The 57,671-nt window shown below is 44.8% G+C and carries 56 protein-coding genes, 1 tRNA gene and 1 other annotated feature (1 of these 58 only partly in view); of the genes, 20 read left to right on the forward strand and 37 right to left on the reverse strand.

Going from position 1 to position 57,671, the window contains the following annotated elements:
• Positions 1-237: the 3' portion of a pyruvate formate-lyase-activating protein gene (gene pflA / locus KNP94_RS10520; RefSeq protein ID WP_214766652.1), read on the forward strand. It extends 483 nt beyond the left edge of the window; 237 of the gene's 720 nt are visible here — the last part of the coding sequence; its start codon lies beyond the left edge, outside the window; the stop codon is at positions 235-237.
• Positions 238-509: 272 nt separating this feature from the next.
• Entirely contained in the window at positions 510-2,186 is a 1,677-nt protein-coding gene (abc-f, locus tag KNP94_RS10525) for a ribosomal protection-like ABC-F family protein (protein ID WP_215115628.1), read from the forward strand.
• 172 nt (positions 2,187-2,358) lie between these two features.
• On the opposite strand, the gene rsgA is transcribed toward abc-f, so the two are convergent.
• Complete coding sequence (rsgA, locus tag KNP94_RS10530) at positions 2,359-3,408, reverse strand: ribosome small subunit-dependent GTPase A (RefSeq protein WP_088836392.1); 1,050 nt, start codon at positions 3,406-3,408, stop codon at positions 2,359-2,361.
• A 270-nt stretch (positions 3,409-3,678) separates the two neighbouring features.
• Here rsgA and KNP94_RS10535 point away from each other — a divergent pair, with 270 nt between their 5' ends.
• The 5 genes from KNP94_RS10535 to KNP94_RS10555 are packed head-to-tail and all read left to right on the forward strand — an operon-like array spanning position 3,679 to position 7,129.
• The gene (locus KNP94_RS10535; protein WP_029332726.1) at positions 3,679-4,059 is read left to right on the forward strand and encodes a lmo0954 family membrane protein; all 381 of its coding nucleotides are present in this window, start codon (positions 3,679-3,681) and stop codon (positions 4,057-4,059) included.
• Between the two features lie 30 nt (positions 4,060-4,089).
• Positions 4,090-4,704: a hypothetical protein gene (locus KNP94_RS10540; protein WP_088836391.1), complete on the forward strand. Its 615-nt coding sequence runs from the start codon at positions 4,090-4,092 to the stop codon at positions 4,702-4,704.
• Positions 4,705-4,761: 57 nt separating this feature from the next.
• The gene (gene liaF / locus KNP94_RS10545) at positions 4,762-5,481 is read left to right on the forward strand and encodes a cell wall-active antibiotics response protein LiaF (RefSeq protein ID WP_029332724.1); all 720 of its coding nucleotides are present in this window, start codon (positions 4,762-4,764) and stop codon (positions 5,479-5,481) included.
• On the forward strand, positions 5,478-6,503 hold the full coding sequence (locus KNP94_RS10550) for a sensor histidine kinase (protein ID WP_034801180.1): 1,026 nt from the start codon (positions 5,478-5,480) through the stop codon (positions 6,501-6,503). The genes liaF and KNP94_RS10550 overlap by 4 nt, the downstream gene beginning before the upstream one ends.
• Positions 6,500-7,129 (forward strand): response regulator, encoded by a 630-nt coding sequence (locus KNP94_RS10555; protein ID WP_029332722.1) that lies wholly within the window; start codon positions 6,500-6,502, stop codon positions 7,127-7,129. The genes KNP94_RS10550 and KNP94_RS10555 overlap by 4 nt, the downstream gene beginning before the upstream one ends.
• Before the next feature lie 498 nt (positions 7,130-7,627).
• On the opposite strand, the gene KNP94_RS10560 is transcribed toward KNP94_RS10555, so the two are convergent.
• The 8 genes from KNP94_RS10560 to KNP94_RS10595 all read right to left on the reverse strand — a co-directional run bounded on the left by KNP94_RS10560 (position 7,628) and on the right by KNP94_RS10595 (position 16,356).
• Positions 7,628-9,319, reverse strand: coding sequence for a b(o/a)3-type cytochrome-c oxidase subunit 1 (locus KNP94_RS10560; RefSeq protein ID WP_088836390.1), 1,692 nt, complete (start codon positions 9,317-9,319; stop codon positions 7,628-7,630).
• Positions 9,320-9,790, reverse strand: coding sequence for a cytochrome c oxidase subunit II (locus KNP94_RS10565; protein ID WP_088836389.1), 471 nt, complete (start codon positions 9,788-9,790; stop codon positions 9,320-9,322).
• Between the two features lie 12 nt (positions 9,791-9,802).
• Positions 9,803-9,916: a cytochrome C oxidase subunit II gene (locus tag KNP94_RS10570; RefSeq protein WP_152638917.1), complete on the reverse strand. Its 114-nt coding sequence runs from the start codon at positions 9,914-9,916 to the stop codon at positions 9,803-9,805.
• Between the two features lie 791 nt (positions 9,917-10,707).
• Positions 10,708-11,415, reverse strand: a complete 708-nt coding sequence (locus KNP94_RS10575; protein ID WP_214766658.1) for a Crp/Fnr family transcriptional regulator — start codon at positions 11,413-11,415, stop codon at positions 10,708-10,710.
• 169 nt (positions 11,416-11,584) lie between these two features.
• Positions 11,585-12,967 (reverse strand): aldehyde dehydrogenase, encoded by a 1,383-nt coding sequence (locus tag KNP94_RS10580; protein WP_214766660.1) that lies wholly within the window; start codon positions 12,965-12,967, stop codon positions 11,585-11,587.
• A gap of 191 nt (positions 12,968-13,158) precedes the next feature.
• Complete coding sequence (deoD, locus tag KNP94_RS10585; protein WP_029332717.1) at positions 13,159-13,866, reverse strand: purine-nucleoside phosphorylase; 708 nt, start codon at positions 13,864-13,866, stop codon at positions 13,159-13,161.
• A 28-nt stretch (positions 13,867-13,894) separates the two neighbouring features.
• Complete coding sequence (locus KNP94_RS10590) at positions 13,895-14,599, reverse strand: response regulator transcription factor (protein ID WP_088836386.1); 705 nt, start codon at positions 14,597-14,599, stop codon at positions 13,895-13,897.
• The gene (locus KNP94_RS10595) at positions 14,599-16,356 is read right to left on the reverse strand and encodes a sensor histidine kinase (protein ID WP_214766662.1); all 1,758 of its coding nucleotides are present in this window, start codon (positions 16,354-16,356) and stop codon (positions 14,599-14,601) included. Before KNP94_RS10595 ends, KNP94_RS10590 begins: the two co-directional genes overlap by 1 nt.
• 208 nt (positions 16,357-16,564) lie before the next feature.
• Here KNP94_RS10595 and KNP94_RS10600 point away from each other — a divergent pair, with 208 nt between their 5' ends.
• Positions 16,565-17,854: an NCS2 family permease gene (locus KNP94_RS10600; RefSeq protein ID WP_214805447.1), complete on the forward strand. Its 1,290-nt coding sequence runs from the start codon at positions 16,565-16,567 to the stop codon at positions 17,852-17,854.
• 107 nt (positions 17,855-17,961) lie between these two features.
• On the opposite strand, the gene KNP94_RS10605 is transcribed toward KNP94_RS10600, so the two are convergent.
• A complete protein-coding gene (locus KNP94_RS10605) occupies positions 17,962-19,245 on the reverse strand; it encodes an ABC transporter substrate-binding protein (protein ID WP_088836383.1) in 1,284 nt (427 codons plus the stop codon).
• A gap of 189 nt (positions 19,246-19,434) precedes the next feature.
• Between KNP94_RS10605 and KNP94_RS10610 the strand changes: the two genes are divergently transcribed.
• Positions 19,435-20,898, forward strand: coding sequence for a potassium/proton antiporter (locus tag KNP94_RS10610; RefSeq protein WP_088836382.1), 1,464 nt, complete (start codon positions 19,435-19,437; stop codon positions 20,896-20,898).
• Positions 20,899-20,916: 18 nt separating this feature from the next.
• Here the strand turns inward: KNP94_RS10610 and KNP94_RS10615 are convergent, their stop codons facing one another.
• From KNP94_RS10615 to KNP94_RS10635, 5 genes are all read right to left on the reverse strand, one after another.
• Positions 20,917-21,516 carry a DedA family protein gene (locus tag KNP94_RS10615; protein ID WP_214766664.1) on the reverse strand — a complete coding sequence of 200 codons (600 nt, stop codon included), beginning with the start codon at positions 21,514-21,516 and terminating at the stop codon, positions 20,917-20,919.
• A gap of 19 nt (positions 21,517-21,535) precedes the next feature.
• Entirely contained in the window at positions 21,536-21,754 is a 219-nt protein-coding gene (locus KNP94_RS10620) for a hypothetical protein (RefSeq protein WP_214766666.1), read from the reverse strand.
• Between the two features lie 157 nt (positions 21,755-21,911).
• Positions 21,912-22,886 (reverse strand): aspartate--ammonia ligase, encoded by a 975-nt coding sequence (gene asnA, locus KNP94_RS10625; protein WP_214766668.1) that lies wholly within the window; start codon positions 22,884-22,886, stop codon positions 21,912-21,914.
• A 66-nt stretch (positions 22,887-22,952) separates the two neighbouring features.
• Positions 22,953-23,210 (reverse strand) — a binding site (T-box leader).
• Positions 23,211-23,353: 143 nt separating this feature from the next.
• Positions 23,354-24,241: a carbohydrate ABC transporter permease gene (locus KNP94_RS10630; protein ID WP_214766670.1), complete on the reverse strand. Its 888-nt coding sequence runs from the start codon at positions 24,239-24,241 to the stop codon at positions 23,354-23,356.
• Positions 24,238-25,128 (reverse strand): carbohydrate ABC transporter permease, encoded by an 891-nt coding sequence (locus KNP94_RS10635; RefSeq protein WP_088836377.1) that lies wholly within the window; start codon positions 25,126-25,128, stop codon positions 24,238-24,240. Before KNP94_RS10635 ends, KNP94_RS10630 begins: the two co-directional genes overlap by 4 nt.
• Positions 25,129-25,295: 167 nt before the next feature.
• Between KNP94_RS10635 and KNP94_RS10640 the strand changes: the two genes are divergently transcribed.
• A complete protein-coding gene (locus tag KNP94_RS10640) occupies positions 25,296-26,975 on the forward strand; it encodes a formate--tetrahydrofolate ligase (protein ID WP_214770034.1) in 1,680 nt (559 codons plus the stop codon).
• A gap of 10 nt (positions 26,976-26,985) precedes the next feature.
• The gene (locus KNP94_RS10645) at positions 26,986-27,954 is read left to right on the forward strand and encodes an alpha/beta fold hydrolase (RefSeq protein WP_088836375.1); all 969 of its coding nucleotides are present in this window, start codon (positions 26,986-26,988) and stop codon (positions 27,952-27,954) included.
• Positions 27,955-28,260: 306 nt separating this feature from the next.
• On the opposite strand, the gene KNP94_RS10650 is transcribed toward KNP94_RS10645, so the two are convergent.
• Positions 28,261-28,680 carry a hypothetical protein gene (locus KNP94_RS10650; protein WP_088836374.1) on the reverse strand — a complete coding sequence of 140 codons (420 nt, stop codon included), beginning with the start codon at positions 28,678-28,680 and terminating at the stop codon, positions 28,261-28,263.
• The gene (locus tag KNP94_RS10655; protein WP_235195200.1) at positions 28,677-29,222 is read right to left on the reverse strand and encodes an imm11 family protein; all 546 of its coding nucleotides are present in this window, start codon (positions 29,220-29,222) and stop codon (positions 28,677-28,679) included. Before KNP94_RS10655 ends, KNP94_RS10650 begins: the two co-directional genes overlap by 4 nt.
• A 172-nt stretch (positions 29,223-29,394) precedes the next feature.
• On the opposite strand from KNP94_RS10655, the gene KNP94_RS10660 reads away from it, so the two are divergent.
• Both KNP94_RS10660 and KNP94_RS10665 read left to right on the forward strand, forming a co-directional pair.
• Positions 29,395-29,468: transfer RNA gene (locus KNP94_RS10660), tRNA-Gly, on the forward strand.
• A 142-nt stretch (positions 29,469-29,610) separates the two neighbouring features.
• A complete protein-coding gene (locus tag KNP94_RS10665; RefSeq protein ID WP_214770037.1) occupies positions 29,611-30,420 on the forward strand; it encodes an MBL fold metallo-hydrolase in 810 nt (269 codons plus the stop codon).
• 333 nt (positions 30,421-30,753) lie between these two features.
• Here KNP94_RS10665 and argF read toward each other — a convergent pair whose 3' ends face one another.
• The 7 genes from argF to argC are packed head-to-tail and all read right to left on the reverse strand — an operon-like array spanning position 30,754 to position 39,900.
• Complete coding sequence (gene argF / locus KNP94_RS10670; protein WP_214805443.1) at positions 30,754-31,686, reverse strand: ornithine carbamoyltransferase; 933 nt, start codon at positions 31,684-31,686, stop codon at positions 30,754-30,756.
• Positions 31,683-34,718 (reverse strand): carbamoyl-phosphate synthase (glutamine-hydrolyzing) large subunit, encoded by a 3,036-nt coding sequence (carB, locus tag KNP94_RS10675; RefSeq protein WP_215115629.1) that lies wholly within the window; start codon positions 34,716-34,718, stop codon positions 31,683-31,685. The genes argF and carB overlap by 4 nt, the downstream gene beginning before the upstream one ends.
• A complete protein-coding gene (locus KNP94_RS10680) occupies positions 34,708-35,760 on the reverse strand; it encodes a carbamoyl phosphate synthase small subunit (protein ID WP_214770044.1) in 1,053 nt (350 codons plus the stop codon). The genes carB and KNP94_RS10680 overlap by 11 nt, the downstream gene beginning before the upstream one ends.
• Positions 35,757-36,902 carry an acetylornithine transaminase gene (locus KNP94_RS10685; protein ID WP_214805439.1) on the reverse strand — a complete coding sequence of 382 codons (1,146 nt, stop codon included), beginning with the start codon at positions 36,900-36,902 and terminating at the stop codon, positions 35,757-35,759. The genes KNP94_RS10680 and KNP94_RS10685 overlap by 4 nt, the downstream gene beginning before the upstream one ends.
• Positions 36,868-37,641 (reverse strand): acetylglutamate kinase, encoded by a 774-nt coding sequence (gene argB, locus KNP94_RS10690; RefSeq protein WP_214805437.1) that lies wholly within the window; start codon positions 37,639-37,641, stop codon positions 36,868-36,870. Before argB ends, KNP94_RS10685 begins: the two co-directional genes overlap by 35 nt.
• On the reverse strand, positions 37,638-38,855 hold the full coding sequence (gene argJ / locus KNP94_RS10695) for a bifunctional glutamate N-acetyltransferase/amino-acid acetyltransferase ArgJ (protein WP_215115630.1): 1,218 nt from the start codon (positions 38,853-38,855) through the stop codon (positions 37,638-37,640). The genes argB and argJ overlap by 4 nt, the downstream gene beginning before the upstream one ends.
• A gap of 13 nt (positions 38,856-38,868) precedes the next feature.
• Entirely contained in the window at positions 38,869-39,900 is a 1,032-nt protein-coding gene (argC, locus tag KNP94_RS10700; protein ID WP_088836367.1) for an N-acetyl-gamma-glutamyl-phosphate reductase, read from the reverse strand.
• Positions 39,901-40,772: 872 nt separating this feature from the next.
• Between argC and nhaC the strand changes: the two genes are divergently transcribed.
• Together nhaC and KNP94_RS10710 are read left to right on the forward strand one after the other, a co-directional pair.
• Positions 40,773-42,146 (forward strand): Na+/H+ antiporter NhaC, encoded by a 1,374-nt coding sequence (gene nhaC, locus KNP94_RS10705; protein ID WP_215115631.1) that lies wholly within the window; start codon positions 40,773-40,775, stop codon positions 42,144-42,146.
• 242 nt (positions 42,147-42,388) lie between these two features.
• A complete protein-coding gene (locus tag KNP94_RS10710) occupies positions 42,389-42,598 on the forward strand; it encodes a DUF3006 domain-containing protein (protein WP_029332693.1) in 210 nt (69 codons plus the stop codon).
• 92 nt (positions 42,599-42,690) lie between these two features.
• Here KNP94_RS10710 and KNP94_RS10715 read toward each other — a convergent pair whose 3' ends face one another.
• The 5 genes from KNP94_RS10715 to nfsA all read right to left on the reverse strand — a co-directional run bounded on the left by KNP94_RS10715 (position 42,691) and on the right by nfsA (position 46,866).
• Positions 42,691-43,146, reverse strand: coding sequence for a hypothetical protein (locus KNP94_RS10715; protein ID WP_088836365.1), 456 nt, complete (start codon positions 43,144-43,146; stop codon positions 42,691-42,693).
• 4 nt (positions 43,147-43,150) lie between these two features.
• The gene (locus KNP94_RS10720; protein ID WP_088836364.1) at positions 43,151-43,696 is read right to left on the reverse strand and encodes a TlpA family protein disulfide reductase; all 546 of its coding nucleotides are present in this window, start codon (positions 43,694-43,696) and stop codon (positions 43,151-43,153) included.
• A gap of 123 nt (positions 43,697-43,819) precedes the next feature.
• Positions 43,820-44,530 carry an NAD(P)H-binding protein gene (locus tag KNP94_RS10725; RefSeq protein WP_029332690.1) on the reverse strand — a complete coding sequence of 237 codons (711 nt, stop codon included), beginning with the start codon at positions 44,528-44,530 and terminating at the stop codon, positions 43,820-43,822.
• 338 nt (positions 44,531-44,868) lie between these two features.
• Complete coding sequence (locus KNP94_RS10730) at positions 44,869-46,104, reverse strand: LCP family protein (RefSeq protein ID WP_214766688.1); 1,236 nt, start codon at positions 46,102-46,104, stop codon at positions 44,869-44,871.
• A gap of 15 nt (positions 46,105-46,119) precedes the next feature.
• Entirely contained in the window at positions 46,120-46,866 is a 747-nt protein-coding gene (nfsA, locus tag KNP94_RS10735; protein WP_214805431.1) for an oxygen-insensitive NADPH nitroreductase, read from the reverse strand.
• 140 nt (positions 46,867-47,006) lie between these two features.
• On the opposite strand from nfsA, the gene KNP94_RS10740 reads away from it, so the two are divergent.
• Positions 47,007-47,918, forward strand: coding sequence for a hypothetical protein (locus KNP94_RS10740; protein ID WP_214805429.1), 912 nt, complete (start codon positions 47,007-47,009; stop codon positions 47,916-47,918).
• A 40-nt stretch (positions 47,919-47,958) separates the two neighbouring features.
• Here the strand turns inward: KNP94_RS10740 and KNP94_RS10745 are convergent, their stop codons facing one another.
• Positions 47,959-48,222 (reverse strand): hypothetical protein, encoded by a 264-nt coding sequence (locus KNP94_RS10745; protein ID WP_029332686.1) that lies wholly within the window; start codon positions 48,220-48,222, stop codon positions 47,959-47,961.
• A 127-nt stretch (positions 48,223-48,349) separates the two neighbouring features.
• On the opposite strand from KNP94_RS10745, the gene KNP94_RS10750 reads away from it, so the two are divergent.
• On the forward strand, positions 48,350-49,198 hold the full coding sequence (locus KNP94_RS10750; RefSeq protein WP_088836361.1) for a GNAT family N-acetyltransferase: 849 nt from the start codon (positions 48,350-48,352) through the stop codon (positions 49,196-49,198).
• Here the strand turns inward: KNP94_RS10750 and KNP94_RS10755 are convergent.
• From KNP94_RS10755 to KNP94_RS10770, 4 genes are all read right to left on the reverse strand, one after another.
• Complete coding sequence (locus KNP94_RS10755; RefSeq protein ID WP_251132630.1) at positions 49,156-50,106, reverse strand: hypothetical protein; 951 nt, start codon at positions 50,104-50,106, stop codon at positions 49,156-49,158. The two genes, KNP94_RS10750 and KNP94_RS10755, sit on opposite strands and share 43 nt — an antisense overlap.
• A gap of 114 nt (positions 50,107-50,220) precedes the next feature.
• Entirely contained in the window at positions 50,221-50,580 is a 360-nt protein-coding gene (locus tag KNP94_RS10760; protein WP_088836360.1) for a hypothetical protein, read from the reverse strand.
• A 175-nt stretch (positions 50,581-50,755) separates the two neighbouring features.
• Complete coding sequence (locus tag KNP94_RS10765) at positions 50,756-51,208, reverse strand: GNAT family N-acetyltransferase (RefSeq protein WP_088836359.1); 453 nt, start codon at positions 51,206-51,208, stop codon at positions 50,756-50,758.
• Positions 51,209-51,233: 25 nt separating this feature from the next.
• Positions 51,234-51,749 carry a GNAT family N-acetyltransferase gene (locus KNP94_RS10770; RefSeq protein ID WP_214766692.1) on the reverse strand — a complete coding sequence of 172 codons (516 nt, stop codon included), beginning with the start codon at positions 51,747-51,749 and terminating at the stop codon, positions 51,234-51,236.
• Positions 51,750-52,048: 299 nt separating this feature from the next.
• Between KNP94_RS10770 and murB the strand changes: the two genes are divergently transcribed.
• On the forward strand, positions 52,049-52,960 hold the full coding sequence (murB, locus tag KNP94_RS10775) for a UDP-N-acetylmuramate dehydrogenase (RefSeq protein WP_088836357.1): 912 nt from the start codon (positions 52,049-52,051) through the stop codon (positions 52,958-52,960).
• Positions 52,961-53,044: 84 nt separating this feature from the next.
• Here murB and KNP94_RS10780 read toward each other — a convergent pair whose 3' ends face one another.
• Entirely contained in the window at positions 53,045-54,268 is a 1,224-nt protein-coding gene (locus KNP94_RS10780; protein ID WP_214766694.1) for an aminopeptidase, read from the reverse strand.
• Positions 54,269-54,366: 98 nt separating this feature from the next.
• On the opposite strand from KNP94_RS10780, the gene KNP94_RS10785 reads away from it, so the two are divergent.
• Positions 54,367-54,786 (forward strand): DUF1232 domain-containing protein, encoded by a 420-nt coding sequence (locus KNP94_RS10785; RefSeq protein WP_029332678.1) that lies wholly within the window; start codon positions 54,367-54,369, stop codon positions 54,784-54,786.
• 49 nt (positions 54,787-54,835) lie between these two features.
• Here the strand turns inward: KNP94_RS10785 and KNP94_RS10790 are convergent, their stop codons facing one another.
• Complete coding sequence (locus tag KNP94_RS10790) at positions 54,836-55,672, reverse strand: formate/nitrite transporter family protein (protein ID WP_088836355.1); 837 nt, start codon at positions 55,670-55,672, stop codon at positions 54,836-54,838.
• 189 nt (positions 55,673-55,861) lie between these two features.
• Positions 55,862-56,473, reverse strand: coding sequence for a hypothetical protein (locus KNP94_RS10795; RefSeq protein WP_157898461.1), 612 nt, complete (start codon positions 56,471-56,473; stop codon positions 55,862-55,864).
• Positions 56,474-56,605: 132 nt separating this feature from the next.
• On the opposite strand from KNP94_RS10795, the gene KNP94_RS10800 reads away from it, so the two are divergent.
• Positions 56,606-57,475, forward strand: coding sequence for a YitT family protein (locus KNP94_RS10800; protein ID WP_088836353.1), 870 nt, complete (start codon positions 56,606-56,608; stop codon positions 57,473-57,475).
• Positions 57,476-57,671: the final 196 nt, after the last annotated feature.

Here is a 57,671-nt window from a genome sequence, read left to right on the forward strand (position 1 = left end):
TGGATTCGCCATGTCCTTGTCCCCGGCGTGACGATGACGGAAACGTTTTTACGGCAAACAGGTGAATTCATTCGAACACTCGGAAATGTCGAACGGGTTGAAGTCCTCCCCTATCACCAATTAGGTGTCTATAAATGGGAGGCACTCGGGCTCGAATATGCGCTAAAAGATGTCTTACCGCCTACCGCGGAGGAAACGTTTGCCGCGCAAGATTTACTCAACTCGTACTTGTCATGATTGATGTGACTTGATAGACTGAACACATAGTCTATGAAACGGAGGTACAATACCGAAATGAAGCAATCACTCGCTAACGTCTAATGATGAATGAACTCATCACTTTCGCAATCGCTTGCGGATGACTGACGCTACGAGTCTGCTCAATTTCGGTATTTCCCTATTTCAGGTGGATACCTTCTTTGAATTGCACTCCCGCACACCATCCGTACGCTCAGGATGGTGTGTTTTCATTTCATCTCAACCGAAATGAAACAAAGGGAGCTGAGCTTATGCCAACTGAAGTATTATCCATCCATGATTTACAAATCGATTTTGCCGGGCAGTGTCTTTTCCACGATGTCACGTTCTCCATCCGCGACGGCGAACACGTCGCCTTGGTCGGACCGAACGGCGTTGGAAAAACGACGCTCTTGCGCGCCATCCTAAAAGAAATCATCCCGACGACCGGGACAATCCATCGCACGTATGACCGGATCGGGCTCTTAGCCCAACAAATCGAACCCTCGACAAGTGTAGCAATTCAAATCGTCGAACAGGCGGATGTAACCCGTTACGACTTACGTGAACGTGCCTTAACCACTGAAGCCGTGGCCGACTACCAGGCTGCCGTTGACGCAGATGCCTTCACGCTCGAAGCCGATGCGAGGCGTGTCCTGAAAGAAGTTCAACTCGAGCAATCTCTTTGGTTTCAGCCTTTGAACACACTGAGCGGCGGCGAACAGACCCGGATTCAACTTGCATGTCTACTGTTGAAGAAACCGGACTTCATCCTGCTTGATGAACCGACCAACCATTTAGATGAAGACACACTCGAGTGGCTCGTCGCGTGGACGCGTCAAACGAAGACGACGATGCTCTATGTTTCACATGAGCGTGCCTTTATCGATGCGACGGCTGACGCCGTCATTGAATTGACTGAAGCAGGAGCGGCACGTTACGAAGGAAACTATGAGATTTACCGTACGTTAAAGGAACAAGAACGGACTGCACAGTGGCATCAATATGAGAAGCAAGAACGAACACGAAAAGAACTCACCCGGATGATTGGTCAATATCAAAATTGGCATCAAAAAGCGACGGCTAGTGCAAGTGAACGAGATCCGTACGCGAAAAAAAAGGCTGCAAAACATGCGACAAAAGTCAAAGCAAAAGAAAACCAGCTCGAACGCCTACTGGAACACCGGGTCAAAAAACCGGAAACGCCGTCCCACGTCCATGTCAGATTCGAAGCAGAACATTTTTTAGCGAAACGTCTCGTTTCAGTCGATGCTCTCTCATTCGACTATCCGCATCGCCGGCTCTTTCAGGATGTGTCGTTCTCCATCCAGCGTGGCGATCGAATCGCGTTGATTGGTCGAAACGGTTCTGGGAAAACGACGTTATTACGTCTTTTACTTGGAGAATTGGTGCCATCTGCCGGTATCATCAAACGGCACCCGACTTTAAAAGTCGGTTACTTTTCTCAAGTTCTATCCACTTTACCGAATACCGGCACACTACTTGATGCCTTGCTTGAGACGAGCGAGATTTCGGAAACAGATGCCCGGACACTACTCGCGTGCTTTTTATTTCGGCGGGAGACCGTCTATAAACCAATCGCTGAAGCGAGTATGGGCGAGAAATGCCGGATTGCCTTTTTACGCCTCTATTTTTCCGGCGCGCATTTACTCATCCTCGACGAACCGACGAATTACCTTGATCTTGCGACACGGGAACAAATCGAAGCGGCACTCGAAGTTTTTCCCGGTGAGTTGCTGTTTGTTTCCCATGACCGTTATTTTACCGATCGTTTATCAAACCGAACGATTTCCTTGACCGGTGACTTCACAGTCCATCCTGTCGGAACAAAGGCTTTACGGGAACAACGTGCTTCTGATTCGGATGGAATCCGGGCTGACTTACGGCGTTTGAATGAACTGACCGGTGAAATCGACTTTGATGTGTAATTGACGGAAGTCACATCACGAACTGATTTTTAGCACGATGATAAAAGCATGCTAACTTAAAAAGAAATACGGTACTTTTCCATGCGCCTCCCACATGCGTATCTAATTACCGCGAACGAAAAAAACGCTGATGATTCCCTGTAAAGAAGGGGAACATCGGCGTTTCGTTTACTTATCTTTTTTGATACTTTAATTTTGTATGTGCCTGCGCGTTTTTCTGAATCTTCTTCCACTTTTCTTTTTCGGCAGCTTGTAGCGCTACACTTTGCTTCCGTTCAGCATAGGCAATTTCCCGTTGCAGCTTCAGATAACTTTCCCAGCGTTCGTGCGGAAGACTTCCATCTTCCAATGCTTGGCGGACTCGACACCCGGGTTCATTGCCATGTTGGCAATCCCGGAAACGACAGTTTTCAGCGAGCGACTCAACATCAGAAAAAGTCGAAGTCAGACCGTCACTTCCGTCCCATAGTCCCAGTTCACGCATACCCGGTGTGTCGACGAGCAACAGACCGTTCGCTAATCGTTTGAGTTCACGGTGCGTCGTCGTATGCCGTCCGCGTTGATCGTCTTCTCGCACGCCACCTGTTTCCATCAACTGTTCCTCTGCTAACGCATTAACGAGTGTCGATTTCCCGACACCGGATGAACCGACGAGGACAATCGTCTCACGTGGTTCGAGAACATCTCGAAGACTTTCCAACCCGTCACCGGTCAACGAATCAATCGCAACATAAGGTGTCCCGAAGGCAATTCCTTCAATCTCAGCCAACTCGGACTCGACGGATTCCATCAGACTTCGTTTCGTCAAAACAATGATCGGCTTGACGCCAGCTTCCCAGGCGACCGTTAAATAACGTTCAAGCCGCCGGACATTAAAATCGTGACCGAATGCCATGACGAGCAAAGCTACGTCAACATTCGCACAAATGATTTGTTCTTCGACTTCCGTACCCGCTGCTTTTCTTGAGAATTGTGAGGTCCGCGGAAGAACTTGCTCAATCCGTCCTAATCCCGCTTCTCGCTCTGTCTGGATGATCCAATCCCCTACTGCGGGAAGATCTGCTTTCGTCAATGCCTCAAAGCGCATCTTTCCAGATAATTCACTAAGCGTCTCGCCAGCAGCCGTCATGACACGATACTGTTTTTGAAAGACTGCAGTGATCCGTCCTAAATTTTCATGTTCTCCTGCCTCATGTGCAGGTGGTTTACCCCATTCGTTCAAATGGTTTCCTCCTCTAATTTAAGGGAGGGAAACCCCTCCCTGTTCTCCAGTACGTGTTTGATTTACGTTGATTTGCACATTCATAAACCTCACTCCTCTCCAGTAACTTCCTTTGTATTTTATCATATGTAGCCACTTCAAAAACCGTTGGGCGATAAAGTCAGACCTTACTACTCCGCCTCAAGGCCGAGACGAATACGGTCCGAGGGGCGTCGTCGTTTTTTTCACCATCCCTTATCATAAAGGTATCAAGTAAAAGGAGGCTTCATCATGAAGCAATCAAAAGGCAAACAGGCTTTGATGATACTTGCTGGTATCGCTCTTCTCGCAGTCGTCATCGGGACACTCCCACATATGATTGGACTCGGGCTCGGTGGACTGCTTGCATTTTACGCCATCAGTAAGTTTATCCGTTCAACAAAAGTCATCGCAAAAATCGGTTTTGGTTTACTCGCAGCAGTCGGAATCGGCTTAGCCCTTTCAAACATTTGGGCGGTATTCGGTATCGCGGCAGCACTTGCCCTCTACATCGGTTACATGCGGATGAAGATGGAACGTGTGAACCCAAACGATTTATTTTCTCGCCGTCGTCGGTCAAACGCGTCTCATTTTGAGGCAGATTGGAAAGACCTCGATCAAAAACGCTTTTAATCGCTACTTATACTCAAGGAGGAATTCACAATGAAGAACGTATTCGACCAACTCAATGATTTTGCTAACCAAATGATGACGGAAGTCAAAAAGGCAGCCGAGCAAGGTGAAGTCCCGGCTAAAAAATTAGTCCGTCATATCCGGATTACCGAATCTGATTTAAAAGAAATCGACCGGCTACTCGAACGTCAACGGTCACTCCTAAGCGAACTCACACAAAAACAAGATGAAGCAAAAGAACTAGCTGATAAGCGGTTTGCCCAAGTCGAAATTGCTAAACAAGCTGAAGAGCAGGAACTTGCAGAACGCGCCGCTATCGAATCCAAACATTACGGTGAACAGTTCCGTTTCTTCGAAGAGTTGATTGTTGAAACGAAACGGGAATTGACGCAACTTGAACGGGAAGCACTCGAGTTGAAACTTAAACTCGAAGACTTGCAAAATAAACGCTATGAGTGGATGATGCGGGAAAACGTTTCTAATTTAAAATCAAAGATGAACCAGGTGCTAGAACGCGAACCAAATGCTACTATTAAACAAGAAGAACATCCGTTTACGGCAGCAGAACCGGATGTCGCAGAACAAACACCAGAAGACGACATCGATTCACGTATTGCGGAACTCGAACGTCGCTTCCAAAAATAAGTATTTTGACGAAGGAGGCCCTTGCCTCCCTTTGTCATGTCAGGGAGGAGATTGATCGTGCGACGATTAAGTACAAAACAATTAGTCGGCTACGTGTCGATCCTATTCGCGCTCGGATTATTTTATGATTTGATGACTGGAGCCGGAAACGTCTTATTTGGAATCTTATTCCCGTTCTTGTTGTATTATGTCGGGATTCATTTTCGGCGTCGCGGTCATGAAAAACTGGCCATCCTGTTTTATATCGTCGGTACGATTATCTTAGCTGGAGTCGTCTTGAGCTCGGCAGCTGTCGGATTCGTCATCGCCGGAATTTTGCTATATCTCGGAATTATCCTTGTCACCCGACACTCCGTCCGCGAATTTTTCTTTTCGAAGATTTCACCACGTCTTTATGAAGAAGAAGGCATTACGATCCAACCTGCTTACTCGTTTTCGACGCAGTCTGAAACACCTTACGTGTTAAAAGACTTGAGTGAACAGTTCATCGTCAAAGATTTAGAAATCGATTTAACGCATGCCTATGTCCCAGAAGGTGAAACACTCATCGTCATCAGTGGTGTCGTCGGAGATGTGCGTATTTTATTACCTTCAGGATATGACTATACGCTTGATACGTCGATTGGTTTTGGAAGCGTCAAAACAGATGTCCGCCGGATCCCGACATTTTTTAACCGTCGCATTCAGTTCCGGGCACCACAATATGAAGAAGCGACTCGAAAAGTCCGCATTCACGTCATGCTTGGCATCGGTAACGTGGAGGTGACCTCGATATGAAACGTGATCACTTCCCGCTCGGTGTCATCGCGCTCCAAGTATTGACCGGATTTCTGACAGCCGTCGTGACGACTGGTTTGTTTTTAAGTACACGCCAAGTCGATTGGCATGTACTTTTCGTCCGTCAACAAGATTTACCTGTCTTATTGCTTGTCGTCGGATTATCCCTGTTACTTCCGCTCGCAATCGGCAGCATCCACTACTTCTTTTTACGTCGTGACTTCAAACGTGTCACAACTGCCATCATCGAACTCGAGCAAGGAAAAGAAGTCACGATTGTCAACGGACCTTACTTCCACACACTGACCCGCCTCTCACGAATTGGGAAACGAATCGATGAACAGGTCGAGACGGTTCAAAAAATCAGTACACGTCCGCAACACGTCGAACAAGTTCGTGTCCAAGCCATCACGGAAGAACGGAAACGGCTCGCACGTGATCTCCATGACTCCGTCTCCCAACAACTTTATGCCATTTCGATGATGACGACGGCTGCCAAACAAACGATTTTGACGCAACCGGAAACGGCAGCGAAACAAATTGACTTAGTCGAGACGATGGCACAGACGGCGCAATCAGAAATGCGTTCTTTATTGCTCCAACTACGTCCCGTTGAACTCGAAGGGATGACGTTGCAACAAGGACTAACCCAACTGCTCGAAGAACTATCACGAAAACAATCGACGCAATTGAGCTGGAAACTCGAACCGATTGAATTACCGCGTCCGATTGAAAATGAATTATTCCGCATCGTTCAAGAAGGCTTAACGAATGCTTTACGCCACGCGAAAGCATCGCACATGAATATCGAATTGCGTCAATTCAATGAGACGATCATCTTGAGTATGAATGACGACGGTGTCGGCTTTATCGTCGACGAGAAAAAACTCGCCTCGTACGGGATCAACTCGATGCGCGAACGTACGGCTGAAATCGGTGGGACGATTCGCCTCGTCAGTGTGCCCGGTCAAGGAACGCAGATTGAAGTCAAACTTAGAAAAGAACGGATGGTGCAAGTATGATACGCGTATTATTAGTCGATGACCATGAAATGGTTCGCGCTGGAGTCTCTGCCTTTTTATCGACCCAACCTGATATTGAAGTGGTCGCAGAAGCTGCTGACGGACAAATCGGAGCGAAACTTGCTCTTGAACATCGCCCTGATGTGATTTTGATGGACTTAGTCATGGAGCCGGTCGATGGTGTCGAAGGAACACGTCTGATTCGCGCCGAGTGGCCGGAAGCTAAAATTTTAGTCGTCACAAGTTTCTTAGATGATGAGAAAGTTTATCCCGTCATTGAAGCCGGTGCGATGAGTTACGTCCTAAAAACGGCAAGCGCGTTTGATATTGCGGAAGCAATTCGCAAGACAGCGAGCGGACAATCTGTCATGGCAGCTCAAGTGACAGGTAAGATGATGGAACGCCTGCGCAAACCTGCTAGTCAACTCCACGACGATTTAACGGAGCGTGAACAAGAAGTCTTACAGTTGATGGCGCGCGGTATGGCCAATCAAGAGATTGCAGACGAACTGTTCATCTCCCTAAAAACAGTCAAAACGCATGTTTCCAACATTTTATCAAAGCTCGATGTCGTCGATCGGACGCAAGCCGTCGTCTATGCCTTTAAGCACCACATCGTGAAGTAATCTTTTACTTAGTTTTTGCACTCGTCTACGCATCCATTCATTAAAAAAAGGGTCAGCTTATCAAAGCTGGCCCTTCAGACTGTAAACAACGTGCGATTGGGAGATTAAGCGTCGTGTTTCGTTGCTTTCCTCGGGCGAGGCGCAAGCCGTTGCTCCTTGGATCCTAGCGGACAACGAGCAGGGTCTTGCCTGCCTCTGAAAGTGCGTTAAAAACGCACTTTTTCCCGCAGGAGTCAATGAAAAGTGACGCTTTTCAAGTAATACCGTGAAGGAAATCCAGGCGTGGAGACGGTTTAGAGCGCGATCCGTCTCAAATCGCTTTTAAAGCGAAAAGCAATCGGTCGCGACCCTGCAGCTTTGCTGTAGCGGCGTGACCGGTTGCCGCTTTGAAGACGAGGCGAGACAGGAAAGCACGAACGGATTGCTTCTCAATATAGCATTTTCACCCTTCAGCGTGTATAAAAAGTGCTAGTAAGCTATCAGCACTTTTCGATAGGGCTACCAGAGTTTCCAACCTGGAGCTCCAGGAGGCGCATTATCAATCATGTGCCAAATCGGTACTGTGTAAGCAAACGCAATCAAAGCAAACGTCACGAAAATCCAAAGTTTCCAGTTCTCAAAGAAGAGTGGTGTCTTCATCGCTGCTTCCTCTGTTTCCGCGACAGGAAATTCAGTACTTCCTTTCGGTGTCCGGAAGGCCAGTTGGAACATCGCAAACAAGAATAAGAGGATTGAAATAAAGAGGATCGTACCACCGATTGCCATCGCAACGTGATAGGGAATCCAATCTGCGACGAGCGAATCTTTGAAATATGCCGCAGGACCCGTCCGTCTCGGATTGCCAAGCAAGCCTGAAATATGCATCGCAGTCGACATAAAGAGCATACCAATCGTCCACGTCGCCGTCTGGATGAGACCAATTGTATTAATCCGTTTTGTTAAGGTCCGTCCTCGTAATAATGGAACAAGCCAATAGGCCGTTCCAAAGAACGTCAACGCGACTGCAGCCCCGACTGTGATATGGAAGTGACCTGTCACCCATAAAGTGTTATGCACGACGATATTCAATTGGTGAGAAGCATTGACGACACCACCGGCTCCAGCCGGGATGAAGAACAACATGCCGACGAACGGTGCAAGAAAGCGGACATCCCGGTACGGCATTTTCTTGATCCACCCAAATAGTCCGGTCGCACCTTGACGACGACCTGCTAGTTCAAATGTCGCAAACATCGAGAATGCTGTCATCAATGAAGGAATGATGACAAGGAACGTCAAGACGACTTGGATGTACTTCCAAAATGCTGAAATACCGGGTTCGAGCAACTGATGGTGAAAACCAACAGGGAACGAGAACAATAAGAACAGTAAAAATGACATTCGTGCTAAAGCATCTGAAAAAATCTTACCCCCAACAATCTTTGGAATGACCGTGTACCATACGATATAGGCTGGCAATAACCAAAAATAGACGAGCGGATGACCAAAATACCAAAATAATGTCCGGGATAATTCGATCCCGACCTTATCCGTCCAACCGAGTGATAACGGCAAGAGTTGAAAGAGAATCGTCGCTGCGACACCTAGCGTGGCGATGACCCACAACAAAGCCGTCATAATGCTCATATAGGCTTGAAGTGGTGGATGGACATCCTTATGTTCTCGTTTGTAATCCGCGTACATCCGGAACATTGCGGCAGAAGAAACCCATGTTCCAACAACGAAAATCACGAGTCCGATATAAAAAACAGGGTGTGCCTTCAGCGGCGCATAAAATGTGTAGAGAACGGATGCTTCACCTGCTAACACCATCCATGTGACAAGGAGGACACCGACAATCATCAACCAGAATCCAACCCAGCCCAAGCGTCTCGGAAACTCTTCAAAACGCCCGAACGACTGTCCTAAAAATGAAAATAAAAGTCCAAATATGAATAATGTCGTAAAGACAATCGCAAGCATTAGTCCGTGAGCCGTCAGCAATTCATAATAACCGACTCCAGCAATTTCTGGAATGACTCCAGTACGGACGAGTGTCTGTAGTAGACCACATAGTCCACCGATCAGTAACGCCACAAGTGAAAAACTGACGTAGGCAAATCCGAGTTTTGCTTCTTTTAATCCAATCTCTCCTGCGGGGATTCCCCGCTCCATCTCAAACTCCATTAATTTTTTCGAAATCGCATTCATTTATTCCACCACCTTAATCTTAGTCGACATCATGTGATGCGCCGATCCACAATATTCATTACAGACAATTAAATATTCACCAGCTTCTTTAAATGTGTACTCGATTGAATTGATATGTCCGGGAACGACCATCATATTGACGTTCGTCTTGACGATTTCAAATCCATGGACGACATCTTTCGACGTCACCAGAAAATCGACGGTCGCGCCTTTTTTGATAATCATGTCTTGCGGTGTGAACTGGAAAGCTTGTGAGACCATGACGGCCTCATATTTATTGTCGTCAATTTTTTTTAGACCCGGTTTATCAAATGGCTTCGTCTGATCGACTTGCGTCGGGTCAATCAATGTTGCATCCGACGGTGGTTGATTATCAGAAGCGAATGCTGATACGCCAATGATGATTAAAAAGACTGCCAACATGATACAACCGAATACTAACCATATTTTTTCTAAACGATGAATATGCACCCTGATTCCCCCTTATCTTGAAGTGAATAATAAAAAGATTGATCCCCACATTCCGATGATGACTCCGGCAACGATAAATACAGCGATAAACGTTCCCTTCAGTTCTGTATCTGATTTCTGACGCATGATCAGTAGCTCCCTTCCGTCGTTGAATCGGTGACTTAACCTACCTTTATTTTAGAAAAAGACACCCTTCGTAATATGTGATAAACGTCACACCAATTGTGACGATTTCGCGCTTTTCTTTTATAAAACACACATAAAGTTCACAACTTGTTACGTACTGAACATATTACGTACTGAACATATTTTGAACCGTTACTGTTTGTGCGACACAAAAAAGGACCGCATTCAAAAAGAATGTGATCCTACAGCGTGTAGACAAACTATTATGAAGAGTGAACATACTATAACGAGAGGCAATCCGTTCGCGCGTCCCTGTCTCGTCTCGTCTTCAAAGCGGCAACCTTCCGCGCCGCTACAGCCAAGCTGCAGGGTCGCAACCGATTGCTTTTCGCGGTTCTAAGCGATTCGAGACGGATTGCGTGCTAAACCGTCTGCATGCCAGGCTTTCCGTCACGGTATTTCTATAAAAAGCGTCACATTTCGTTGACTCCTACGGGAAAAATTTCGTTTTCAACGCACGTTCAGAGGCATGCAAGACCCTGCTCGTTGTCCGATAGAACCAAGGAGCAACGGCTTGCGCCTCGCCCGAGGAAAGAAACGAAAAAAGACGCTTGATCTCCCGATAGCACGTTGTCTACAGCCTGAAGGACCACATTCAAAAAGAATGTGATCCTAGACTGCTGATAAGTTCTTCTGAAGTTTAACGCGTTGCGGTTCCATCAAAAGGATGTTGGAGCAATTTTTAAGTCAGCTCCAGCGTATGGCTCCGTAAGCTAACGCTCAAGTTAAGTTTAAATCCGGCAGACACCGACAGGACACCCTTCACAGTGGCAAAGATCGCGTAAATAGTTGGCATCATGAACGATGATTTTAGTCGTCGTCATCGAAATGACATTGTCTTTTTTCCACTGAGAAAACATCCGGTTGACCGTTTCACGTGGTGCCCCGATCAACTGACCGAGTTCAGTATCCGACGGTCGCTTTGAAATCACGTAATCGTCATCGACTTTTTTTCCGTCCATTGCGATTAGTCGTAAGAGTGTCGAAGCGAGTGCCCCTTGTTTCCCGAACAATAAGAGGTCACGTAACTTCGTTTCCGTTTGTTTTCGCATCAAGGCTTGCCAGCGCATGATATCTAATGCGAATGTTCCATCTTTTTTCATCAAATCTTCGAGTGTCGATTTCGAGATGAAGCCAATGACACTGTCCTCCATCGTTTCGACACTATAGGAGCTTGGAAATGCTTCTCCGACATCGAATTCACCAAATAAGTCACCTTTGAAATATAAGAACATCATTAGCGGGCTACCTTTTTTCGTGAGCTTTGATAGTTTTACACCACCTTGTTTCACATAAAAAAGTTTATCGTTCATTTCCCCTTCCCAACAGACGATTGAGTCTTTTTTAAAAGATACCTCAGTCATGAACTCTTCAAGTAATTCACGTGTCTCACTCGACAACACGAACGTATTGGCTTCTGTCGTCCCACAAGTAAGCATCTCGCATTCTCCTTTCCGTAGCTTCTGCCTTCAGTATAGAACATCACAAGGGAAAATAGCGTTTTTTCAAAAGATTGTCAAACTTTGTTCACTATTTCACAAATTAAATAAACAAAAAAAAGCCAAGGTAGACCGATTGGATCTACTCTTGGCTCCGTTTAAGTCCCATTTATAATAAATAACGCATCCATTTTGAATCGGTATTCGAGCGCATGTAGCGGAACGGCAAATCGAACTTCGTCGTATTGTTGACGACTCCTTTACGGTGGCTGAACGTCTCAAAGCTGAATTTCCCATGATAGCCACCGATACCACTTCCGCCGACCCCGCCAAATGGCAAGTTATGTTGCGCAACATGCATCAACGTATCATTGATGCATCCACCACCAAATGACACACGATCGAGTACACGATGCTGAACAGCTTTACTTTCTGTGAAGAGATAGAGCGCCAACGGCTTATCACGGTCATTGATGAAACGGATGACCTCTTCCACTTCACGATAAGAATAGACTGGAAGAATCGGTCCAAAGATTTCTTCTTGCATCAACGGACTTTCTGGATCAACGTCCGTCATGACGGTTGGTGCCATCTTTCTCGTCGCTGCATCGACTTGACCACCAAATAAAATTTCACCTTGGGGCAAGTAGCCACTCAATCGATCCAAATGACTGTCTGAAACAATCTTGACGTAAGAATTCACACCAACACCATTACCATACTGGGCAAAAGCTTCCTTTTCAATCAAGCGTAAAAATTCCTCGCGGACGTCTTCATGGACAAAAACATAGTCAGGGGCGATACACGTCTGTCCTGCGTTTAACCATTTGCCCCAAGCAATTCGTTTTGCAGCAAGCTTTAAGTTCGCATCACGGTGAACGATCGTCGGAGACTTCCCGCCGAGTTCAAGCGTGACAGGTGTCAAATATTTCGCCGCTGCTTGATGGACGATTTTTCCGACACGCGTCGACCCCGTAAAGAAGATGTAATCAAACTTCTCTTCAAGAACAGCTGAACTGACGTCCGCATCCCCCTCGATGACAAGTCCAAATCGTTCGTGAAATGCCGTTTCAAAGACTTCACGGAGAACACGCGAGACGTTTGGTGTTAGTTCTGATGGTTTCAAGACAACCGTATTTCCGGCAGCGATCGCCCCGATGATTGGTGCAACAGCGAGCTGGAAAGGATAGTTCCACGGCGCGATGACGAGCACGTTTCCGTATGGTTCATAATGGATGTCACTTTTTGACCCGATATGTAACAACGGTGTCCCGACTCGTTTCGGTTTAGCAAGTCGGCGAAGTTTCTTCTCCATCCGTGCGAGTTCGCCGTAGACGAATCCGATTTCCGTCGTAAACGCATCTTGACGTCCTTTATTCAAGTCCGTTTTTAATGCCTCATAAATTGCTTCTTCATGCGTTTCAATCGCTTGCTTTAAAAACGTCAACATACTTAGACGAAACGCAACACTTCGCGTCGCGCCTGTCTTAAAGAAATTACGTTGCGTTTGAACAAGATTCGAAATTGTTGATTCAGTCATCGTCGATTCCATCTCGTGTTCCTCCTCATGGTCTAGGCTTTCTTTTCCTCATTCTATCATAGCGAATGAGCAATGATTCAATCGTATGCTCCCTCTTCTTTGTGATTAGACAAAAAAGCAGGACTCGAAACGCGAGTCCTGCTGTGTTCGTTTCATGAAGACAGTGATTTTACCATCCGCATCGTCTTATTTCATCTGATTGATTACAGCTGAATCGCTGTTTCAAGTGCCACTTTCATCATATCATTGAACGTCGTTTGGCGTTCTTCAGACGTTGTTTCTTCTCCCGTTAGGAGGTGATCTGAAATCGTCAAAATCGTCAAGGCATTGACTTTATGTTTTGCAGCGAGTGTGTAGAGACCTGCTGCTTCCATCTCGATTGCGAGGCAACCGAAGTCCGCCCATTTTTTGAAGTGGTGGAAATCATCTTGATAAAATTGATCCGTCGTGAAGACTTGACCGACTTTTGCGTCGATTCCGTGTTCTTGTGCCATTGTGTACGCTTTATGCAATAACTCGAATGAAGCTGTCGGCGCATAATCCAATCCATTGAAACGGACACGATTTTGAGCCATGTCGTGTGAAGCACTCATCGCGATGACGACGTCACGTACTTTTACATCCGGTGTAATCCCGCCCGCTGTACCGACACGGATCAAGTTTTTTGCACCATACGATTGAACGAGTTCATTTGCATAAATTGACATCGACGGAACACCCATACCTGTTCCTTGAACGGATACTTTTTTCCCTTTGTATGTTCCTGTGAAGCCATACATCCCACGCACTTCATTATAAAGAACAACGTCCTCTAAAAATGTTTCGGCGATGTACTTCGCGCGAAGAGGATCTCCCGGAAGTAAAACTGTTTCTGCGATTTGACCTTCTGCTGCATTAATGTGTACGCTCATGTACGTTTCCTCCTTGACGTTCGTTTAATTAAATAGATAACAACTCTCTAAACTCATTCGGTGTCATGCCGAATTGCTTCTTAAATACTTTTCGAAAATATTTATCATCCTGATACCCGACTTCAACGGCAATCTCATATATACGGGCGTTCGTCTCTCCCAGCAATTCCTTTGCCCGATTTAGACGAATCGTTTGGATATAATCCGATAAGTTAACCAAAAAACGCTGTTTAAAGCGCCTTGATATATATTCTCGGCTTAAGTAGAAGCGCTCACTCATGAGCTGGAGCGTTAACTCTTCCGCATAATGTGTCTCGATATACTTCGCAATTTGATCAATCGCCTCTCCCTGCTCTTGAACTGGGCAAATCAGCTCCATCGCTCGGGAAAGCGCATCATTTAAAACATCTGGATCGATCGGTTTCAATAAGTAATCAAACGATTGATGTAAGATCGCACGACGCATATACGTATAATCATCATAACCTGTCAACACGATCGTGACGACCTTTGGATGATGATTTTTTGTCCATTCTAATAAACTTAATCCGTCTACTCCCGGCATTTCAACATCGGTCAGCATCAATCCGACTTTTTCTTCATTTAAGATTTTTTTCGCAGCTGCTCCATCCTCCGCTTCAAAAATATGCGATACTTTCCAGTCACCCCATTCACCAAGTAACTTTACAGCGTCACGAACATGTTGTTCATCATCAACGATTAGTACATTCATTACAATTCCTCCTGTTCGATTGGAATTCGGATAGTGATTCTGAATCCACCTTCTATTGGAGATTGGAGCGTCATGTTTGTGCGTTCACCGTAAAAAATTTGAAGACGTTCGTATATATTGTGTAAGCCGATGCCAGATGTTTGCCGGTCTTCAGGAGCGCGATGTGCCCGCATTTTTTGGTTAATCATCTCAAGATCTGCCTCAGACATGATCGGTCCGCTGTTTTCGACGCTAATGATCAGTTGGTCCCCATCGGTTCTAATTTTGTACGCCAAGTAATTTTCTAACGCATCACTTTGCTGATTAAAGGCATGTTTAAAGTAATTCTCAGCGAACGGTTGCAAAATCATTTTTGGTACTTCAATCGGGTTCATGTGCCACGGGACATCGACGATATAACGAAATTTTTCTGGGAAACGCTGTTGTTGTAAGCGCATATACCCTTGAAGATGGTCGACTTCTTGCTTTAATGTGACAATCGTCTGTTCGTTGTTCATCGAATAACGCATCATTTGTGAAAGACCGGTTATCGAACGGTAGGCGACTTTCCGGTCCCCTTGCAACGTCGTTGTTCCGATTGATTGTAGCGCATTAAATAAGAAGTGTGGATTGAGCTGTGATTGCAACGCACGTAGCTCGTTCGTCCGATTTTCAAGTGCTAACCGGTATTCTCGTTTAATCAAACGATCCATCCGGTGCACCATTCGTTGAAACTGGCGATTCAATAAACCGATTTCATCATTTGTCGTCGCGACAAAACGTGTGGAGAGGTCCCCTTGCTCGACCCGCCAGACATTTGCCGTCAATTGTTTGATCGGTTTTGTAATTTCGAGTGCGACGAGACTTGCCGCCATAATCATTAATAGAAGTGACACTAAACCAATCACCAATAAAATGATTGCCGTTTCATTTGCTCCCTTGATGACAGAAGCATAAGGAATTTTCTTGATCAGTGTAATCGGCACGCCTTGCTTTTCGGTCTTCACATACACGATGAACGAGCTACCGACGTGCATGCTCCCACTTTTTCCAGTCATTTTTTCAGTCGTCACCGGTAATGTCGTTCCTGTCTTCGCGATTAAGTGATTCCCACTCATTAACCATAATGATTCGTCCGGTGAATTTTCAAACAGCTGTAGTTGTTGTTCAAATACTCGAACTGGAATGTCTACTGACAAAAAGCCGATGGGTTCACTCGTTTCGACGCGATCAATCCGGTAACGAAAACTGACGACTTCTTTTTCATCAAGAATCATCGTCCGAGAATTATATGCTGTAATCACATGTTCCGGGTCTATCAACCAACCATTTTCTTGTTGCATCAATCGAAAATAATCAGTCTCTTGTAACCAATCAAATTTGCCACGACCGGAAGTCTTCATATTATAGACAGAGTATTCCGAGTACCCTTTTAAAATCACAAAATGAATTTGTTCAACATCCTGTCTTGATAAAAAGAGACCGAGTAAGGAACGAGCGACGACACTATCTGACTCACCAAGCTCAGCATCGGCACCAGCATTCATAATATTCATCAATGAACGATTAGCGTAGAGACTTGTTGATAACCGTTTCACGTCTTCCATATAATGACTGATTTGACTATTTCCGCGTTGGAGAGCGCTTAAACTCGAACGCTCGGCTTCTGCAATGTTTTGCTGACGTACATATATATAAGAAGCAGTTGTAGCAAGTGTTGTCGGAACCAAGATAGCGAGGGCTACAAGTAATATAAGACGCGTCCGGATGCTCTTCATTTTGCCACCTTCCACCCTTTTTCTTCTAATAAATAGTATAGCACAACTGTATCCGCTTACATCCACTTCCTTTTAGCGCTTACGATGGTTTATAGATCAAGTTATCCATAATATACTTAAAAAATAATCCTTGATTCCGAATGAATAATCATATAGTATCGTTAATGTTCGTTTTTTAATTAAACTCATCGAAGGTGGTTCTCTATTTATGTTTAAGCTTTCTGCCCATAATACGACCGTGAAACGTGAAATACAAGCCGGGTTCATTACGTTCATCACGATGGCCTATATTTTAGTTGTCAACCCAACGATTTTAGCTGATGCGGGCATTCCGCAAGCACAAGCATTTTCTGCGACCATTATCGCTACACTCGTCGGAACGCTTTTAATGGGGTTATATGCGAATCTCCCCATCGCCGTTGCACCGGGCATGGGACTGAATGCGTACTTCACGTATACTCTCGTCATCGGTGAAAAAATTCCTTATCAAACAGCACTCTCTGTCGTCTTTGTATCCGGAATCATTTTTCTATTGCTCTCGTTGTCTCCAATCCGGACGAAACTGATTGAAATCATTCCACTGACACTCAAGTTAGCGATCACTGGTGGAATTGGACTTTTCATCGCTTCACTTGGACTGAAGATGTCAGGTATTCTTGTTGCAGATGAAGCGACTTTGATTACGATTGGCTCACTGTCTTCACCAGAAGCTATTATTACACTCATTGGTTTGATGACTGCTGCCATCTTAACTGTCAAACGTGTTCCAGGTGGATTACTGTACGCGATGATTCTTGCGGGTGCGCTCGCTTTCATCACGGGAGAACTCAAATTTTCAAATACACTCACGGCTTGGCCAACATTACCGGAAGGCTTGTTAGTCACAAACCCTTTCACAGCGATTCAAGATGTCTTTCAATACGGACTCTTTAGTGGTGTCCTTTCGTTCGTCCTCGTAACGATGTTTGATACGACAGGTACGATGGTCGCAGTCGGTGAACAGGCCGGACTGATTGAGAAGGACGGTTCACTTAAAAATAGTGATCGTGCTTTATTATCTGATTCAATGGCGATGGTCGTCGGTTCGATCTTTGGTACAAGTCCTACGACTGCTTATGTTGAGTCTGCTTCTGGTGTTGCTGCCGGAGGACGTACTGGTTTAACGTCGGTCACAGTCGGTCTGCTCTTTGCGCTCGCAGCGATTTTCGGACCAGTCGTCCAAGCGATTTCAGGTGTTCCTTCGATTACGGCACCCGCTTTAATCCTTGTCGGTGCATTGATGCTTCAAAACATCAAGCAAATTGCGTGGGAAGATTTCAGTGAGGCCTTCACTGCTTTTCTAATCATCATCATCATGCCGCTTTCAGGAAGCATCGCGACCGGAATTGCCTTCGGATTCATCGTCTATCCGATCATGAAAGCCGTACAAAAGCAACGGGTCCATGCCTTAATCTATCTATTTGCCATCCTGTTCTTTATCCAGTTATTTTTCTTATAAGATGTAAAAAACTCCTCTTCCCTATCATCGATTCGATAGGAAAGAGGAGTTTTTCATGTCAATCCCCACCATGTAAACCACTGGTCTGAGATCGCTGTAGTTACTGCTTATTTTTTCATTTTCATCCATGTCTTTGTGAAGTCCTGTAACATCTCTTCTGACGTTTTTTGTTTACCGATATAGGCTTGCATGATTGCTCCGTATTCATTTACAGCACCATCCGGATATTTGAACCAGTTCCATGAGATCGTTTTGCCCTCTTTCGAGTAAGCTTGAATATCTTCTGCAAGCGGTCCTAAGTCCGTCGCTTCGATGGATTTAAAGGCCGGAATGAACTTAAATTTATTGACCATATAGTCTTTTCCTGTATCCGATGTCGCCATCCACTCGAGGAACTTCTTACCTTCTTCTTTATTCTTCGAGTTTTTATTGACGACCCAGTTATTCGGGACACCAACCGGAAGACGGTCCATTTTTTCTTTATCATCATTGATCGGCATCGGGATGAAGCCCATTTCGATGTCCGGGTTCACATCCGTGATCAACTGTTGCGCCCAGTTCCCTTGCTGAATCATCGCTGTTTTTCCTTCAGCAAACTGTGTGACTTGTGTATTATAGTCTGTCGTCAACGGATTTTTATTCCCATATTCAATCGTTAAGTCAAAGAGATCAATAAATTCTTTAAACTGTTTGTTGTCCTCGAATTTCCCTTTTCCTGCGTTTAAATCTGCAATAAACTGGTCGGGATCATCTTGTTGCGCCATCGGAATATTCAAGAGGTGATTTCCGAGTACCCACCACTCGCCATATCCGATTGAGAACGGTGTCACACCATCTGCTTTAAGTTTTTTAGAAGCATCCGTCAGTTCCGTTAATGTTTTTGGTAAGTCTGTGATGCCAGCTTTTTTAAAGATTTCTTTATTATAAATAAAACCATAGCCTTCTAAGTTCATCGGCATACCATATAGTTTTCCATCAATCGTCATCGGTTCTTTTGAAAGATCAGTTAAGTCACTGACCCACTCCTCGTCTGATAAATCTTCAAGTTTATCTTGCCACGTTTTTGCTTCAGCAAAACCACCATTATTGAAGACATCCGGTTCATTTCCTGACGCGAACTGTGACTTCAAGGCTGCACCATAATCCGATCCACCACCGACTGTTTGAACGACGACCTTCGTTCCTGTTTCCTTTTCGTACTCTTTCGCCATTTGTTCCATGTCTTTCGCAATCTCCGCTTTAAACTGGAATACATTAAGCGTCTTTCCATCTTTGGAAGAATCACTGTCCTTAGAATCGTCGCTATTTAGCGTCCCACCACCACATGCTGCTAATGCGACGACCATTGCCGTAGTGACGACTGGTACTGTTGCCCATTTACGTTTACGCATTCGGATACCTCCCTGATTTCGAGTTGATAATCGTGCTACGCTTTTACAATAAATGAAAACGCTACCAAATAAGATAGATAATTTTGTCGGGTGTGGTGGAAAATATTGAACAGTCGTTATCCGACCGAAAAACTCGGGATTAGTGTATAATGAAGTTAGAATTAAATTTTAACAAAGGAGTTTGATGCAATGTCCTTACCTTCGATTATTTTACTGATTGGTTCTTTGTTGTTCATCGCTGTCTGGACAACAAAATTATCTAGCCGCTTTAACATACCTGCTTTACTTATTTTCATTTCTTTAGGAATGATTGCTGGTAGTGATGTCACGGGCTTCATTCGTTTTGACGATGCAGAGTTGGCACAGTTGTTCGGTACGATTGCCTTAATCGTCATCTTGTTTGAAGGTGGTCTTCAAACGGTCTGGAAAGATGTCAAAAAAGAGCTCGCCCCATCTTTGTCCCTCGCGACGTTCGGTGTGTTCATCGCAACGACTGTCGTTGCCGTTGCTTCCCACTATATTCTTGGCTTTAACTGGCCCAATTCCTTTTTACTCGGAGCCATCGTCGGGTCGACAGACGCGGCTGCTATCTTTTCTGTGCTGAGTGGTCAATCCGTCCGGCGTAAAGTGGGTTCAACCCTCGAAGTCGAATCAGGGACAAATGACCCAATGGCTGTATTTTTGACGGTTCTCTTTCTTGAGTTTGTCACCAATCCGCAAGATGCCTCTCTTTTAAACGGCTTGTTTTCACTCACTTGGGAGATGGTTATCGGATTGTTACTTGGACTCGCGATTGGTTGGGTCGCTTCTGCTGTGATCAACCGAATCGATTTAAGTTCTTCTAGTTTTTATCCGATTCTCTTGATGTCATTTGGTTTCCTCTCATTCGGTATTGCTTCTGCTTTCTCAGCAAGCGGATTCTTAGCTGTCTATGTCACAGCCATTTACATCAGCAACCATGAACTTGTCTATCGGCAGACACTCGTCCGTTTCACGATGAGCATGGCCCATCTCGCTCAAATCGGAATGTTCATCGTACTTGGTCTACTCGTCTTCCCGAAACAGCTGCTTGATCCTCAAGTCATTCTTTCGTCTATCGCGCTAGCTTTGATTTTGATTTTCATCGCTCGTCCACTTTCTGTTTGGTTAAGCTTACTGCCGTTTAAATACAGTTGGCGTGAGAAGATTTTTATCTCGTTTGCAGGTCTTAAGGGTGCTGTTCCAATCATTCTCGCTACTTATCCACTTGTTGCAGGAATTGATAATGCCTCGATGATTTTCAATATCGTCTTCTTCACAGTGCTACTTTCGACATTGATTCAAGGGAGTTTGTTAAGTTTATTAGCTGACCGCTTACACTTAAACGAAACGGGCTCATCAACAATTCAAACCGTCATCGAATTTATGTCGATTGGAAAACCAAACGCTGAAATCATTGAATTAACGATTCCACGTCACCATCCGTTCATCGGAAAAATGATTTCAGATATTCAACTCCCTCAAGAATTTTTGATCACGGCAATCATCCGTGACGACCAAATCATTACGCCGCGTGGTGATACTGTATTCGAAGGAAATGATCAACTGTTGTTGTTGACACCGAAACACCGGATTAAAACGTTAAAACGCTTCCTGTTCCCTAAAACGTCATAACAAAAAGGAGAATCGTGTTTACGATTCTCCTTTTTTCGATTTCCGACGATAAATAATGTAACCGACGATTCCGATGATGATAATCCCGAGAATCCACCACAGTTCTTTTTCAAGTGCTTTTAACATCGACTCTGCACGTGCTACCCCAAATTTTTCTCCTAGCCAAATATAGAAGAACGAGACCGGAAATAATCCGACACTCGAAGCAAGGATATAACGCTTGAAGGAAAGATTAAATAGTCCACAGGGAATCGAGACAACCGACCGAACGACAGGAAAGAAACGACCAAATAGTGCTGACCACGTTCCGTATTTCGAAACAATTCGTTCCCCTTGATCGATTTCCCGTTCTTTAATCAATAACCATTTCCCGTAACGGACGAGTAATGGTCGTCCAGCATAACGACCTAAAAAATAAAATAATGTCGCTCCCATCAGGCTACCAAAGAAGCCGATTAAGACAGCCGTCGTCCAGCCGAGTGTTCCGTTTGAGACATACAGACCCAGTAAGGGTAACCCGACTTCTGCCGGAATTAATTCAGTACCTAATCCAAGAATCATAATCCCTAAAAAAAGCCAGAGATTTGACTCTCCAGCTGCAAATAACCACTCTAACACGCTTGACCCCTCCTCTTTTTTAACCTCGCGGACGGAGGAGATAATAGATGATGACGACAAGTGTCGTCCATACACCAGTGAAAATACCAATCACACCTACAATAAAGAAACCTAGTGCTACCATTGAGCCTGTTTCTTTATAATCACGCCACATCGTTCGAAGTCCTTTAATGTTAAACCAAAGAAATAGAACAAATAATAACGCAAATACCAGTCCTGTAATGAGTAATGCAGACATGTCTTCACCTCTTTCTTATTTATTCTTATGCCCATTATACGTCAATTCAACACGTTTTCCCTCCGTCTAAGGTCTTATGAACTTACTCATACTAAAAAAGAGACCCCACGTTTGTGAGATCTCATTTTCATTTCTTCTATATAATATAGTCACTCGCTTACAGGAGGTGCACACCTTGCTCGCGGTACGAACGACGCGTTTCCTCTGACCAGACGGATGCTTGGACTTCCCCGATGTGACGTTTCTTCAATAGGAACATCGCCATTCGTGATTGCCCGATCCCTCCTCCCATCGTCAACGGGAGTGTCTCTGAAAGAACACCTTGATGGAAAGGAAACTCTAATTTTTCGTGTTCTCCTGTCGTCTTGATTTGAGACAAGAGTGCCGCCCGATCGACGCGAATTCCCATCGATGATAACTCAAAAGCACCAATTTCCGGGTGATGAACTAAAATATCACCGTTTAGTGACCAGTCGTCGTAATCAGCTGCTCGGCCATCATGTTTTTCTCCAGAAGCTAAAGCTCCGCCGATTTGCATAAGGAAGACCGCACCGTACTCTTTTGTAATTGCCGTTTCCCGCTCTTTTGATGATAGGCTCGGATACGAATCTTCGAGCTCTTGTGTCGTCATGAAATGAATCGTCTTCGGTAACGTCGCTTCAATCCCGAACTGCTCTTGAACTTCTAATTCAACTTGGCGAATTGTTTCATAGATGGATAAGACCGTTGTCTTTAATGAATCGATTGTCCGAGCTTCTTTTGAGATGATCCGTTCCCAGTCCCATTGATCAACATGAATCGAATGTGTCGCGTCGAGTACTTCATCCCGACGGATCGCATGCATCAATGTATATAGCCCTTCGCCTTCTGCAAACCCATATGTGTGCAACGCTTGGCGTTTCCACTTCGCGAGTGACTGAACGATTTCAAGTTCTACTTGATGATCGATTGCATCAAAGCGAATGACACGCTCCGTTCCGTTTAAGTGATCGTTGACACCTAGTGTGCTTTCTACGAATAAAGGTGCTTCTACACGTGTCAATCCGAGTGTTTTAGAGAACTGGTCCTCAAAGCGTTTTTTTACGAGTGTGATGGCTTCCTGTGTCTGTTTCATCGATACGAGTGTTGTCATGGTTTTCTTCCTCCTCAATTGTGTTTTGAAAAAGAAGCCATAAAAAAGAGCCCTTCTCTCCCAAGAATATGGGACGAAAGACTCGGTTCCGCGGTACCACCCATGTTAGTAGCAAAGCTACTCACTCAAAAGACTTGATGAATCATCATCTCAATCTTCGGCCATATGATAACGGACAGGCATTTCCGGCTACGCCTACTGACAATCGTGTTCGGGTAGCGACTCCAGGATGTTCTTCACAACTTGTTTCCGACTGGGCTCTCACCGTCCCCAGCTCGCTAATACGGTTTTTCAAGGTGTTACTCTTCCCTTCAACGTCGTTGTTACAATTGAATTGAGATTATCGTACACTATGCCGTCACACTTTGAAAAGCTTTTTTTTTCAAAAAAATAAAATTGTCTGATTAGTCTGATTAAGTTTATCAAGCAAAAGCGTTCCCGCAGAAGCGAGAACGCGCTTTCAAAAATCATTTGATGGAACCACTCGTAATTCCTTGAATGATTTGCTTTTGCATCGCGAAGAAGAAGAGCAGTAACGGGATGATACCAAGCACGAGTCCGGCAAGCGCCAAGTCCCATTGTTTCGTGTATTGACCGAAGAAATAGAAAGTCGCCAGTGGAATCGTCCGTAAATCAACATCACGTAACATCAGCGATGGTAACAAAAAGTCATTCCAAATCCAAAGCGTGTTCAAGATGACGATTGTGACCGTAATGGGCTTAAGGAGCGGGAAGACGATCCGCCAAAAGACACCCCACTGTGAGCAGCCATCGATAATGGCCGCTTCTTCGATTTCTTCCGGAATGGATTTCATGAACCCATGATACAAGAAAATCGATAATCCTGATCCAAACCCGAGATACATCAAGATTAAGCCCCAGTAACTATTTTGCAAACCGAGCTGACCCGATAACTTCGATAACGGAATCATGATCGATTGGAACGGAATGATCATCGCTGCGACGAACAAAAAGAAAATAATCGTCGACAAGCGTGTTTTCGTCCGAACGAGTTTCCATGCCGCCATCGAACAGAAAATAACGATGATTGCATTCGCACCGACCGTGATGATGACGGAATTCAAGAATACTCTTCCGAAGTTCATCGCTTCCCAGGCATCCACGTAGTTTGAAGCCATCCACTCTTTTGGAAGACCGGATGTATTCGTAAAGATGTCCCCTCTCGACTTAAACGAATTCGAAAGTACGTAGTAAAAGGGAATCATATAGAGCAGTCCCATGATGAGCGCCGCAATTTCGACCATTCCAAGTCGAATCGAATAACGTCCCTTTTTTTTCGGTTTTTGTTTTGGCGTTTGTTTTTTTGGCGTCGGTAAAGGTTGGGCTGTACTCATGCTTCCACCTCCCGCTTTTTCGTTAAGTAGACCTGTGTGACTGTAATCGCCGCAACGACCACAAAGAAGATGACAGCCTTCGCTGAACCAAGTCCTAAATTATTATTTGTAAAGGATTCTTTGTAGATGTTCAAAGCGAGCATCTCTGTCGACTTGAACGGACCACCGTTCGTTAACGATAAGTTCGTGTCGAACAGTTTGAATGACCAGGAAATCGTTAAGAATAAGCAAATCGTCACCGACGGCATGATCAATGGAATCGTAATATTACGCAGTGTCGATAAGCGATTCGCTCCATCAATTTTTGCCGCTTCAACCAATTCTTGCGGTACATTTTGTAACGCAGCGATATAGATGACCATGATGTACCCGCCACCTTGCCAAATCGAGACGATGACGATTCCCCAAAAACCTGTTCGGGCATCTCCGAGCCATGGTAATTCAAAAAGACTCCAACCCGTTAACTCGCCAATCGAAGAAAAACCTTTCACATAAATAAACTGCCAGATGAACCCAAGAATCAATCCACCAATCAAGTTCGGCATAAAGAAAATCGTTCGTAAAAAATTACGAGTCCGAATGTTTTGTGTTAATAAAAATGCCAGGATGAATCCAACTAGATTGGTCAAGACAACAGCAACAATTGTATAGCGCGTCGTTAACCAAAATGACTGTTGGAACTGTTCATCACTCGTAAACAATCGAACATAATTGTCAAAACCAATCCAATTCAGTTCACCTGTAATCCCGTTCCAATCCGTGAATGAATACATAACGCCATTAAAAAATGGAACAAGAACAATGACCGCGAAAACCAAAAAAACCGGTCCTACGAACATCCAGAAATCCAGTCCGCGTTTTAGTTTTTTCTTATTGCCTGATGCCATTTATCATCCCTCCTCTACCTTACATTACGAAATTCGACAAAAAATGAAAACGTAACGATTTGACTCTTTGGGTGGAAAATATTGAACGATTATTTGGCGTGTCTGTTTTAGATACGCTACTATAAGGAAATAGAGAGAAATCTATAATTGGAGAGGGAGAAGCTGCCATGGAAAAAACCATTCGTTCTGACTTAGAAATTGCACAACAAACGATTTTAAAACCAATCTCTGAGATTGCTGATCAAATCGGACTTACGGAGGCTGATTACGACAGCTACGGAAAGTACAAAGCAAAGTTAAGTGATGGATTAGCAACTCGCCTCGCAACTAAAACGGATGGGAAGCTCATTTTAGTCACAGCCATCAACCCGACGGCTGCCGGTGAGGGAAAATCAACTGTGACCGTCGGTTTAGGTCAAGCACTCCATCGTCAAAATCATAAAACGATGATTTGTTTACGCGAACCCTCCCTTGGACCAACTATGGGATTAAAGGGTGGCGCTTGTGGCGGTGGGTATAGTCAAGTGTTACCGATGGAAGAAATCAATCTTCATTTCACTGGAGACATGCATGCGATTACTTCGGCTCATAATACGATTAGTGCTTTACTCGATAATCACATGCATCAAGGAAACGAGCTTCACATCGATCCACGTCGCATCACCTGGAAACGCGTTCTCGACTTGAATGACCGCGCCCTCCGAAACATTACGATTGGTCTAGGGGGACCCGCACACAGCATTCCACGACAAGACGGTTTCGATATTACAGTCTCTTCCGAAATCATGGCCGTCTTATGCTTAGCCGACTCCTTAAAAGATTTAGAAGAACGGATCAGCCGGATCGTCGTCGCTTATTCTTATGATCAGCAAGCAATCACGGTCAAAGACATTGAAGCGTCGGGTGCTGCGACATTACTGCTAAAAGAAGCGTTCCGTCCGAACCTTGTCCAGACCGTCGAAGGAACACCCGCTTTAATTCACGGCGGGCCATTTGCAAATATCGCCCACGGCTGTAACTCACTCATCGCAACACGGACTGCACTTAAGTTAAGTGATTATGTCGTGACAGAGGCTGGATTCGGCGCTGACCTAGGGGCTGAAAAATTCTTCAACATCAAATCAAGAATTGGTAATCTCCATCCAGATGCTGTTGTCATTGTCGCGACGATCCGAGCACTTAAGATGCATGGTGGCGTCGCAAAAGATCAACTCGTCGAAGAAAACCTAGCCGCCTTAACAGAAGGACTGGCGTTGCTCGAAAAACATGTCGAGACGATGGATGTATTCGGTGTTCCCGCTGTTGTCGCACTCAATCGATTTTTCACTGATACAGAAACAGAACGGCAAACCGTCTTAACATGGTGTCGCGAACGAAACATTCGCGTCGCAGAGAGCGAAGTCTTCAGCCAAGGTGGTGCTGGTGGCGAAGCACTCGTCAGTCAAGTCATGGAGGCACTCGAGGAAGAGAGTCAATTCAAACCGTTGTATCCAGCAGAGTTACCCCTCAAGCAAAAAATCGAACGAATCGCAACGCGTGTCTATGGTGCTGCTGACGTACATTTTGAAGACAAAGCATTGCGCGAACTTGAACGTTGTGCAGAACGCGGGCTGAATGACCTGCCGATTTGTATGGCGAAAACACCGTTTTCTTTAACGGATGATCCATCAAAATATGGTCGGGTCGAAGGATTTACCATCACCGTTCGTGAAATCAAGCCGGCCATCGGTGCCGGATTCATTATTGCTCTAACCGGGAATGTATTAACGATGCCGGGTCTTCCTAAAAAACCGGCTGCTAATCAGATGGGGATTTCTGAAGACGGAACAATCTTTGGTCTTTCGTAATCAAGAGAGGATGAGACATGTGACAATTAATCATACACACTGGATTGCTTCTGATGGCTATACAACAAATATGCGGATCCTAGAAGCACAAGCACCAAAGGGAGTCGTCATCGTTTTCCATGGCATGATGGAACACGGGGCACGCTATGACGAATTCGCAGAATTTCTCAATGCTCACCACTTCCATACTTTCATTCCCGATCTTCGCTGTTTTGGTGAACGTGCGCAGCAGCAAGATGCCCTCGGTCATCTAGAGCCGAACCAAGGGTTTGAACAACTCATTCAGGACGCAGAGGAGCTCGTACAAGATATTAAGCAACAGTATCCTGAATTACCGGTTTTCGCATTCGGACATAGTTTTGGTTCCCTCATCTCACGACGCCTTGGTCAAACGCTTGGGCATGTACTAGCAGGCGTCATCGCTAGTGGTCCACCTACCGATGCTGGAGTTTCAGGAACAGTCAGTAAACAACTCGTTAAACGGTTGATTGCTAATACTTCCGCCAAACAACCAGCTGAAGGGATGGGGCGTGCTGTATTCGGTCGATACAACTTACGTTTTTTCCCCGCCCTTTCGTCGAATGCCTGGTTATCCTCGGACCCACAATCCGTCTTGCGGTATGATGAAGATCCACTTTCAGGGCAGACCGTAACACTCGGATTTTTCCATGAGCTCTTGACGGCAACCAAATCCGTCAATGCGCTAGCAAATCTTTATCAGCACCCACGGCATCTCCCCCTTCTACTCGTCGCCGGAGAAGATGATCCGGTCGCCTTTGATGGAAAAGGAATTCACGCATTGTTTGATGCCTACAATCGCGTTCGCGTTGAAGATACTCAACTGACCGTCTATCGCGGTTTACGTCATGAACTCTTCCATGAGTTCGAACGCATTCGTGTGTTCGCAGACATTGCCGGTTGGTTGAATAATCATATCAATGCTCCATATCCTGCTTCTATTCGAAAACAGGGCTCTTAATCGAAACAAAGAGCTGACGTTAACGTCAGCTCCGGCTGTAAATAAACTTTTAGGACGAGTGAAGAGCATGTTGGCGTGTCCGCCCTGAAAAGTGCGTAAAACACTTGTTTACTGTATTTCAAAGAAAAAGGGCTTTTCGCTACGGGAACCAAGTGTGCATCCAGTCATCATGAACGAGATGAAGCAAAAAAACGCCGATGACTCCGTATGAAAAACGGAATCATCGGCGTTTCTTATGCTAAGGACGAAACGGTCCATCACAAAGAATTGTGAAGGGAATCGTTTTGAATTAGCACCTTTTTCAACTCAAGAAATCCATTTTAAAGATGTCATGATTGTTTCGATTTCTTCTAACTCGAGCGATTCGCGATCCGCTGAGTACGTTAATAATACAAGGCGTTCTCCATCTGAATACGCAAAGATGCGAAGGAAAATTCCTTCCTCTTTTCCATCTACTGCGAGCAACGCTTCTTTTGTTGAATTACGACGCGTTTCAAGTGGACTCGTCAATTCGATATCAAATTCTTCAACCAACAAGTTGATTTCTTGTTCGGCTGCTTCGAATGGCGTCAATTCCTCCGATTCCGATTCATAAATCGAAAGTTGTAAGGTTCCCATCGCATTTTCTTCTGTCGAATAAAAACTGACAAAAGTCTCTTCTTCTTGATATTCAAATGCTTGTGGATATTCAAGTGTAATCCAATTATCGACCGTGTATTGTTTCATATTAATTCCTCCATTCGATTTATCTCGTCAAATTGTATCCCGGTCACGGTTAATCGTTCTAAATACCGTGCTAGCTGACTGGAGACGAAAATTCGATCTGTCAGTTCGTCTCGTAATAGATGATGGACACCGAGCGAATCTTGAACGAGTCGCTCTGTCATGAAGTAGACATACTTTTTTCCGATTGGTCGGAAAATGTTCGTCTTATGTAGATGTTCCACCCGTCTGACCGCTAGTATATTGATGAGATAGTAGTTGCTCCATCCCGATCTCGTTTGAAGTTGAACCCGAAGACATTGAACAGAAAACGGTGTAAACTGTTCAAGCGCCTGTTTCATCCGTTCAGAGACCAGCGGGATGTTCAACACGTTCGGAAGCACGTCCGGTAACATATCCGCATCCTGTTCAATCGAAAAGGCAAGTAAGCTTGCGTTAAGGAACCACTCTCCTGTCGTGAAGCGATGACGATCGATTTGATGATGGCATTGTGCCCTCCATCCTTTTCCCATCGGCTGTTCGCTCCAAACTTGAACTTTGTTCACTACTCATACGCTCCTCTATCCATCTTCAGCCATTCACAATCGTTACAGGAAGCTCATGTAAACGATTTAGCTATTATTATTGTACACATAAAATCAACCGAAATAGCTTTTTTTCATAAAAGTTATGGAAATAACTGCTTTGCTATGCTACTATATTTCATGTAGCACTCATGCGGGTGTAGTTTAGTGGTAAAACCTCAGCCTTCCAAGCTGATGATGAGGGTTCGATTCCCTTCACCCGCTCCAATTTTAAGACATAACATAGGTCAACGACCATAATCCCTCTAGAGGGCAGGCGGCTTGCGCGATGCAAGCCGTCTTTTTTGTTGTCTTCTAGGGTAATTCCTCATCGTTTCAGGGTATAGTTCGATATAAAAGGAGGGATTTCATGATCCAGATGAAGATGCCGGGCGTGACCGTCTATCAAAGTACATTGATGAAAACAACTTCAACCTTGATTGAAACGCCGGATTGCTTGATTGTCGTCGACCCCGGCTGGTTGCCGGATGAAATTGCGACGATTCGCCGAGATGTTGAAATCATCCGCCATGAACGTCCGCTCTATATCGTTTACACCCATGCTCACTTTGATCATATTTTAGGAGCTTATGCTTTTAAAGACGCCATCGCGGTTGCATCGCGTCGGTTCATCGAAACTGACACACAAGTCGCTTTAGAAGAAGTTCAAAATTTTAATGATGAATACTATATCGATTCTCCTGTCCTCTTTCCGGAGATCACGCATATCATTGAAGAATCGGAAACAACACTCACCATCGGATCGACTAAACTTATTTTCTTTTTGACGCCGGGGCATGAAGAAACACACCTATCCTTCGTCGTCATGCCAATGAATTTACTCATTTGTGGGGATTATGCGTCAGATGTTGAAATCCCCTTGATTGAACATGACTCGACGGAATATTTAACGACGCTCGAACTACTTGAATCGTTCATTTATGAATACGAGGTGAAATTGCTCGTACCAGGTCACGGACATATCTGTGATGTGCGGACGGATATGATTGAACGTCTACATCATAGTTATGATTATATTCTCGGCCTCCGTGCCGGAAAAGAGTCGGAATGGTCTGCATCTTGGCAACGAACTCCCTTCATGCATCGCCTCCATGAAAAAAATAAACGACAGGTCAATAAAGAGCATGAAGCCCGTCTCGCACGACGGCAGTTCGATTAATTCCCTTCGTTTCTTTCACCGGAAAAGGGGGACTGAATCATGCGGCAGTCCGATATCGATTTTCACAACGGACGTTTCCGTCCTACATCAACCAAATGGCCGATACTCCCTTTTCTCATGGGATCATCGGCCATTTCAATGCATATTCTTTTCAATCATGGCGTCCGCTTATTTAGGACACGGAGCTCATCTCTTGTAGAAAGGATAAGGAAACACTCGCTTCACGCAACTTCTACAGGAAAAGGGCAAGAGGGCACCTCCCCTGAGAAAAGCGCATGAAAGAATGATTCCTTTTTGATTTTATTTTTCAAGCAACAAACCAACGTCTGTCACTTACTTGCCCAGCAGCTCAATCATCAGTGCTTTTTGAGCATGAAGACGGTTTTCTGCTTGATCGAACACAACGGAGTGCGTCCCATCGATGACATCAGCCGTCACCTCTTCCCCACGGTGTGCCGGCAAACAATGTAAGAAGATGACTTCATCTGCTGCCTCGCGAAGCAAAGATAGGTTCACTTGATAGCCTGCAAAGGCATTCAGGCGCTCAATCGACTCTGACTCCTGCCCCATGCTCGTAAACACATCACTGTAAATGACTTCTGAACCTTTTACAGCTGCTACGGGATCCGTAAAGAGCTGGATTGTTCCACCTGTCGCCTTCGCGATTTCTATCGCCTGTGCAACGATTTTTTCGTTCGGCGCATACGCATCCGGACTACAAATACGTACTTCCATCCCACTCAGTGCTCCACCGAGCAATAAGGAGTGTGCCATATTGTTTCCGTCACCGATATACGTCAAAATCTTGCCTTGACGAGAACCTAAGTGTTCTTCAATCGTCAGCAAATCTGCAAGTACTTGGCACGGATGATGTAGATCCGTCAGGCCGTTAATGATAGGAATCGTTCCATGCGTAGCAAGCGTTTCGACCGTCTCATGGGCAAACGTCCGAATCATCAATGCATCTACGTAACGACTCATGACTTTGATCGTATCGCTTAACGGTTCTCCGCGTCCGATTTGCATGTCAGCACCACTTAGGACGACCGGGTATCCGCCTAGTTCGACGACACCGACTTCAAATGATATCCGCGTCCGTGTCGATGCTTTTTCGAATAAGAGCGCAACCTTTTTTCCCGCCAGTGCCGTTTGATAGTCGCTTGGGGATTGTTTGACTGCTTTTGCAAGCTCAAGTAGCTCTGTTAAACTTTCAGCCGTCAATTCTTCCAGCGTCAACATATGTTGTAACTTGTGCTTCGTCTTCATCCTTTCATCCACTCCTTTTGCTTGATCATCCATTCGCTTAACGGCTTGACTGGAATCGATGCACAATCACGAACCGTTTCGTAATATTCGGCTAGATGTTGCTCAGTAATGACATGAACGCCTTTTGCAAGGGCTTGTTCCCGGAGTCCTTTTTCTTCAGGAATGAAAGAAAAAAAGGCAACACACTCGTCAAACACAGGGAAATCTCCGAGCGGCGTCGCTTGTCCCCATGCTTCTGTCCCGTGACCAGCAATCGTATGCGCAGGTTTGGTCATGTGACGTTTCGTTGTTTCATCGAATAAGAAACGCTCCTTTGCATGACCATTTTCTGTCCACTGTAACGTTTCTCCGGTCGAACGCATGATCGGACCCGTTTTTGGATCGACATGTGTCAGTTTCAACGTCGAGAAGACCGGTGTCTTGACCGCATGGAAAGAGAGTTCCATCCGCTCTGACGGCAATTCGATTTTTTGACCGATTGCTACCTTTACAGCCCATTCAAGTAACGGTTGTCCCGTTACCTTCGCGACGATCGGTAATGTCCGTGACGCGCGAGGATTAATTTCTAGAACATAGATCTGTTGTCCCGTGACGACGAATTGAATATTGAACGCTCCACGGTATGAGAGATGCTGACCGATTTTTTTAGAGATCCGCTCGATTTCATTTTGTAGCTGAGCTGAGGCTGACTTTGGCGGAAGAACCATCGTCGAGTCACCTGAATGAACGCCTGCCGCCTCAATTTGTTCCATAATGATTGGAACGTAACTCGTCGTCCCATCTGAAATACAATCGACTTCAAACTCTTGACCAGCGATGTAAGCATCGAGGAGCACGGGGAATGTCAGCGATGGTAAAAGCGCTTCTAACATCGCGTCGTCGTTTAAAATATGCATCCCTTTCCCGCCAATCACATACGATGGACGAACGATTAAAGGATAACCAAGTGCCATCACAGTTTTCTTCAATGCATCAACTGTCATGACTTCCTCTCCCGGAATATGCTTGATGTCTAATTGATCGAGAAAATCGTAAAACCGGTGGCGGTCTTCCATCGCATCAATCGTGTCTGAGGTCGTGCCTAATAACTGATACCCACGTGCTTCGAGATCGGCTGCTAAGCTGATTGCCGTCTGTCCGCCGAACTGAACAAGGACATCTTGGCATTGTTCTGCTTCTAAGACATGAACGACATCCTCAATCGTCAACGGCTCAACGTAGAGGCGATCTGCCACTTCGAAATCCGTCGAAACGGTTTCCGGATTGTTGTTAATCATGATGGTTTCGTACCCGGCACGTTGTAAAGCGCGGACCGCATGGACGGAGCAGTAATCGAATTCAATGCCTTGTCCGATTCGAATCGGACCCGCTCCGATGACTGCGACCTTTTGTTGATTCGATGGTTGTACTTCAGTTCGCCCAGACCAACTTCCGTAGTAATAAGGAGTCGTACTGACGAATTCTGCTGCGCACGTGTCAATCATTTGGAAGGCGGGAGTAATGTCATGCGCTATCCGCAGTTCGTGGACATCTTCCGCTGCCACACCTGTGATGTCGGCAATCTGCTGATCGGTAAAACCGTGCCGTTTCGCTTGTTGAATGGAAACAGGTTTCGTCAGGTCGAGCGAGTCGCGTATCGTCAGCAACCGAGCAAACAGTTCTAAAAAGAGCGGTTGGATACTTGTCTGTGCCGCTAGTTCGTCCTGCGTCGTCGCCTGACGATCGAGCAAGGCGAGCATCGCCAACAACCGTAAATCGGTTGGAGTCGTGATTTCTTTCCACAACTGCTCACTCGTCGCCTCACGCATCCACGATGGATAGAGTGGTGCCTGTTCGACCCCTGCACCACGCCATGCTTTTTGCAGTGCTTCTTCTAACGTTTTCCCCATTGCCATACTTTCACCGGTCGCCTTCATCTGTGTTCCGAGCGCACGGTCACACCCTGAAAATAAATCAAATGGGAAACATGGTACTTTCGCCGTAATATAATCGAGTGCCGGCTCAAAACTCGCCATCGTCTCTTTCGTCACAGGGTTGATGCAGTCATCCAAGCGTTCACCGAGCGCAAGACGTGTCGCTAGTTTTGCAATCGGATACCCTGTTGCCTTCGAGGCCAAGGCGGAAGAACGACTGACACGCGGGTTGACTTCGATGACGAAATACCGGTGCTCTGTCGGATGAATCGCGAATTGGATATTGCAACCACCGATCACACCGAGTGCGGAAACGATGCGACGTGCCTCGGTCCGAAGAAGTTGATTCATTCGATCAGAAATTGATTGGATTGGAGCAAAGACAACCGAGTCACCCGTGTGGACACCGACTGGGTCGATGTTTTCCATGTTACAAACGATAATCGTCGTATCGTATGCATCACGCATCACTTCATATTCCACTTCCTTGTAACCTGCGATACTGACTTCGACCAAACACTGGGAAATCGGACTTGCTTGCAGACCGTTCATCGCAAGCGTACGTGCTTCTTCCTTCGTCGTCGCGATTCCACCACCGGTTCCCCCTAATGTGAATGCAGGACGGATGACAAGGGGTACACCGTGGTCCTCCATGAAATTCTCCAGTTCCTCAATCGTTTCAATCGTTTGACTATCCGGGAGTGGTTGATGTAATTCAATCATCCGTTGTTTGAAACGTTCACGATCCTCTCCGTCCCGAATCGTTTCGAGCGATGTTCCGAGCAGCGAAACACCATATTGCTCGAGGATGCCCGCTTCATCCAGCGTGAGCGACAGGTTCAAAGCTGTCTGTCCTCCAACGGTCGCAAGTAAATGCGTCGGGCGTTCTCGTTCGATGATTTCTGTCGCCTTTTCGAGTGTCATCGCTTCGATATATACTTGATCCGCCGTCGACGGATCCGTCATGATCGTAGCCGGATTCGAATTCATGAGAATGACCTCGCAGCCCGCTTCCCGAAGTGTTTGACATGCTTGCGTTCCGGAGTAATCAAATTCCGCCGCCTGACCAATGACGATTGGTCCCGATCCAATGACCATGACTTTTTTGTTATCCAACATGGGCTACCTCCTGTGATAAAACCGAGGCGACGAATTGATCAAACACGACCATTGCTTCTGTCGGTCCCGGATTTGCTTCTGGGTGAAACTGCACCGTCATGATTGGTTGCGATGGATGAATCAATCCTTCAATCGAACCATCGTTAATATGTTCGTATGCCGTAACTAGCTCTGACGCCGCAACACTCTCTGCCTCAACGACGTACCCATGATTCTGCGAGGTCATGAAAACACGACCGGAAGCAAGGTGACGGACGGGGTGGTTTGCCCCCCGGTGCCCGTGATGTTGTTTCGTGATTTGGCAGCCGAAGGCTTTCGCGATGATTTGATGCCCCATACAAATGCCGAGCGTCGGATAATCCATCGCGAGCTGTTTAATTTCTAAGAGAAATGGTTCAAGTTGATCCGGATTTCCAGGACCATTCGAGAACAACAGCCCGTCCGGTTGCAATCTTTTGATGGCGGACGCTTCTGTATCGAATGGAACAACTGTCACGCGCATACCCCGTGCCAGTAAAGCTTCAATCATCGATTTTTTGACGCCATAATCCAGACAAACGATATGTCCATCAGCATTCTCGAGTTCATATGTTTTCATCGTTTTGACGGAGACGGATGCGATTCCTGTCTGATGGCGTTTCTCGTGTAGAGCGTCTGCCTCAATACTTCCCATTTGATCGCCAGATGATCGAAGTTGATGGACAAGCGCCCGTGTATCGACTCCTGTCAGAACAGGTATATCCGCTTCTGCTAACCAGTCGGCAAAATCCGTTCGTGCTCCGTTTTGTGCGAGCGTTTGAACAATGACACCCGCGACTTGAATCTGATTACTTTCTGCTTCATCATGGGCGATTCCGTATTGCCCAATTAGCGGATACGTGAAAACAAGGATTTGTCCACGGTAAGAGGGGTCCGTCAATACTTCTTGATAACCGGTCATACCGGTGAAAAAGACGACTTCTCCTTTAGCGGATGATGTACCGACCAGCTCTCCTGAATACGTTGTCCCATTTGCAAGCGTTAATGTACCTATCCCGTTCATACCATGACCTCCTGTTGGCAGACTTGTTTTATTTTTTCTAGCGCAAGATCTAGTTCCTGTCGTGTCACAAATAGAGACGGTAATAAACGAACTACGTGTGGTCCGGCACTGACGACGAGCATCCCTACTTGTTGAAGCGCTTGGACAATTCCAGCGACCGGTCGTTCGAATTCAATTCCAATCATCAAACCACGTCCTCGAACACTATGCAGACTTGTTTCAGGCAACTCTGCTGCGAGTCTTCTCATCAAGTAATTTCCTTTCTCCTGCACCTCTTGTAAAAGCTCGTTTGTTAAGAGAAGGTCGAGTGTCGCTTCCGCTGCTGTCATTGCTAGCGGGTTCCCGCCAAATGTTGAGCCGTGTGTCCCCGGTGTAAATATGGTTGCCGCTTCCGCAGTCGTGATGATCGCTCCAACCGGAAAACCGCTTCCGAGCCCTTTCGCGACTGTAATGATATCTGGTTTTAGTGGCGTCTGTTCAAAAGCGAAACGTGATCCAGTTCGCCCAATCCCCGTTTGGACCTCATCGACGACGATTTTGACGCCATACGCTTTTGTCCGTTTCATTAACGCCTCCAACCAAGCATCGTCCGCGACGATGACACCACCTTCACCTTGTATGATTTCAAGCCAAACGGCGCCCGTTTTTTCCGTGATGGCATCTAAACTACTTAAGTCGTTGAACACGAGGTGTTTAAAGTCCGCTACCATTTCACCGAACCCTTCTTTGACTTTTTCTTGACCTGTTGCTCCCATCATCGCGAATGTCCGCCCGTGGAACGATTGGCTGAATGACAAGATTTCTGTTTTTTGCGTCCATTTGCGAATTAATTTAAACGCACCTTCATTCGCTTCTGTTCCGCTGTTACAGAAGAAAGCATGACTCAAGTGACTGTTCTCCGTCAGTAGCGTCGCGACACGTTCCTGTTTACTGCTTTCAAATAAATTTGACGTATGCCAAAGCTGACCAAGTTGTTCTTTGAGGCGTTGCTCTACGTAAGGATGCCGATGTCCCGTGTTGCAAACGGCAATCCCCATCATAAAATCAAGATACGTGATGCCTTGCGTATCTTTGACGAACGATCCCGTCCCTTCGACTAATTCGATATTATGACGTTGATAAGTTGGTAGTAATGCGCTCATCTGTTTCCTCCTTGACGCGAGTCCCCTGACTCGTCACGTATTTCCCGGACCGAATCCGAACGTCTGGAATCCCTTGTTTTGATGCTTCAATCACCGCTTCTACTTTCGGAATCATGCCACCATGAATCTCATTTGTCTTTATGCCGCCTTCCAACATTTCTCGCGTGACGACTGCTTGATAAGCACCATCTAACCGGACTCCTTCGACATCCGTCAATAGCTCAAACGCATCGACATCGAGTGCGTTTGCGACGGCAATCGCACATGTATCGCCATTGCTATTAAGCGCACCGGACGGACCGGTAATCAGCGACGTCACGACCGGAATATAGCCTGCGCCGAGTAGCGTTTCAAATAAGGTTTTATCTACGAAGCGAATATCACCAACTGCCCCTAACCCTTGTCGTTGCTCTCCGCCAATGCTTGCACCGTCAATCCCCGTCAATCCGACTGCAGGTAGGTCTGATCGATTGAGTTGATAAACGATTTTTGACTGAACCTCGCCCCCGAGGACACGTTCTGCCCCGAGTAAGACCTCCTCGGTCGTCACACGGACGCCTTCCCGGAAGACGGATTCGATTTCTAAGGTTTCACAATAAGCTGATAAAGCGGGGCCGCCACCATGCAAGATGATTAAATCGTGACCAGCATCGCACCAGTCTTTCCATTCTTTAAAATAACGGGAATCGAGTTGTTCAAAAATACTCCCACCGAGTTTGATCAGTTTTCGTTGTTTCATGTTCGGTAACTCGCATTGATTTTGATATAGTCGTACGTCAAATCACATCCGAAGGCACGTCCGACGGCCGACCCACTATTTAAATCGATTTCAATCGCTACCGTATCCGCCGCAAGTTCATTTGAAGCAATTGTCTCATCGAACAAAATCGGCATACTCTGTCGTAAGACCCACTGTGAACCAATCCGAATATCAATTTTCGAGACATCAATCGGTTCATCGATGCTTCCGATTGCTGCTACAATTCGTCCCCAGTTCGCGTCTTCTCCGAAAATCGCGGTTTTAACGAGCGAAGAACCAACGATTTGTTTGGCGATTTTTCGTGCCAATCGTTCTTCGTCCGTTCCTTGAACCGTTACTTCAATCAACTTCGTTGCGCCCTCTCCGTCTCGTGCAATGAGCTTCGCAAGTTCTTGACAGACATGCGTGACCGCCTGCTCAAACTGCTCCGCTTCTTGCGTATCAAGCATGATTGTCGGCGTTTTTGCCGCACCACTCGCTAACATCATGACCATGTCATTGGTTGAACTATCACCATCGACCGTAATGCAATTGAACGTCCGGTCGATTGAGCGTTTTAATATCGTTTGCAGGACGTTTGGTTCGACGGTCGCATCGGTCGTTAAAAATCCGAGCATCGTCGCCATGTTTGGATGAATCATTCCTGACCCCTTCGCAACACCGCAAATCGAAACTTCACTTCCATTCATCAAAAATTGATACCCGGCCGTTTTGATACCTGTGTCAGTCGTTAAAATCGCATGGGCAAAAGCATCCGCTTCTTCTTCCGCCTCACTCGCCACCAGTTGATCGACTCCAGCTACTAACGTGTCGATCGCCAACGTTTGACCAATGATTCCGGTCGATGCGATTGCGACTTGTTCCGGTTTAATCTGTAAGTGATTCGCGATTGCGTATTGCGACGTATAGGCATGGGTCAAACCTAATTCACCGGTGCAGGCGTTAGCATTCCCGCTATTGACTAAAATGGCATGAATACGCCCCTCTGAGGCTTCCATCGCTTGTTTTGTCACTATAATCGGTGCTGCTTGCATTTGATTTGTCGTATAGACAGCCGCCGCACTCGCTCCTCCTTCACATACCAACAAGCCTAAATCTTTCCGTTTTCGTTTGAGTCCAACATGTATACCTGTCGCCTTAAAGCCTTTTGGTGTCGTCAGCGTCAACGGTGACACGGTTTGTAAGTTCAACACGTTCGTTCCTCCTTTAAATGAATAATGGTTGCTGGGTCAAACCGAGTGCTTCCTCATATCCGCACATCAAGTTCGCATTTTGAATCGCTTGCCCGACTGCACCCTTTTGCATGTTATCAATGACTGAAACGACTGTCAGATGTCCTGTTCTCGCGTCAGCGTATATCGTCAAATCACAGTAGTTACTGCCGACGACCGATTTAATTTCCGGATCATTTCCGTTAATTCGGACGAAGGGTTCGTTCTCGTAAAATGCATGGAGCCACTCACGCCATTGCGTTTCCGATTTATTGATGCGTGGAGTCAATGTCATCGTCGCCATGATTCCGCGATTGATTGGAATTAAATGTGTCGCGAACGAAACGATGGCGTCTTGCCCCGTCACGGTTTGAATGACCGATTCGATTTCGGGGATGTGCTGATGGCGATTCATCTTATACAGACGCATGTTTTCATTCGATCGCACATGATGTGTCTGTTCGCTAAAGGATTTCCCGGCTCCCGATAACCCTGAACTGGCATGAATGATAATCGGCACCGGCTCGATGACCTGTTCTTTTAAAAATGGTAGGAGACCCAGGAGTACGGCCGTCGCATAACACCCTGGATTGGCAATCAAACGACTCGTTTTTATCGCTTCACGGTTCCATTCTGATAGTCCGTATGTTGCTGTTGCTTGAATCATTGGCTCGACCGCTGGTTTTTCGTACCAATGTTCATATGATATTTGGTCGAGACGTAAATCGCCGCTCAAATCGATGACTTTCCCTTTCCAATCTCTCAGCTGCTCTAAGTACTGTTTTGAAATTCCGCTTGGAGTCGCCAAAAAAATGAGTTCCGTTCCAACCTCCTCTAAATGGGAAAGTGAGAACTCCTGTAAGAGGGAATAGTTTTTTTTATTCATGAATGTGTATATTTCCGTAATCGATTCAGTTGCCTTCGAATCACTCACGAGAGAGACGATTTCTAAATGGGGATGTTGCTCAATCATTCGTATCAATTCGACTGCTGTATATCCCGTCGCACCTATGATTGTACATTTCATGTCGGATACTCCTTCGTTAATAATGATAAACTGATTTAAACATATGTATATTTATACTGTCAAATGTATTTTTATTAATTTATAAACAAAAAAAAGACTTTGACCGATGACACCTTTCAGTAAGATGTAACTGGTCAAAGTCTTTTTAGTTCATGTTTCTCATCTTTTTTCAGCACGTTGTGCGACGAGATGATCGATTCCAAAAACGCTTGCCCCCATCAAAGCAATAACAACAACAAAAATCGCTGTAAACATATGTATCCTCCTCTTGTTCACAAAATCGACATCACTACTTTCTTATTGTGCAAGATTTTTTATAAAAAAGAAAGCGTTTACGACAAAAAATCGTCACATTTTTTTGTATTCCTGGTTATATTTCTAAATAAAACTCAGGATGTAGACAAACTCTTATGAAAAGCAAAAATTCTACACGGAAATGCTGTCCGTTCACGCTTCCTTGCCTCACCTCGTCTTCAAAGCTGCCGGGGATCGCGGAAAGTTGCTTTCGCAATTTAAAGCGATTCAAGACCGAGCGCGCTCTAAAACGGCTGTACGGTTTGCCTTTCCCTGTGCTACGGCCTAAAAAGCGTCGCTTTTCCGTTGATTCCTACGGGAAAAAGTACGTTTTTAACACGACCTGCCAGATGTAGACAAGACCCTGCTTGTTGTCCGTAGGGTCAGCCTTGCCCTCGCCTGAGGAAAGCAACGAAAAAGGGAAAAGCTTTTTTCACCCCATGTTACTTTGTCTACATGCTGTAAAACTTTCTTAGTTGACGCAGTCAGGAATCTTCGATAAGATTGCATTTGTTCATTACTTTCACACATAAAAGCAAACAAGCATAAACGTAACAAAGATATAAGGAGGTGGAAGCATGCGCATGTCCTTTCGTGAATCCGCAGCTATCCTAGGAATTAGTATCATTATCTTATTGTCCGCATTATTCGGTGCACAGGCCGAACCACATCTCGCTATACTCGCCAGTCTTATTTTTGTTGTAGGGTATGCCGTGTATCGCCGCTTCCCTTTCAGTCAACTTGAAGAACATATGATTAACGGTATTCGAGAAGCGATTAAACCGATTTTAATCATGTTACTCGTCGGCATGACAATCGCCGTCTGGATGATGAATGGTGCCGTTCCAACCTTGCTCCATTATGGCTTGTCGACATTATCTGCGACCTGGTTCGCGCCAACCGCTTTAATCATCGCGATGATCGTTTCGACCTTTACAGGCAGTTCATTTACTACAATTGGTACGGTCGGTGTCGCCTTGATGGGAATCGCCGTCGTCCTTGGTGTCAATCCCGCCCTTGCTGCAGGTGCAATCATAAGCGGTGCTTGTTTTGGAGATAAAATGTCTCCTTTATCGGATACGACGAATTTCGCACCAGGTATCGTCAACGTCTCTGTTTTTGATCATATTCGTTTTATGATGGGAACAACAATCCCCGCTATCGCGATCACATTTGTTCTCTTCCTTATTTTTGGACGAGGTGAAGGATCAATTGATTCAGAAGCGATTGGAGCAACACAACAAGCACTCGACAGCCTTTTCCGCTTATCTCCTTGGACATTGCTTTCTCCGCTTCTCGTGATGGTGCTCGCTATTCGGAAGATGCCAGTCATTCCAACATTGATTGCAGGCGTTTTAAGCGGATTATTACTCACAGGTCTCGTTCAAGGAAATTGGAACATCGCGCAATGGATGTCTGTCATCCAAAATGGTCTCAAGCTCGAAACAACGAATGAAACGGTTGCGAGCATCATTAGTAAAGGTGGCATCCAATCAATGATGTGGTCCGTCTCCCTCGTCATGCTCGCGTTAGCGTTCGGCGGTGTTTTACGTGGTATCGGAGTCATCGATGTCATTATCGAAAAAACCGTTTCGAAACTGCAACGTGACGGGAGTATCATCTCGTCTGCTGCACTTGCTGCAATCGGCGTTAACTTCATGGCAGGTGAACAATACTTGTCTATTTTATTACCGGGACAAGCCTTCAAGAAAATTTTTGAAGAACGGTCAATTGACCCACGGTTTTTATCCCGTGCGCTTGAAGATGGCGGCACACTTGTTAATCCTTTGATTCCTTGGGGTGTATCCGGGGCATTCTTTGCCTCGACACTCGGTGTGCCCGTCACATCGTATGTGCCATTTGCCTTTTTCTTAATTTTATCTCCCCTCTTCACTTTCATCTTCGCCTTTACACGACCGACAAAAAAACAAGTCACGAAGAGTGTCGCGTGACGTAAATCTATTATCAGTAAGGCATACCATTCATAAGTCGAATGGTATGCCTCTTTTTTCTCACTTCTATATGTGAAAGAGGGATATTCAAGCGATTCTCGACTAATTTAGATAAATAAGTGTAAAGATAAAACGAAGTGGGAATATACCAAACATAAGATTAAAATTACAGAGAACTAGAGAGAGATACTGCAACCCTTTTAAAATGGTTGCCTTCGATGTAATTGTAGGAGGAGTCCAATATGATCAAACGTGGTACGCTTGAACGGCTTGATGGTAAATATGCTGTTCTTCTCTGGGAGAACGGTTCAAGTTTTATCCCTCGCCGCTATTTACCGACTGAGGCACGATTAGGTGACACAATACTTTTTGATGGTACAACGTATTCAATTGATGCATCGAGTACATCCCAATCGTCCTTTCAGACGTTTTCCTTTCGGCAAATGGGTTGATGATAATTAAAAAGCCATTTAGACAATGAATTGACTACTTGAGCGTCCTTGCCCACGTCAGTCTTTCCATCTTCTAAATGGCTTTTTCGCGTTTAATCATTCCTTACGTACAAGGATTGATGCCTACATTCGGGACACTTCGCTTGGTGCAAATCGTCAATCGAAATTCGATGTAGTACTGTCTCATCTCGTTCACAGCGATGAATCGGTTCGATGATAGCTGAAGGAATGAAGAGTGCACACCAAAAGCGTGTTGAAATCGTATCGCAACAGGGACACTGAAACAAATCGTATTGATGCGGGACCCACCCGCCTTCAATTGCATCGATATGTGCATGATAGTTCTTAATTAACATCGCCCGGTTTTGATCATCGATGTGCGCTCGGCTAATGAGTGGTTCCTGATAAGGCGGCACGAATAAAAAAGGCAATGCTGTTCTGTACTGTTCTAGTCCATAGGTTAGCATCGAAGGGAATTCCCCCCATTCCTCCCGCTGACCGATTTCAGCGACGATGTGATAAGAACAGTCGCGGCAGTGAATCTCCATTCCCTCATCCTCCCTTTTTCCCTACCATCTCTTTTAGCATACTTGATGTAACAGGACCAATGTGTTTTGCGACGATGACTCCATCCGTATCAATGACGTAAGTCGCCGGCATCGCGACTAATCGATAAGCATTTTCTGATTGGCCCTGCGTATCATAGAGCACCCCGTAATCAACAGGAGTCTCTTTCAGAAAATCGGCTACATCTGAAACCTTTCGTTCGGATGTCGTCACGTTGATGCCATAGACGGGCACGTCCACCGCTTTAGAAAAAGCGTTCAGTTCAGGTATTTCTTGTTTACATGGTGGACACCAGGTCGCCCAAAAATTGATTACGATCAATCGATTCGTCAAATCAGATAGTTCCACCATTTTTCCATCCTGTTCCAGCTTGAGATTTGGTGCCTTCATTCCAATCTCTAATCCGCCTTGCGCTTGTTGCGTCGCTTGAGTAAATTCTTTAATCTGTTGTGCTTTATAGGCGTCATAGCTTTTATATGCAATCCCACTAATCGCTAACCCGACAATCACGTATAGTAAATATTTTTTCAACTGCTGTCCACTCCCTCTTTCTATTAGTGTAGCAGAATCAGCCTCTGAATCTATGAAAAACGAGCATACCCTTCCATTTTCCCCGGAAGTGATATGCTCGTTTATATACATCCTTTTTTACTGTCAGTTATAGCGAGGAAGTTGTTGTTTAACCCGACGATTGTCTTTAATGCTTTCAAACGATTCGTCTCCACCAAGCGCTTCATTTAGTGACGTTTTTCCTTGTTTCACCTCTAAACGTCGATTGAAAAGTGCCCGATTATCGACCGATGCCGCCAAAATCGACGCGACATCAATTTCAGAAATCGTTGCATCTTTTACATCTTTTAAATCCTCATCGGCTTCGATTAGTCCAAGACCTTCTCCGTCAACGATGTTGACCGGACAAATGATTGTATACGTCAAACCACTATGCTCAATTTGCTCTTCTGCCGCATTTTTTGCGGCATAGAATGGATAGACTTCTTTTTTAAATTGATTTGGTCGATCAGCGCCATAGGCACTGAGGAGGACAAAATGACGGACACGTGCCTTTTTCGCAGCATCAATCGTTTTTAAAGCAACCGTTCGATCGAGCAACTCAATTTCAGTCGCTTCACCATCGACACCCGCGGTCGCTGCACAAATCACAGCATTTTGACCTGCCACCCCGAGATCAATGACCTTTTCAAGCTCAGTTTCAATGTCGACGTAATGTGCTTTGACACCGAGTTTTTCGAAGCGATCGACGAGATGCTTATGTCGAACGATGACAGTGACTTGATGACCTTTCGCAAGCGACTTGACGACGCGAGCTCCGATTGTACCTGATGCACCTACAACTAATACATTCATATGCTAGGTCCCTCCTCAATAAGCTAGTCACCTCTATTGAACTACTCATACTTATGCAGATAAGAGCTTCCTTCATCGCTTACTCCTGTTAAAAATATCAAAAAGCAATCAAGAATTCTCATCATCCCGACGATTAGGTGTTCGGATTTCGGTACGTCGTCTTTTAAGCCGCCTACTCAAAGATATGTTCATTCCGGCCAAAGAAGCATGAATATTGAAGATATGGACAGGTCTTCAGCTATGATATCTTCCGTTCTCAAAAGCGCAACTGCGTACATCAATTTATACCCGCAATAGGGAGAAGGAAACCTTTCAAAAAGGAACCTATTTTTTTAATGTCAGTCATTCGCCAGTACACCGTAAAACGTCGTCTGTAATTTTTCTCTCAATTGTGTCAGGGCTTTTTCATCCGGGAAATCATAGAAAATGCCATTCAATCGATCACTGACAACGTCAATTTCAAGATATTCTCGCTCAGACATCAATGCCAGGGCTAAGCCTGCTGTCGCCATTTGACGGTAACTGATGTCTAAACTCATCTCCTCTTTCATATAAGCATGTGCTGATGAAATTTTAGTCCAGCCTGTCGGCTTCAACAGATGCGTCGCTACAGCTTGAATGACTTCTGACTGACGATTGGCTCGTGCCCCATCATTGTCTGTTTTTCGGTGACGAGAATAGGCAAGAGCCATCGCTCCATCCATATGGTATTCCTTTCCTTTTTGAAACGCATATTGATTCGCTTTTCCGCTAGCGTCTTGCTCCGAGAATGTTCCTGTCGAAACAAGATCAATCCCGCCGATTTGATCAACTAAACCAATGAAACTATCGAAAGAGATAACGATTTTGCTATCGATGTCTACATCAAGTAGTTCACTGACGGCGTTTTGCGTACACGATTCCCCACCGAACGCAAAAGCATGCGTGATTTTATCTTTTTTCCCATCCTCACAACTGATGGGTGTATACGTATCACGTGGAATCGACGTTAACTGAATCGTCCGTGATAACGGTACGAATTGCATGACGGATAGTGAATCAGACCGTGAACCTCGTAGCGATTCTCCGGGTCTTGCGTCGCTTCCGATCAATAAAAAGGTAAACGGCTGTGAGGCAAACAGGATAAAGCCAATCAATAGAACTAAGAGCAGCCCAAATATTTTTGTTTTGAAGCGACGTTTCTTTCTCTCAACAGGTTGTTTCTTTAAACCATCCTGCCTCGTCTCACGTGGTACCTTTTCTTCCAAACGTCCATTTTTACGTCGATTCGACCGTGTCCGCTCCGCCATAATCGTTCCGACTTGCTTGGCAGACCTTCTGACTACGGTGAAAAGTCGTCCTCCGATACCAGTCCGTGTTTTTTTCTGCGAGCCCCGGTGATTTTGTTGAACTGAACGCGACGTCAAAGTTGGTCCATCCTCGACGTATCGATGATTCTGCCGTTGTGAGGCGTCAATCCGCATTCGCTGGTCTGCTCGATGCTCAATTGGTGTATGTGTCGAAGTACGTCGCATCTGCTCTTCTTCCTGTCGTTTTCGTTCTAGTCGAGAACGACCTGATTGAAACTCATCCATAATAGTACCTCCGTTTTAGTCTTGCGATAACTGCTTATCTTGTAAGAACTTACGTAGATACGTCCGTTTCGGTTCCTTCATCGAGGCAGCCATTTGATAGACCCATCCCTCAGTTCGTGCGCCATCCGTCCGCTCTCCATAATATGACGAGGTTTCTGCCTCATACTGTTCTAGCAACTCACGCATCTTGTTGTCATTAGTATACGTATTACGATGGAAGATTGCCTCCATCGGAAGACGGGGTTTTTTACCTGACTGTTGATCCGGCAAACCGACTGCAACACCAAATAACGGTACGACGTGACTTGGCAACTCAAGAAGTTCACTCACTTTTCGAGCGTCATTACGAAGTGAACCGATATAAACTGTCCCGTATCCTAATGATTCTGCTGCTACGACAAGGTTCTGTGCGGCAAGTCCTGCATCAACCGCTCCGACAATCAACGCTTCCGTCGTTTCGACTGTGTCAGCGACTGAGCCATTCGCAATCTCTGCTGCCAACATATGTTTATGGTAGTCGATACAGAAGACGAAGAAGTAGCTATTATCTGCTACATAACTTTGTCCACTCGCTACTTCTACGAGTTGCTGTTTTTTTTCTAAATCCTCAATTCCGACAATTGCGTAGGCTTGTTGATAAGAAGACGTCGAAGCAGCCTGGGCAGATTGGATTAATAGTTCAATCGTCTGTTCGTCGAGTTGATGTTCCTTAAATTTCCGGATCGAGCGGTGGTTTAATAAATGTTCAATCGTTTCATTCATCTGAATCTCTCCCTTAAATTAATCTTTCCCTTTAAAAATAGGCAATGATTGTGTAAAAGAGCAAATGAAAGATGTTCGTTTTATGAAAAAATCGGGAAATGAATAATGAAGTGCTGTGTTTTTGTCGAAGGAGGGCGATCATGAGAATTCGAAAATTACGTCTTTTACTGGAGCAATATGGCGATACTACCCTTCGCGACATTATCGTAGAGATCTATCGCCAACTTCCTAAACAAACAATTGAAGATAAAGAATTAGATTTGATGCTGTCGCAATTCGCAAAATATAAAGGTCTAAAAAAAGAACAAGAACAACCGACAATCGAACAAACCATCGAGCAAACTGAACAATTCATTCAACTCGCTTACGATGGTGAGTATTTAGAACCAAGTACAATCGTTTCCGTACGCGAACAAAAAAACTGGTACGTCACAGCAAAACGATTATTAAAACACCTGCGACATTATGTTGGTCGAAAGAACGGAACGCGTGTTGCTTTCGAAGAATTCTTTTTTTTACTGTCTTCCGCCGCTGGTGAAGAACCTCTTTTCCTGAGTAACGACCCCTTCCGACTGATTAAAGTCTCTCAAGTTGAGCTCTTCCAAGAACTCGTTGGTTACTACAAGCTCGACACATCCGATAATGCGTGGATGAAGCGCGCCATCTACACGGCGTTAAAGGTACCGATCGACGTCGACACAGAACGCAGTGACCTTTTCCTTGCCGTTCTCGAGCATTGTGAAACGCGACAAGAGCGTGAGTCTTACCTGTCGTTATTGAACATGCATGCGAAAAAGCTTCAAATGAACGTTCGCATCGATGCAGACCAGCTCATCCTCTATCAAGAGATTCGCTTCGCAGAACTTCATGCCCTGATTGCTTTACGTGAACTAGAACGAGCCGAAACGATGCTTTTCACAGAATATATTCCTTATTTTTCACACCGTTCGACTCCATTTCGCTATTATCTCGACTTGCTGGAACAGGCGGGTCTAGATGAAGAACATGATCGGATTGAACGCGTTGGCCGAACCAAACATATTCATTTTTAAATACAAAAAAAGAGCTTCGGAAAGTTTTCCCGAGGCTCTTTCAATCTGATGTATTGACGATTCCAAGTCCTACAGTTGCAAGCAGTGCGATACAGGCAAATAAAAATGCCATGTCATTCGGTGAGTCAAAACCATCATATGTCGGTTCTTTTCGATCAATGATGAGTTCATCCATCGTTCCATAGCTTCCATACGTCACAGCTTCTCGGACGCTCGTTTCTTGTTTATCTAAATCTTGTGCTTGAACGGGATGGATACTACTTAAAAACAAAAAGAAGCAGACATAGATAAACTTTTTCCCCAATCTAATCCCTCCCCCGTTTCTAACAGATTACTTTTACCTTTTATGATAAAAACTATTATTTTCCTTTTATTGCTTATAGTATACTTAAGATATTGTTTCATCCTAATCAGAAAAGGAAGTGTAGCGTTTGAAAATTTTACGTTACGAGCAATTGTCGCACGGTCAACGTCGTCTCGTCCATCAGTTGTTACAAAAAAACCGCTTATCTCCTCTGTCCCTCTCATTCCAACCACCTGAAAAATATCAATGGGCTTTAATCAAGGGTGATGCCGTCTGCGCGACATTAGGATTTAACCAATTCGCCTCGTCCCTTCAAATCATCAATGCCGCTTACACGGACTTGATTGCTTTCCGCACTTTGGCGCATTTCGTCCATGATTACGCGCTCTCTCTACATCCTCATCAAATTGACGTTCAAATCATTCCACCACATGATTTCGGGTTGGTCTCGACTTGGAACACGCTCGGTTATACACTTTCCTCTGAACAATTTCGCTTCATCGGTCTCATCAATGATCATGCCGCGTCACTTCAATTCAAGCCACTTACCCTCCGAAACCGTTCCTTGTTCTTAAATCTCAGAAACGAGTCGATTCAATCCTCACATTTTTTATTTAGCTATGACGTATCCCATATCGAATATTTGATTGAACAGGGGGCATTGCCGTACCTTGTCTACGATCAACAAACAATCGTCGGAACAATCATCATCCAAAAACAAAAGCAAACGATTCGTTTACTCGAAATTACGTGTATCCCTGAATTGAAGAATCAAGGATATGGGCGAAGAATTCTTGAGACCTTTCAAGCTAAATTAAAACGCACGACAGTTCGGACATTCGAGACGTATTGTTTTTCAACACATCAAGAAGCCCTTCGTTTATATGACCCCGATACATTCTGTGATATTCAACTCTTCTCACACTGGCATACTTACTCTAGAGAATCTTTACGTAACCGCTCAACGATTTCTTGATATTCCGCCAGGATGTAGGCATCCTCTACTTGTTTGAAATCAATATTTGCTCGGATCCTTAGTTGCTCCCCCATCTGATACAGACTGTCGATATAGTCGTTTCCTAACGCACTCGCTTGACCTGGTTGGTGGTTATGAAAGGCTAACAGTGCATCTTCTAAAAGCAGTTGTTCCTTCTCCGTTTTTAAAACTGCTTCAAGCAACTGTTCAAATACTTCTGTATGCCGACCGATCATCGCGTAAAAGAGTGGATAGTGTTTGGCATATTTAAAATCAACTTGATATTTTTTAGTCTCGACGATTGTCTGAATGCTTGACGGATTCGACCGCTTTAACTGCTCAACAAAACCGATTGTTGCCGGATGGTCTGTAAAAAATTCTAGGCTTCGTACGTCCATTTCGTCTTCTAAATCAAGCAACAAATAGAGATCAAGCATATTAATCACGTGCGTTTCTAAAAAACGATCACTCCGTTGCAAGGATGTCGTGTAGTCTAAATCAAGACCTGCCTCTATCGCCAATTGAAAAAGTTCATGATTGATTGCACTGTATAGACCGACTGGAAATGCTAACGGTTGACGGACAATTGAACGATGTCCATCAAGCTCTTTTAATTGATTGAGATCTACACCATGTTGTACCAACAAACGGAAAAAGAGCGTTCTATCTTGTATCGCCCCCAACTTAAGTAACAGACGATCGAGTTCAATGACTGGTTGGTTCGTATCAAGCGCTAGCGCCAAGTGCTCTGATGACTCTAAGTCAAAAGCTCGCTTCACGAAATTTAAAGCGACCCGTTCTTGTTCGGACAACTCAGCATTGTAATACTCAAAATCTTTTCGATTCAATTCTTTAAATGCACGCACTGCCTGACCAACTGCCTCATTTTTCACAAATCGTTTCATCATCGGTTTGCCCCCCTGAATACTGCTTCTCTTCGTAGTGTACGCAATATTATCTTTTCTTGAAAGCCAAAAAAATCCTGATGCCTTCCTCACAATAAGGAAATCCACCAGGATCTATCAATTCTCGCCTACTTTTAAAGGCATCGATCGAAAAATCTCATCTTGCTTTCCGACTTTTTCGACACTCGTTCCAATTGAACCGCTATATTCAATTGTCTGTTCCGGCTGAATGAACTCATAAGTAATGGCCGGTTCTCCACGCAATCGAACCTGGATTACCTGTCGATGTTGCAGGGAAAACGAGGCCTTCACTTCTAAAAATGATGCTTCACTGATTCCATGATGTTTTTCAAGCATCGTCTTTAACTGCTTTTCTGAGTTCTGTTGGCTGCTTTGAAGCTCTGCGTAAGAAATTCCGACCGCAAAAGATAAAAGTCCAATCAGACTTAACGCGAGAATGACCAGTACTTTTTTCATAGACTGATTCACCTCCGAATGAAATTCGTTCTGCTCTCATCATCGGTTCACTCCGCTATTTTTTGAAGTATTTCTCGAAAATAAGCGTTTCCTCATGTCTACAACCATTGGGACGACAAGGGAGAGACGTCTTCCCAACATAGATGAGAACTTTAGTTGCTAGGTAAAGGAACATTCAATACTCTTCTTTAAGCGATAAATGCATATCAAGGTGTGGAATTCCATCCTCCAAATACACATCAGATGTCTCTTCAAACCCAAACGATGCATAAAACTTTTTTAGATGGGCCTGGGCCTGCAAATAAATCCCTGTTTCTTCTTGTGTCCGGATGTGTTCGATTGCTTCATTCATCAAGCGACGTGCAATGCCGTGCGACCGAAAATCAGCGTGAACGGCGACACGACCAATCGCTACAGCACCTGATTGATTTTTAGGGAGTACTCGAAGGCAACCGATTAACTGCTGATCTGCATAGGCAAGTGCATGAATCGCCTCCTGATCACGATTATCGAGCTCTGAATAGGCACATTCCTGCTCAACGACAAAAATATCAGTTCTTAATTTTAATAACTGATAAAGCGTCAAGGCACCAAGCTGATTAAACCGAATAAATTCTGTATGATACATGAATTACACTCCTCTGCTTTAATGTTCAGCCTCTAAATAGACGGGTTAGTCTGCATGAATAGACGACGACCGGTATCCCTTTAAAGACCGTTTCTTTTTCCCAACCCAATCCGTTGGCGCGAGCCACCTTTTGAGAAGAATGATTTTCTGGATGAATGATTGAAATCAGACGATCGTTTCCACGTTCAAATGCCTCACGCATCAGACGTTTCGCTGCTTCACGCCCGTATCCGACTTTCCAGTGCTTCGGCTTTAACCAATATCCGACTTCAAGTTCTTCTACTCCGTCGACTTCTTGTAGGATGAGTCCTGCAAAACCGATTGGTTCCTCATCCTCTTTTTTTTCAATCAGCAAAAAGCCCGTCTGACGTTCATCTTCATACCGCTCGAATTGTTGATCGAACCATAAACGGGCCTCCGTCTCATCCAATGAAACACCACCGTTAATATACTGCATCACTAATTCATTTTGAACGAGTTCTTTATAAAAGTCGAAATCTTCCTGAGAAAAAGGTCGCATTCTCAAACGTTCGCTCTCCATATCGATTCCCCTCCTAATTTTCCGAACATCCTTCTATATACGTATTTATAATTCCCCCTTTTCTAACCGATTCATACCCTAAATCCTTATTTTGTCTTGTTCACCTTTCGAAATTCGGAATTCCAGATATATATTTTCATTACTAAGCGATGACAGTTTTCGGATAAACCTTGCATTTTTCGTGTCAACTCTGTATTTTGGGAACTATGTGCTAAACATCAATTACGTAATTAGTGTAAAATATATTTTGAGCGTACTTTCGCTGAATGGAATTCATAAAAAAAGGACTGAGAACTTATATGACTGAACAGTTGTTGACTGGGCTTTACGAGGGATTAAACGAAGACTCTGTATTAGTGAATGAACCGTTAAAATATCATACGTATACGAAAATGGGAGGAATTGCCGACCTTTTCATCATTCCTTCTTCTTACGAAGAAACAGCTTTTGCTGTTCGCTATGCTTATGAGAACGATCTCCCATTGACATTACTCGGTAATGGATCGAACCTCGTCGTACGTGATGGCGGGATTCGTGGCATCGTCTTATCATTTGAAAAATTAACGGATATTTCGGTCGAAGAACATGAGCTCGTCGCACAAAGCGGCGCGGCCATCATCCAAGCCTCACGCGTCGCTTATGATCATGCATTGAGTGGTCTCGAGTTTGCCTGTGGAATCCCCGGCACAGTCGGTGGTGCTCTTATCATGAATGCTGGTGCGTATGGAGGGGAAGTCAAAGATTGTCTTCAGAGCGCGACGGTTTTAACACGCCAAGGTGAGCTGTTAAACATCACACGCGACGAACTCGAACTTGGATACCGGACAAGCTGTTTCGCTAAAAAAGAATATATCATTCTCGAAGGACGTTTTTCTTTGACGGAGGGGGATCCTGTTCTCATCAAGGAAGTCATGGACGATTTGACGAATAAGCGTGAAACGAAGCAACCCCTCGAATACCCTTCTTGCGGCAGTGTCTTTAAGCGCCCTGAAGGATATTTCGCCGGAAAGTTAATCCAGGACAGCGGACTTCAAGGGACACGAATTGGTGGAGCGGAAGTCTCACAAAAACATGCCGGTTTCATCGTCAATATCGAAAATGCAACGGCGACTGATTACATTTCGCTTATTCACCACGTTCAAGAAACGGTGCAGGATAAATTCGGGATTCTCCTCGAGACCGAAGTAAAAATCATCGGTGAAGAACTTTAATACGAATACTTTCCTTAAACACAAAAAAGTAACAGGAACGGATACCCGTTCCTGTTACTTTTTTAGCCTCCATTCGGCTCATCCTTAAATTGACCAGTTGCCGTTACGCATTAACGCTTCGCGTGTACCGTCTGCTAATTCGCCATCGATTGCCATATCTGCTGAGCCAATCATGAAATCAACATGCGTCATCGAATCATTCGCCCCTTGCTCGGCTAATTCTTCATTCGATAAACTTGGTCCATTCTCAAGGCACGTCGAGTAGGCACGACCAATCGCGAGGTGACATGAGGCATTCTCATCGAACAACGTATTATAGAACAAGATGCCCGAGTCAGAGATTGGTGAATGGTGCGGCACGAGAGCTACTTCTCCGAGATAACGTGCTCCTTCGTCGAGCGAAATCAACTCATCTAATGCCGCTTGACCCTGTTTCGCTTCTGCTTTGACGATTTTCCCATCTTCAAACCAAAGCGTAAAGCCATCAATCAAGTTTCCGCTGTAGCTGAGTGGCTTCGTACTCGAGACATGACCGTTGACTCCTGTCTTCTTCGGTAACGTAAAGACCTCCTCCGTCGGAAGGTTCGCGATGAAATCAACACCGTCCGCATTCGGTCCACCACCACCGAGCCATACATGACGCTCTGGTAACTCGATCGATAATTCCGTCCCTGGTGCCGAGTAATGAAGTGTTTTATATTTTTTCTCCGTCAAGAATGTCGCTTTCGTACGGAGATTGTGATCATGTTTCTCCCATGCAGCGACTGGATCTGCTTGATCGACACGAGTTGCCTTTAAAATCGCTTCCCATAGCTCTTCTACAGCGTTTTCCGAGTCCGGGAATACCTTAGCCGCCCAAGCATCTGAAGGTGCAGCAACGACACACCAGCTTACATTGTCGCTCATGACGAATTTACGCCAATTGGCTAGTGCAACTCCTGCTGCTTTATTCGCGCGCGCGATACGACTCGACTCGACTCCGTTTAAAAGATCTGGATCTTCACTGACGACAGATAAGAAGGCTGTCTTTTCATCAGCTAACTGATCGAACCGTGCTTTTAACCACTCTGGAAATGCGTCAAACGAATCTTCCGGTGCATCGAAATAACGGATTTTCGTCATTTCATCATCTGACCATTGCACGTAAACGTTCGATGCGCCTACTTCGTAAGCAACACGTGTAATTTCACGAACAAGTGGTGCATTTTCGATGCCAGCACGAATTTCTAGTTGCTGACCGGATTGCAAATTGATTCCTGTACGTACAGCGAGTGCTGCATACTTTTTGAGTTGTTCTTGAGTCGGCATTATGTAATCCCCTTTCGTCTCTTACTCTTATTTTCACGAAAGAGTTGCAATTTTGCAAGAAATAAGGTGAAACTAGGTGTAGAGAAGGAGTGTTGAACATGGAATTCGTACCAGGAGATTTTAAATCCGCTTACACATATTTCCACCGTCAGGCATTGGCGTTAGTCGGAGATCACAAAGCACAGGAAGATTTATTGATTCGAGGAGAAGTTGGCTTAGCACATTTAACAAAAGATATCGCTTCAGAAGAAGGGTCTGATATCGAACGTGAAGCAGAACTCGTGCTGTATTTCCAACTTAAACAGTTACTTGAGATGTTACGTGCCCTTTATCAAAAACGTTTTTCGATGAAGGAAGAACAAGAACAATTATTATTGACGGCTGTGCTCTATTTTACTTCCCCAGTCGATGCACTACCTGACGAAAATGTTCTCGGTCTGTTCGATGATGCTCAAATCGTCGAATCGATCTATGAAGAACTCGCAGCAGATGTCGATCGCTTCCAACATCTCGAATAAAGAAAAAGGTAAGGGAGGCGGGAAAACCCGTCGCTACCTTACCTTTTCTTTATGCTTTTTTTTTCGTCGCGATGTTGATTGTCGCAGCTTGTTGTTTTGATTGATCCACTTCTAGCTTTTCTTTATTCAACCATGTGTAAACCATTCCCATGAAGAGTGCTCCACCGATGATGTTACCGAAGAGAGCAGGAATTAAGTTATGGATTGCTCCGGCAAATGAAATCGCCTCTGGGTGAGGTACGACAAGCGCGATTGAGAACAATGCCATATTGGCAATGACATGGTCAAAACCTGATGCGAAGAAGACAGCAACTAAAACCATCATCATCATGATTTGTGCCAATTCATTTTTCATGTTTTTCGGAATGAAAATCGCTAAACAAACCATCCAGTTACAGAAGATTGCTCGCGTAAAAATTTCCCATGTCGAGTGATGGATTTTCGATTCAGAGACAGCGAACAACCAGTTGTTTGCGCCTAACTCTTGAATGATTCCAGTTTGCGAAAAGAGTAACGCGAAGGCAAGTCCTCCGAGACCATTACCAATCAAACAAATCGTCCATACTTTAAACGTATCCATTTTTGTAGTGTATCCACGCATCGTCGCCGTAGTAAAATACATCGTATTTCCTGTAAACAGTTCTGCACCGCCGTAGACGATTAAGACAAGCGCAACACCAAAAGTTAATCCACCGACGAGCGTCATCGCAGCCGATTCATTTAGATAAAGTCCGTTGATTGCTTTGAGTGTAAATATGATAGCAAAACCGATGAATACTCCAGCAAGCATGGCACGAACTAAATATTCGAGTGGACGCATTTGTAGCATTTTAGTTGATTTAACCGCTTTATTTCTTAGCCCTTCTAATGCTTCTACTTCATTCATTGTAGAAACCTCGCTTTCTTCTTGTTCAACACTTCACAATGTTTGTTCACTTATTATCATACTTCCATCTTATAAGATGTTCAACCCCTGCCTACCCCTTATTTAAGGTTTTTACGAAAGAATGACATGTAAACGATACCATTGTGTCAAGTTTGTGAAAAAAGCTTTTTCTTGCTAGATACAACTACTTTACGGGTATATTTTGAGTTGTGAACGGAAGTATTCTAGAAAGGATTTTCGTCTTGATTCAACTAATACATAGTCGTCAATAACTACACGATTAAAGCGGTTAGTGGACGTCGAAGCTCGCTCAATATCGCGTGGTGTATACCCTTCAAAATCATTACGCGTGATTTTAATTTGAAGGATTGATACAGGATCCGTATATTGAATTTCAACTGTCATTACATTAGGAATCGCTAAAAAAAGAGCCAGCGTATGGTGCATGACGAGTTGCGAAAATCGACTTTTGATAAAAGAGGGTGTAGACGGATCAATCCATTCATGATTTGTCCCGACCCATTCTTTTCTGGATTTACCCGTCACTTCATAACGTAAGGAGACGGTAGTCCCTTCAATCTTTACTTGTTTAAGTGCGTCTGAAAATGGAAATCGTTCAATAAATCCTGTCATTGCATTTGTATTTGTAACCGATGTTCCGACATATCGGGTGACCAGTGCTCCATCACGCCACTTATTGTCAGGGGATTCCCTCGAGTAATGCAACATAAAAACGGAACCTGCGCTTAATCCAATGAGCGCACAGCATAAAAATAAAAGGATTTTTTTCAATTCACTCAATTCCTTTCGACCCGCGTCACATTTTTTTTACGATATTTTTCAGTTGAGGGGTTGAATTTAATGCTATATAGGCGTACTCTTGCAGGCAGATACTTTACAAAGGAGGAGCATGAGGATTTCTCATCAATCACAATGAAGACTAAACAAACGAGCAAGAAAAAACGAACAGAAAAAATCAGTTTCCTTTTAATCGGTACACTTCTTTACTCCCTTTATATCAGCCTTTTATTATCTCCAAATGACATTGGATCTGGCGGCATCATGGGAATCACACTTATTTTCCAAGAGTTGTTCAATACGCCTATCGGACTGACCCAACTTGTCTTGAATATCCCGCTTTTCTTACTTGGTTTTCGCTTCTTAAGAAAACGATTCATGCTACTTTCAGGAATTATCGTCCTTATTTCTTCATTTTTAATTGATTGGATTCCAACACAAGTGGTTCCTGAGTCATTAAACGATCCTCTCGTCGCCTCCATTTTTGCAGGGTTAGTTTCCGGACTCGCAATGGCATTAATCTTCTTTGGCGGCGCTTCGACAGGTGGACTCGACATCCTCGGAAAGTTCTTTTATGCCCGCTTTCATAACTGGCCGCTCCCGCGTATTTTTTTAATGCAGGATTTAGTGATCTATATCTTAGTTTGGCTAGTCTTCGACTTAAAACATGTTATGTATGCATTAATTATGAGCTTCGTTCGCGCCAAGGCGTTGCAAACGGTCTATAGTTTTTACTCTGCTTCTAAACAATGTATTATCATTTGTGAAAAAGCAGATGAAATCAACGACGTCATCACAAAAGAACTTGGTCGTGGTGTCACGATTCTCGATGCGCGCGGTGGCTATTCCAACCGGACAAAGAAGATGGTTTATGTCGTCGTACAGAATAATGAAATCGTTCGTCTTCAGGAAATTGTTTCTTCTGTCGAACCTAATGCCTTCGTCACCTTCTCTGAGATTCATACCGTCTTCGGAAATTACAAAGAACATTCCTACTCTTTTTAAATGAACCGCACACGATGAAACGACACCCCCCTGTCATGAGGTGGGTTGTTTTTTGTAAACGAAGGCTGACCCATCATATACGTCTACGTTTGGTATCGCTTCAGGTTTCATCTCAAAATATAAAACGATTGGATCCCCGTAACCAAAAGATGTTCCCCTAAAAAATAGATAACTCTTCACTTTTTGGGAATTAGTG

It is taken from the genome of Exiguobacterium sp. s80 (genome assembly GCF_018618725.1).
GTDB lineage: Bacteria > Bacillota > Bacilli > Exiguobacteriales > Exiguobacteriaceae > Exiguobacterium_A > Exiguobacterium_A oxidotolerans.

What these genes read in the sequence shown, in the direction of transcription:
- abc-f (WP_215115628.1), top strand. Translation starts at nt 510, where the DNA reads ATGCCAACTGAAGTATTATCCATCCATGATTTACAAATCGATTTTGCC.
- KNP94_RS10535 (WP_029332726.1), top strand. Translation starts at nt 3,679, where the DNA reads ATGAAGCAATCAAAAGGCAAACAGGCTTTGATGATACTTGCTGGTATC.
- KNP94_RS10540 (WP_088836391.1), top strand. Translation starts at nt 4,090, where the DNA reads ATGAAGAACGTATTCGACCAACTCAATGATTTTGCTAACCAAATGATG.
- KNP94_RS10550 (WP_034801180.1), top strand. Translation starts at nt 5,478, where the DNA reads ATGAAACGTGATCACTTCCCGCTCGGTGTCATCGCGCTCCAAGTATTG.
- KNP94_RS10555 (WP_029332722.1), top strand. Translation starts at nt 6,500, where the DNA reads ATGATACGCGTATTATTAGTCGATGACCATGAAATGGTTCGCGCTGGA.
- KNP94_RS10560 (WP_088836390.1), bottom strand. Translation starts at nt 9,319, where the DNA reads ATGAATGCGATTTCGAAAAAATTAATGGAGTTTGAGATGGAGCGGGGA.
- KNP94_RS10570 (WP_152638917.1), bottom strand. Translation starts at nt 9,916, where the DNA reads ATGCGTCAGAAATCAGATACAGAACTGAAGGGAACGTTTATCGCTGTA.
- KNP94_RS10575 (WP_214766658.1), bottom strand. Translation starts at nt 11,415, where the DNA reads ATGCTTACTTGTGGGACGACAGAAGCCAATACGTTCGTGTTGTCGAGT.
- KNP94_RS10580 (WP_214766660.1), bottom strand. Translation starts at nt 12,967, where the DNA reads ATGGAATCGACGATGACTGAATCAACAATTTCGAATCTTGTTCAAACG.
- deoD (WP_029332717.1), bottom strand. Translation starts at nt 13,866, where the DNA reads ATGAGCGTACACATTAATGCAGCAGAAGGTCAAATCGCAGAAACAGTT.
- KNP94_RS10590 (WP_088836386.1), bottom strand. Translation starts at nt 14,599, where the DNA reads ATGAATGTACTAATCGTTGATGATGAACAACATGTTCGTGACGCTGTA.
- KNP94_RS10595 (WP_214766662.1), bottom strand. Translation starts at nt 16,356, where the DNA reads ATGAAGAGCATCCGGACGCGTCTTATATTACTTGTAGCCCTCGCTATC.
- KNP94_RS10600 (WP_214805447.1), top strand. Translation starts at nt 16,565, where the DNA reads ATGTTTAAGCTTTCTGCCCATAATACGACCGTGAAACGTGAAATACAA.
- KNP94_RS10605 (WP_088836383.1), bottom strand. Translation starts at nt 19,245, where the DNA reads ATGCGTAAACGTAAATGGGCAACAGTACCAGTCGTCACTACGGCAATG.
- KNP94_RS10610 (WP_088836382.1), top strand. Translation starts at nt 19,435, where the DNA reads ATGTCCTTACCTTCGATTATTTTACTGATTGGTTCTTTGTTGTTCATC.
- KNP94_RS10620 (WP_214766666.1), bottom strand. Translation starts at nt 21,754, where the DNA reads ATGTCTGCATTACTCATTACAGGACTGGTATTTGCGTTATTATTTGTT.
- asnA (WP_214766668.1), bottom strand. Translation starts at nt 22,886, where the DNA reads ATGACAACACTCGTATCGATGAAACAGACACAGGAAGCCATCACACTC.
- KNP94_RS10630 (WP_214766670.1), bottom strand. Translation starts at nt 24,241, where the DNA reads ATGAGTACAGCCCAACCTTTACCGACGCCAAAAAAACAAACGCCAAAA.
- KNP94_RS10635 (WP_088836377.1), bottom strand. Translation starts at nt 25,128, where the DNA reads ATGGCATCAGGCAATAAGAAAAAACTAAAACGCGGACTGGATTTCTGG.
- KNP94_RS10640 (WP_214770034.1), top strand. Translation starts at nt 25,296, where the DNA reads ATGGAAAAAACCATTCGTTCTGACTTAGAAATTGCACAACAAACGATT.
- KNP94_RS10645 (WP_088836375.1), top strand. Translation starts at nt 26,986, where the DNA reads ATGAGACATGTGACAATTAATCATACACACTGGATTGCTTCTGATGGC.
- KNP94_RS10650 (WP_088836374.1), bottom strand. Translation starts at nt 28,680, where the DNA reads ATGAAACAATACACGGTCGATAATTGGATTACACTTGAATATCCACAA.
- KNP94_RS10665 (WP_214770037.1), top strand. Translation starts at nt 29,611, where the DNA reads ATGATCCAGATGAAGATGCCGGGCGTGACCGTCTATCAAAGTACATTG.
- argF (WP_214805443.1), bottom strand. Translation starts at nt 31,686, where the DNA reads ATGAAGACGAAGCACAAGTTACAACATATGTTGACGCTGGAAGAATTG.
- carB (WP_215115629.1), bottom strand. Translation starts at nt 34,718, where the DNA reads ATGTTGGATAACAAAAAAGTCATGGTCATTGGATCGGGACCAATCGTC.
- KNP94_RS10680 (WP_214770044.1), bottom strand. Translation starts at nt 35,760, where the DNA reads ATGAACGGGATAGGTACATTAACGCTTGCAAATGGGACAACGTATTCA.
- KNP94_RS10685 (WP_214805439.1), bottom strand. Translation starts at nt 36,902, where the DNA reads ATGAGCGCATTACTACCAACTTATCAACGTCATAATATCGAATTAGTC.
- argB (WP_214805437.1), bottom strand. Translation starts at nt 37,641, where the DNA reads ATGAAACAACGAAAACTGATCAAACTCGGTGGGAGTATTTTTGAACAA.
- argC (WP_088836367.1), bottom strand. Translation starts at nt 39,900, where the DNA reads ATGAAATGTACAATCATAGGTGCGACGGGATATACAGCAGTCGAATTG.
- nhaC (WP_215115631.1), top strand. Translation starts at nt 40,773, where the DNA reads ATGCGCATGTCCTTTCGTGAATCCGCAGCTATCCTAGGAATTAGTATC.
- KNP94_RS10710 (WP_029332693.1), top strand. Translation starts at nt 42,389, where the DNA reads ATGATCAAACGTGGTACGCTTGAACGGCTTGATGGTAAATATGCTGTT.
- KNP94_RS10715 (WP_088836365.1), bottom strand. Translation starts at nt 43,146, where the DNA reads ATGGAGATTCACTGCCGCGACTGTTCTTATCACATCGTCGCTGAAATC.
- KNP94_RS10725 (WP_029332690.1), bottom strand. Translation starts at nt 44,530, where the DNA reads ATGAATGTATTAGTTGTAGGTGCATCAGGTACAATCGGAGCTCGCGTC.
- KNP94_RS10730 (WP_214766688.1), bottom strand. Translation starts at nt 46,104, where the DNA reads ATGGATGAGTTTCAATCAGGTCGTTCTCGACTAGAACGAAAACGACAG.
- nfsA (WP_214805431.1), bottom strand. Translation starts at nt 46,866, where the DNA reads ATGAATGAAACGATTGAACATTTATTAAACCACCGCTCGATCCGGAAA.
- KNP94_RS10740 (WP_214805429.1), top strand. Translation starts at nt 47,007, where the DNA reads ATGAGAATTCGAAAATTACGTCTTTTACTGGAGCAATATGGCGATACT.
- KNP94_RS10755 (WP_251132630.1), bottom strand. Translation starts at nt 50,106, where the DNA reads ATGATGAAACGATTTGTGAAAAATGAGGCAGTTGGTCAGGCAGTGCGT.
- KNP94_RS10760 (WP_088836360.1), bottom strand. Translation starts at nt 50,580, where the DNA reads ATGAAAAAAGTACTGGTCATTCTCGCGTTAAGTCTGATTGGACTTTTA.
- KNP94_RS10765 (WP_088836359.1), bottom strand. Translation starts at nt 51,208, where the DNA reads ATGTATCATACAGAATTTATTCGGTTTAATCAGCTTGGTGCCTTGACG.
- KNP94_RS10770 (WP_214766692.1), bottom strand. Translation starts at nt 51,749, where the DNA reads ATGGAGAGCGAACGTTTGAGAATGCGACCTTTTTCTCAGGAAGATTTC.
- murB (WP_088836357.1), top strand. Translation starts at nt 52,049, where the DNA reads ATGACTGAACAGTTGTTGACTGGGCTTTACGAGGGATTAAACGAAGAC.
- KNP94_RS10780 (WP_214766694.1), bottom strand. Translation starts at nt 54,268, where the DNA reads ATGCCGACTCAAGAACAACTCAAAAAGTATGCAGCACTCGCTGTACGT.
- KNP94_RS10785 (WP_029332678.1), top strand. Translation starts at nt 54,367, where the DNA reads ATGGAATTCGTACCAGGAGATTTTAAATCCGCTTACACATATTTCCAC.
- KNP94_RS10790 (WP_088836355.1), bottom strand. Translation starts at nt 55,672, where the DNA reads ATGAATGAAGTAGAAGCATTAGAAGGGCTAAGAAATAAAGCGGTTAAA.
- KNP94_RS10800 (WP_088836353.1), top strand. Translation starts at nt 56,606, where the DNA reads ATGAAGACTAAACAAACGAGCAAGAAAAAACGAACAGAAAAAATCAGT.